Origin of the sequence: Lacticaseibacillus rhamnosus (genome assembly GCF_900636965.1) — a bacterium.
GTDB classification, from domain to species: domain Bacteria; phylum Bacillota; class Bacilli; order Lactobacillales; family Lactobacillaceae; genus Lacticaseibacillus; species Lacticaseibacillus rhamnosus.
The window spans coordinates 1-57,671 of the sequence record NZ_LR134331.1 but is presented as its reverse complement, the minus strand read 5'-3'; the positions used below and the strand labels follow the sequence as shown (position 1 = coordinate 57,671).

Annotated in this window: 47 protein-coding genes and 2 pseudogenes (1 of these 49 running past the window's edge); 15 read left to right on the top strand and 34 right to left on the bottom strand. The window is 45.9% G+C overall.

Annotation, left to right across the window (positions count from 1 at the left end):
* From uxaC to EL173_RS00270, 3 genes are all read left to right on the top strand, one after another.
* On the top strand, window positions 1-979 hold the 3' portion of the coding sequence (uxaC, locus tag EL173_RS00280; protein ID WP_005690323.1) for a glucuronate isomerase. The gene continues 455 nt to the left of window position 1, outside the view; 979 of the gene's 1,434 nt are visible here — the last part of the coding sequence; its start codon lies beyond the left edge, outside the window; its stop codon occupies window positions 977-979.
* Window positions 980-1,003: 24 nt separating this feature from the next.
* On the top strand, window positions 1,004-1,975 hold the full coding sequence (locus EL173_RS00275; RefSeq protein ID WP_005687552.1) for a sugar kinase: 972 nt from the start codon (window positions 1,004-1,006) through the stop codon (window positions 1,973-1,975).
* 73 nt (window positions 1,976-2,048) lie between these two features.
* Entirely contained in the window at window positions 2,049-2,699 is a 651-nt protein-coding gene (locus EL173_RS00270) for a bifunctional 4-hydroxy-2-oxoglutarate aldolase/2-dehydro-3-deoxy-phosphogluconate aldolase (protein WP_005687550.1), read from the top strand.
* A 329-nt stretch (window positions 2,700-3,028) separates the two neighbouring features.
* Here EL173_RS00270 and EL173_RS00265 read toward each other — a convergent pair whose 3' ends face one another.
* The 4 genes from EL173_RS00265 to EL173_RS00250 form a co-directional block, all read right to left on the bottom strand.
* Window positions 3,029-7,507: an FIVAR domain-containing protein gene (locus tag EL173_RS00265; protein WP_012807330.1), complete on the bottom strand. Its 4,479-nt coding sequence runs from the start codon at window positions 7,505-7,507 to the stop codon at window positions 3,029-3,031.
* A 434-nt stretch (window positions 7,508-7,941) separates the two neighbouring features.
* Window positions 7,942-9,753 carry a beta-glucuronidase gene (uidA, locus tag EL173_RS00260; RefSeq protein ID WP_005687546.1) on the bottom strand — a complete coding sequence of 604 codons (1,812 nt, stop codon included), beginning with the start codon at window positions 9,751-9,753 and terminating at the stop codon, window positions 7,942-7,944.
* 249 nt (window positions 9,754-10,002) lie between these two features.
* Window positions 10,003-10,332, bottom strand: coding sequence for an AzlD domain-containing protein (locus EL173_RS00255; RefSeq protein ID WP_005687544.1), 330 nt, complete (start codon window positions 10,330-10,332; stop codon window positions 10,003-10,005).
* Window positions 10,319-11,029 (bottom strand): AzlC family ABC transporter permease, encoded by a 711-nt coding sequence (locus tag EL173_RS00250; protein ID WP_005690328.1) that lies wholly within the window; start codon window positions 11,027-11,029, stop codon window positions 10,319-10,321. Before EL173_RS00250 ends, EL173_RS00255 begins: the two co-directional genes overlap by 14 nt.
* A 343-nt stretch (window positions 11,030-11,372) precedes the next feature.
* On the opposite strand from EL173_RS00250, the gene EL173_RS00245 reads away from it, so the two are divergent.
* Window positions 11,373-13,700 (top strand): glycoside hydrolase domain-containing protein, encoded by a 2,328-nt coding sequence (locus EL173_RS00245; RefSeq protein ID WP_005690329.1) that lies wholly within the window; start codon window positions 11,373-11,375, stop codon window positions 13,698-13,700.
* A 1,073-nt stretch (window positions 13,701-14,773) separates the two neighbouring features.
* Here the strand turns inward: EL173_RS00245 and EL173_RS00235 are convergent.
* From EL173_RS00235 to EL173_RS00220, 4 genes are all read right to left on the bottom strand, one after another.
* Complete coding sequence (locus EL173_RS00235) at window positions 14,774-15,247, bottom strand: hypothetical protein (protein ID WP_005687943.1); 474 nt, start codon at window positions 15,245-15,247, stop codon at window positions 14,774-14,776.
* Window positions 15,248-15,730: 483 nt separating this feature from the next.
* Entirely contained in the window at window positions 15,731-16,264 is a 534-nt protein-coding gene (locus EL173_RS00230; protein WP_005690332.1) for a hypothetical protein, read from the bottom strand.
* Between the two features lie 431 nt (window positions 16,265-16,695).
* Entirely contained in the window at window positions 16,696-17,322 is a 627-nt protein-coding gene (locus EL173_RS00225; RefSeq protein WP_024305751.1) for a DUF6198 family protein, read from the bottom strand.
* Window positions 17,323-17,479: 157 nt separating this feature from the next.
* Window positions 17,480-18,922 carry a C69 family dipeptidase gene (locus tag EL173_RS00220; RefSeq protein ID WP_005690334.1) on the bottom strand — a complete coding sequence of 481 codons (1,443 nt, stop codon included), beginning with the start codon at window positions 18,920-18,922 and terminating at the stop codon, window positions 17,480-17,482.
* 277 nt (window positions 18,923-19,199) lie between these two features.
* On the opposite strand from EL173_RS00220, the gene EL173_RS00210 reads away from it, so the two are divergent.
* Window positions 19,200-19,538: a hypothetical protein gene (locus EL173_RS00210; protein ID WP_005690335.1), complete on the top strand. Its 339-nt coding sequence runs from the start codon at window positions 19,200-19,202 to the stop codon at window positions 19,536-19,538.
* Window positions 19,539-19,544: 6 nt separating this feature from the next.
* On the opposite strand, the gene EL173_RS00205 is transcribed toward EL173_RS00210, so the two are convergent.
* Both EL173_RS00205 and EL173_RS00200 read right to left on the bottom strand, forming a co-directional pair.
* Window positions 19,545-20,147: a sugar O-acetyltransferase gene (locus EL173_RS00205; RefSeq protein ID WP_005687952.1), complete on the bottom strand. Its 603-nt coding sequence runs from the start codon at window positions 20,145-20,147 to the stop codon at window positions 19,545-19,547.
* A gap of 252 nt (window positions 20,148-20,399) precedes the next feature.
* Window positions 20,400-21,005, bottom strand: a complete 606-nt coding sequence (locus EL173_RS00200; protein WP_005690336.1) for a TMEM175 family protein — start codon at window positions 21,003-21,005, stop codon at window positions 20,400-20,402.
* A gap of 163 nt (window positions 21,006-21,168) precedes the next feature.
* Here EL173_RS00200 and EL173_RS00195 point away from each other — a divergent pair, with 163 nt between their 5' ends.
* On the top strand, window positions 21,169-21,942 hold the full coding sequence (locus EL173_RS00195; protein WP_019728341.1) for a sulfite exporter TauE/SafE family protein: 774 nt from the start codon (window positions 21,169-21,171) through the stop codon (window positions 21,940-21,942).
* Window positions 21,943-22,117: 175 nt separating this feature from the next.
* On the opposite strand, the gene EL173_RS00190 is transcribed toward EL173_RS00195, so the two are convergent.
* From EL173_RS00190 to EL173_RS00180, 3 genes are read right to left on the bottom strand one after another with little or no spacing between them, the layout of a single operon-like run.
* A complete protein-coding gene (locus EL173_RS00190; protein ID WP_005690340.1) occupies window positions 22,118-22,438 on the bottom strand; it encodes a hypothetical protein in 321 nt (106 codons plus the stop codon).
* 8 nt (window positions 22,439-22,446) lie between these two features.
* Entirely contained in the window at window positions 22,447-23,253 is an 807-nt protein-coding gene (locus EL173_RS00185; protein ID WP_005690342.1) for an HAD family hydrolase, read from the bottom strand.
* Window positions 23,254-23,298: 45 nt separating this feature from the next.
* Complete coding sequence (locus tag EL173_RS00180) at window positions 23,299-23,850, bottom strand: TetR/AcrR family transcriptional regulator (RefSeq protein WP_014571015.1); 552 nt, start codon at window positions 23,848-23,850, stop codon at window positions 23,299-23,301.
* Window positions 23,851-24,022: 172 nt separating this feature from the next.
* On the opposite strand from EL173_RS00180, the gene EL173_RS00175 reads away from it, so the two are divergent.
* The 3 genes from EL173_RS00175 to EL173_RS00165 all read left to right on the top strand — a co-directional run bounded on the left by EL173_RS00175 (window position 24,023) and on the right by EL173_RS00165 (window position 28,760).
* On the top strand, window positions 24,023-24,724 hold the full coding sequence (locus tag EL173_RS00175; RefSeq protein WP_012807323.1) for an ABC transporter ATP-binding protein: 702 nt from the start codon (window positions 24,023-24,025) through the stop codon (window positions 24,722-24,724).
* A gap of 9 nt (window positions 24,725-24,733) precedes the next feature.
* On the top strand, window positions 24,734-27,307 hold the full coding sequence (locus EL173_RS00170; protein WP_020752119.1) for an ABC transporter permease: 2,574 nt from the start codon (window positions 24,734-24,736) through the stop codon (window positions 27,305-27,307).
* Window positions 27,308-27,509: 202 nt separating this feature from the next.
* Entirely contained in the window at window positions 27,510-28,760 is a 1,251-nt protein-coding gene (locus EL173_RS00165; protein ID WP_005690351.1) for a cell wall hydrolase P40, read from the top strand.
* Window positions 28,761-28,977: 217 nt separating this feature from the next.
* Here EL173_RS00165 and EL173_RS00160 read toward each other — a convergent pair whose 3' ends face one another.
* Together EL173_RS00160 and EL173_RS00155 are read right to left on the bottom strand one after the other, a co-directional pair.
* Window positions 28,978-30,087, bottom strand: coding sequence for an NAD(P)/FAD-dependent oxidoreductase (locus tag EL173_RS00160; protein WP_012807321.1), 1,110 nt, complete (start codon window positions 30,085-30,087; stop codon window positions 28,978-28,980).
* Window positions 30,088-30,104: 17 nt separating this feature from the next.
* Window positions 30,105-31,190, bottom strand: a complete 1,086-nt coding sequence (locus EL173_RS00155) for an ammonium transporter (RefSeq protein WP_012807320.1) — start codon at window positions 31,188-31,190, stop codon at window positions 30,105-30,107.
* 737 nt (window positions 31,191-31,927) lie between these two features.
* On the opposite strand from EL173_RS00155, the gene EL173_RS00150 reads away from it, so the two are divergent.
* From EL173_RS00150 to EL173_RS00135, 3 genes are all read left to right on the top strand, one after another.
* Window positions 31,928-32,836, top strand: a complete 909-nt coding sequence (locus tag EL173_RS00150; RefSeq protein WP_005690358.1) for an ABC transporter ATP-binding protein — start codon at window positions 31,928-31,930, stop codon at window positions 32,834-32,836.
* Between the two features lie 350 nt (window positions 32,837-33,186).
* Complete coding sequence (locus tag EL173_RS00140; protein ID WP_019728464.1) at window positions 33,187-34,602, top strand: IS5-like element ISLrh2 family transposase; 1,416 nt, start codon at window positions 33,187-33,189, stop codon at window positions 34,600-34,602.
* A 64-nt stretch (window positions 34,603-34,666) separates the two neighbouring features.
* The gene (locus EL173_RS00135; RefSeq protein ID WP_019728429.1) at window positions 34,667-35,191 is read left to right on the top strand and encodes an ABC transporter permease; all 525 of its coding nucleotides are present in this window, start codon (window positions 34,667-34,669) and stop codon (window positions 35,189-35,191) included.
* Window positions 35,192-35,466: 275 nt separating this feature from the next.
* On the opposite strand, the gene EL173_RS00130 is transcribed toward EL173_RS00135, so the two are convergent.
* Window positions 35,467-36,144: a CPBP family intramembrane glutamic endopeptidase gene (locus EL173_RS00130; RefSeq protein ID WP_012807319.1), complete on the bottom strand. Its 678-nt coding sequence runs from the start codon at window positions 36,142-36,144 to the stop codon at window positions 35,467-35,469.
* Between the two features lie 846 nt (window positions 36,145-36,990).
* Here EL173_RS00130 and EL173_RS00125 point away from each other — a divergent pair.
* Window positions 36,991-37,416, top strand: coding sequence for a hypothetical protein (locus EL173_RS00125; RefSeq protein ID WP_005690370.1), 426 nt, complete (start codon window positions 36,991-36,993; stop codon window positions 37,414-37,416).
* 78 nt (window positions 37,417-37,494) lie between these two features.
* Here the strand turns inward: EL173_RS00125 and EL173_RS00120 are convergent, their stop codons facing one another.
* From EL173_RS00120 to EL173_RS00110, 3 genes are read right to left on the bottom strand one after another with little or no spacing between them, the layout of a single operon-like run.
* Window positions 37,495-37,689 (bottom strand): hypothetical protein, encoded by a 195-nt coding sequence (locus tag EL173_RS00120; protein WP_005685667.1) that lies wholly within the window; start codon window positions 37,687-37,689, stop codon window positions 37,495-37,497.
* A gap of 39 nt (window positions 37,690-37,728) precedes the next feature.
* Entirely contained in the window at window positions 37,729-38,748 is a 1,020-nt protein-coding gene (gene cydB / locus EL173_RS00115; protein WP_005690372.1) for a cytochrome d ubiquinol oxidase subunit II, read from the bottom strand.
* Window positions 38,741-40,219 (bottom strand): cytochrome ubiquinol oxidase subunit I, encoded by a 1,479-nt coding sequence (locus EL173_RS00110; RefSeq protein ID WP_005690374.1) that lies wholly within the window; start codon window positions 40,217-40,219, stop codon window positions 38,741-38,743. The genes cydB and EL173_RS00110 overlap by 8 nt, the downstream gene beginning before the upstream one ends.
* Window positions 40,220-40,529: 310 nt before the next feature.
* Between EL173_RS00110 and EL173_RS00105 the strand changes: the two genes are divergently transcribed.
* The gene (locus tag EL173_RS00105) at window positions 40,530-41,036 is read left to right on the top strand and encodes a type 1 glutamine amidotransferase domain-containing protein (protein ID WP_005685670.1); all 507 of its coding nucleotides are present in this window, start codon (window positions 40,530-40,532) and stop codon (window positions 41,034-41,036) included.
* 292 nt (window positions 41,037-41,328) lie between these two features.
* Here the strand turns inward: EL173_RS00105 and rpsR are convergent, their stop codons facing one another.
* The 4 genes from rpsR to ssb (EL173_RS00080) all read right to left on the bottom strand — a co-directional run bounded on the left by rpsR (window position 41,329) and on the right by ssb (EL173_RS00080) (window position 43,131).
* Entirely contained in the window at window positions 41,329-41,565 is a 237-nt protein-coding gene (gene rpsR, locus EL173_RS00095; protein WP_003568467.1) for a 30S ribosomal protein S18, read from the bottom strand.
* 91 nt (window positions 41,566-41,656) lie between these two features.
* The gene (gene ssb / locus EL173_RS00090) at window positions 41,657-42,247 is read right to left on the bottom strand and encodes a single-stranded DNA-binding protein (protein WP_005690377.1); all 591 of its coding nucleotides are present in this window, start codon (window positions 42,245-42,247) and stop codon (window positions 41,657-41,659) included.
* Window positions 42,248-42,276: 29 nt separating this feature from the next.
* The gene (gene rpsF, locus EL173_RS00085; protein WP_005685677.1) at window positions 42,277-42,573 is read right to left on the bottom strand and encodes a 30S ribosomal protein S6; all 297 of its coding nucleotides are present in this window, start codon (window positions 42,571-42,573) and stop codon (window positions 42,277-42,279) included.
* 126 nt (window positions 42,574-42,699) lie between these two features.
* Window positions 42,700-43,131, bottom strand: coding sequence for a single-stranded DNA-binding protein (gene ssb / locus EL173_RS00080; RefSeq protein ID WP_005690380.1), 432 nt, complete (start codon window positions 43,129-43,131; stop codon window positions 42,700-42,702).
* 109 nt (window positions 43,132-43,240) lie between these two features.
* Between ssb (EL173_RS00080) and EL173_RS00075 the strand changes: the two are divergent.
* Window positions 43,241-43,327, top strand: a pseudogene (locus EL173_RS00075) (deoxyribose-phosphate aldolase); the annotation flags it as partial.
* A 127-nt stretch (window positions 43,328-43,454) separates the two neighbouring features.
* Here EL173_RS00075 and EL173_RS00070 read toward each other — a convergent pair.
* From EL173_RS00070 to dnaA, 11 genes and pseudogenes are all read right to left on the bottom strand, one after another.
* Window positions 43,455-43,904: a PedC/BrcD family bacteriocin maturation disulfide isomerase gene (locus EL173_RS00070; RefSeq protein WP_204987108.1), complete on the bottom strand. Its 450-nt coding sequence runs from the start codon at window positions 43,902-43,904 to the stop codon at window positions 43,455-43,457.
* A gap of 22 nt (window positions 43,905-43,926) precedes the next feature.
* Window positions 43,927-45,342: an IS5-like element ISLrh2 family transposase gene (locus EL173_RS00065; protein ID WP_019728464.1), complete on the bottom strand. Its 1,416-nt coding sequence runs from the start codon at window positions 45,340-45,342 to the stop codon at window positions 43,927-43,929.
* A 301-nt stretch (window positions 45,343-45,643) separates the two neighbouring features.
* Window positions 45,644-45,874 carry a hypothetical protein gene (locus EL173_RS00055; protein ID WP_005690384.1) on the bottom strand — a complete coding sequence of 77 codons (231 nt, stop codon included), beginning with the start codon at window positions 45,872-45,874 and terminating at the stop codon, window positions 45,644-45,646.
* A gap of 58 nt (window positions 45,875-45,932) precedes the next feature.
* Entirely contained in the window at window positions 45,933-47,348 is a 1,416-nt protein-coding gene (locus EL173_RS00050) for an IS5-like element ISLrh2 family transposase (protein WP_019728464.1), read from the bottom strand.
* A 483-nt stretch (window positions 47,349-47,831) separates the two neighbouring features.
* Window positions 47,832-47,930: pseudogene (locus tag EL173_RS00040) on the bottom strand (single-stranded DNA-binding protein); the annotation flags it as partial.
* Between the two features lie 217 nt (window positions 47,931-48,147).
* Window positions 48,148-50,760, bottom strand: coding sequence for a DNA gyrase subunit A (gene gyrA / locus EL173_RS00035; RefSeq protein ID WP_005690388.1), 2,613 nt, complete (start codon window positions 50,758-50,760; stop codon window positions 48,148-48,150).
* 62 nt (window positions 50,761-50,822) lie between these two features.
* Entirely contained in the window at window positions 50,823-52,784 is a 1,962-nt protein-coding gene (gene gyrB, locus EL173_RS00030) for a DNA topoisomerase (ATP-hydrolyzing) subunit B (RefSeq protein WP_005690389.1), read from the bottom strand.
* A gap of 31 nt (window positions 52,785-52,815) precedes the next feature.
* Entirely contained in the window at window positions 52,816-53,934 is a 1,119-nt protein-coding gene (recF, locus tag EL173_RS00025) for a DNA replication/repair protein RecF (RefSeq protein ID WP_005690390.1), read from the bottom strand.
* Window positions 53,931-54,143 (bottom strand): S4 domain-containing protein YaaA, encoded by a 213-nt coding sequence (gene yaaA, locus EL173_RS00020; RefSeq protein WP_005690392.1) that lies wholly within the window; start codon window positions 54,141-54,143, stop codon window positions 53,931-53,933. The genes recF and yaaA overlap by 4 nt, the downstream gene beginning before the upstream one ends.
* Window positions 54,144-55,008: 865 nt before the next feature.
* On the bottom strand, window positions 55,009-56,148 hold the full coding sequence (gene dnaN, locus EL173_RS00010) for a DNA polymerase III subunit beta (protein ID WP_005690396.1): 1,140 nt from the start codon (window positions 56,146-56,148) through the stop codon (window positions 55,009-55,011).
* A gap of 173 nt (window positions 56,149-56,321) precedes the next feature.
* Window positions 56,322-57,671, bottom strand: coding sequence for a chromosomal replication initiator protein DnaA (dnaA, locus tag EL173_RS00005; protein ID WP_005685692.1), 1,350 nt, complete (start codon window positions 57,669-57,671; stop codon window positions 56,322-56,324).

The following is a 57,671-nucleotide window of genomic DNA, read 5'->3' as shown; positions in this document are numbered from 1 at the left end:
TGTCGAAGTTGTCTGCACCACCGATGATCCAGCCAGCGACTTGCACTACCACGAACTCATTGCTAACGATGAAGACACCAATGGCTTCAAGGTTTTGCCAGCGATGCGCCCTGATAAGTTAATGGCGATCTGTGCTAATACTTACGGCGACTACTTACAAACCCTTGGCAAAGCAGCAGGCGTTGAAATCACCGACTTTGCTTCTTTGAAGAAAGCCATGAAACAACGCTTCACCTTCTTTGCCGAGCATGGTGGCCACCTTTCTGACCACGGCCTCAACAGCTTCCACTACCGCCCAGTCGATCAAGAAGCACTTGATACCATTATCAAGAAAGGCATTGAAAACCGGCCAGTCAGCGATGTTGAAAATGATCAGTATCTCACCGGACTCGTTGAAATGCTGATGGATCTCAACCGGGAGTTCAACTGGACGATGCAGTTCCATGCCAATGTTGATCGCAGTCTCAGCTTACCGAACTTGAAAAAGATCGGTCCCGACACCGGCTTCGATGCGATGGGCAGTCAACCTGATTTGGTCGGCGAGTTCCGGGATCTTTTCCAAGCGATGGACGCGCGTGGCCCACTGCCAAAAGTGATCTTCTATTCCCTGAATCCAAATGATTGGCTACCACTCATCACCATGTTACAAAGCTTCGTTGGCCAAGGCGATAAACAACACCTGCAATTAGGTGCTGCCTGGTGGTTTAATGATACGGCTGAAGGGATGCATCGGCAGCTTCAGACTTTTGCGCAACAAAGCCTGTTACCAAACTTTGTCGGCATGTTAACAGATTCGCGTAGTTTCCTGTCTTATCCGCGGCATGAATACTTCCGTCGGGTACTGTGCAACTTCTATGGTGAACTGGTCGAACAGGGTCGAGTGCCATATGACCTTGATGCCCTTGGCCGGATTGTCAAGAATATCAGCTATGGGAACGCGCATGACTACTTTGGTTTCTACGACAATAACAACGATTAAACGCTTAAAGGAGTACGATCACACGTGAATGAATGCCTGACAATCGGTGAACCGCTAGTCGTCTTTGCCGCTGAAGAAGCAGATGTGCCATTAGCGGCCGCCAAACATTTTACCAAGTATCTGGCTGGCGCTGAGTTAAATGTTGCCGTTGGATTGAGTCGACTCGGCCATTCCGTCGAGTACATTACGCATCTCGGTGAAGACCCGAATGGCATTTTCATTCGCCAACAACTCACAGCAGCCGGCATCGGTTCCGACAATGTAACCACGACTTCACGTTATCCAACCGGCATCGAGTTCAAGGCGCGTGTGACGCATGGCGATCCTAACACCTACTATCTGCGGGCAGGATCAGCGGCAGCGCATTTTGATCCCGCGGCGATTGATCGGATTGACTTGGCCGGCGTCAAACTTGCCCACATTACCGGTATCTTTCCAGCCGCCTCGGCATCAACGCTGGCTGCAACTAAGCGGCTGATGAAACGTTTGATCAGCAATCGCATTCTGATCACGTTCGACCCCAATTTGCGCCCAGCACTATGGCCTGATCAGAACACCATGGTGACAACGATTAATTCGTTGGCCAAAAGTGCATCGATCGTGCTGCCGGGTGCCGCAGAAGGAAAAATTCTCGTCGGCAGTGATGATCCGGAAACCATCGCTCACTTCTATCTCAATCAAAGTGAGCAAACGCAACTGGTCATTGTCAAAGTCGGTAAACAAGGTGCGTATCTGTTAGGCCGTGATGTGCCTGGACAGTTACTGCCAAGTTTTCCGGCCGAACACATTGTCGATACGGTGGGCGCAGGCGATGGCTTTGCATTAGGCGTCATCAGCGCCTTACTGGAAGGTCGCTCACCGGCCGAAGCAGCCAGCCGCGGTAATGCTATCGGTGCCTTAGCGATTCAATCACCCGGCGACAACACCGGTTACCCAACGCGACAACAGCTTGACAAGTTCATGCAAACCAGTCTTAATAAAACTGAGCGCGCGTGAGACACTCAATTCTTTTAAGCATCCCATTTGATTTTCTTCACTACAGAACACGTCTAAGGAGAAAAAAACAACCATGCAAAAATATGACTATCTTAATCGCTTAATTAACACCGGCTGTGTCGCCGTTGTCCGCGGTGACGATGCTGATGAAGCGGTCAAAACCGTTGATGCCGTGATTGCTGGCGGCGTTACGGGTATTGAGCTTACTTTCACCGTCCCGCATGCTGACAAGGCATTGGATGAACTCAGTGAAAAGTATGGTGACCGTGAAGACGTCCTGATCGGTGCCGGAACGGTTCTTGATCCTGCAACCGCGCGTCTGGCTATCATTGCCGGCGCCAAGTTTATCGTCAGCCCAAGCTTCAATGCTGACGTTGCCAAGATCTGCAACCTTTACTCAATTCCTTACACCCCAGGCTGCTTCACCCCAACCGAAATCCAAACCGCGCTTGAAGCTGGCGTCGATCTCGTGAAGGTCTTCCCTGGCAGTGTTGCTGGTCCGGCTATGGTCAAAGCACTTCACGGCCCATTCCCGCAGCTGGCCATTATGCCAACCGGTGGTGTGTCGCTTGATAACCTCGAAACCTGGTTCGATGCCGGCGTTACCTTAGTCGGTGCCGGCAGCAACCTCACCGCCGCAGCCAAAACCGGCGACTATGCTGGCGTCACTGCTACAGCTAAGAAGTATCGGGCCAAGCTTGATGCCATTCGGGCTGGTAAGTAAAGAAAAATCTATCACTATAAAAGACTGATCTACTTTTGTTAACTACCAAAAACACTTGCCATGAAGGACACTCCCGGCAAGTGTTTTTTAGTTATATCTCCAAATACTATTCTTGGTATGTTAAGCGTTGTTTGCTGACAATTTTGGGTAGTCATTACCTTGGAGATGGCTGCGACACTTTTTCCAGTATTTTTCATCTCTATATTTGACCATCAGCCAAAAAGAGACTCTAGGGACACTTCAATCGTCCCTAGAGCCTCTTTATTTAGTTTTGATCTTCCATAGTCAGGGGTCTTAAGCTTATCTAGTCGTTCACTTTACGTGCTTGATTATTTAGCTTTCCCCTTCTGGTGTAAGAACCATGCAAAGCCGCTGATGCCAATGAGGAAAACGACTGCTGCCATCGTAACGGCCAGTGACAGCTGTGATTCACCTGTACTTGGATACTTGGCTGTTGATGAGGAAGCTGTTTCTTCGCTAGAACTGGCACTTTCGGATGAAGCATCACCTGTTGATGGCAGCTTACCTGTTGGCGCTGCGACAAGACTGGTTTTGGCTTTCTTCAGTGCGGTTGCGGCTGCATCTAATTCTTGCTGACTCGGCTTACCTGCTAACAGTTTTTGTGCTGCTGCTACTGCTTGCTGATAAGGCGTCCAGCTGTTCTGGGTGTAATCATCGGCACGCAAGGTTTGCGACTCGGTGACGAGCTGTGTTAGCTGGTCGCGGTTAACGGTCACAACGGTCTGTTTGAAGGCCGTGACCGCTTGTTTTAATGTCGATGCTGCAGTGTCGATATCATCTTTTGAAGCATCAGGGTTATCCGCGACTTTCTTGGCGGTGTCGATCGCAACTTGGAGGGTTTTAAGCGCATCTGCTGGGTAGTTACCTTCGTGGTCGCCAGTTACTGCTGAATGACTGAGCGTTTGTGCCTCTGTGAGTACCGTTTGCAGTGCCGATTTATCCGGGCTAAGGGTTAAGCCGTCATAAGCATTATTTAACTTCTGCAAAGCCGTATCAACATCTGCTTGAACCGCGTCAGTGTCTGCCAGCACTTTTTTCGCATTAGCAAGTGCTGACTGGAAGGTTGTCCAACTTGCGGTCGTGTACTTATTAGCTTGGTTGGTCACTGTACTGTCTTTGTCATAAGCCGTCTGTAGTGCCGACTTATCTGGTTTTTGGCTGTTAAGCTTTAAGCCAGCATAAGCGTTATTCAGCTTTTGCAAGGTTGTATCAAGACTGTCTTGGGTCGCGTTGGTGTCAGCGAGAACCTTTTGCGCATCTGATAACGCCTTCTGGAATGCCTGCCAACTTTCACTTGTGTACTTGTCGTCTGGATTCGTAACCGTCTTATTCTTATCGTATGCAGCCTGAAGCTTCGTCTTACCTGGTTTGGCCGGGTTCAACGTTAAGTCAGTGGCTGCCTGGTTCAGACTTTTCAAGGCGCTGTCGACATCATTTTGGGTTGCGTTGGTGTCGGTAAGAACCTTTTGCGCATCTGATAACGCCGTCTGTAATGCCTGCCAACTTTCACTTGTATACTTGTCGTCTGGATTCGTAACCGCCTTATTCTTATCGTATGCAGCCTGAAGTTTCGTCTTATCTGGCTTGGCTGGGTTCAGCACTAAGTCAGAGGCTGCCTGATTTAGATTCTTCAAGGCGCTGTCGACATCATTTTGAGTTGCGTTGGCGTTAGCGAGAACGTCCTGCGCATCCGTTAATGCGGTCTGGAATACTTTCCAGCTGGCGTCCGTGTACTTATCGCTTGGGTTAGTCACAGCTTTTGCCTTATCATAAGCCGTTTGCAGTTTTGTCTTGTCTGGGTTAAGCGCCAAGGCGGCATATGCTGTGTTGAGATTTTTGAGGGCCGTATCAATATCGTTTTGCGAAGCCGTCGTGTCTGCAAGGACATTTTTTGCTGCTAATAAAACTTTTTGAAACGATGTCCAACTTGATGACGTGTACTTGTTATCAGCGTTCGTGACATCTTTGACTTTATCGTACGCCGTTTGCAGCTTGCTGAAATCGGCAATGGTGTCACTTGGGACGACACCGACATAATCAACTGCTAACGTACCGCTTTTGACAGTGAACGTCACGGTATGCTGGCCGTACTTCAAATTTCGTAATGTGTAGGTCTGCCCGAGATTGTCAGCCTTGTTGGTTGCAGCATCTGTTGCGACTTGTTTGCCATCAACCGTCACATCCAACTTCGCTGAGCCATCATTGTTGCCACAAATATCCAGACCGGTCCCAGTGAACGTATACGTAAGGGTAGCACCGGCGCCTGTATTCTTGGAAACTGTCCGGTCCCGCAAGTACATACCTTGTCCGGTTTCGTGCGTCCAGTGATCGTTATAAACCAGTTGTTGTTTTGGTGTGGCAGATGTGTCGTACATCTCTAAGTCATCGATTTGCTGCGAATAGTACGGGGTATAGCCTTTGACAGTTTCAACTTTCAGGTTATCAAAGTCAGTGTGGAAGTAGCCGCTGCCTAAAGTGACTCGTCCGGAAAGCTCAGACGTGACCTTGCCATCAGCAACCTTTTGGCCATCAATGGAAGCCGTGATGGTATTGCCTGCTGCCTGAATGGCAATATTGTGCCAAGCCGTATTCGTTGTATCGAAGCCGGAAATCTTGGTGCCGCCTTGACCGGTGGCGACATTGCCGCTTGCAACTGACTGACTGCCGATATGCAATGACCAGCCACCATCCTGCCAGAATTTCAGGTAGGCTGCCGGGCCTGAATCAGCCTGCTGACGTGCACCGATCGAAGCATAATTTGCGCTGCCATGGGTGCCTTTATCTTCAAATGAGACATCCGTGCTGGCTTTGTAATTCATCCAGCGATTGTCGCCGATCCATGCCAACGCATCGCCATCGTTCCAAGCCCCGCCCGGTTCGACCACCGTTGAGTCCAACTGCTGGCGTAAAACGTAATGACCTGACTTGGCATTTGTCGTCTTGTAGCCTTCAAGTGTCCCATTACGATTAAATGTATACAACGGATAGAAGCCTTCGTCACCACCGCGCGATGTTATGAAGTCTTCAGTCTTTGCGGTGTTGCTAGTGCCATCAGCATTCAGCGTGGCAACTTTCTTACCGCCATATTCAAAGTTATCTGCATACAAGGTCGTGTCTGAGGTGTCAGTCCCTTTACCATTGGCATCGGTATCAAGTACCGTCCGCTGCTTGTTCGATGAAGCCGATATGCCTTGGTTTAAATCGGAATCCTTTGCCTTATCAAGCGTGGTGACCGTCTTGATTGAAAATGGTTTAACCGTAACGGTATAAACACCTTTGCTATCAGCTTGGACATCGCCAACATGTTTGAGGTAATTGCTGTCATACGCATCTTTTGCAGTCGTATCAGCTGCCCGTGTTTCCCATTCCTCAAGGGTCGGAGTTCCTTTATAAGCCATGTTGGAAGCCGAGATCTGATAGTGCTTCGTGTACTTACTATCATTGACGATAACCGTGGAAAAATCCTTTTTATCCGGTGAAGCAAGGGTTAAATAGTTAGCCAAACCGTTGCGGCCGTTGACATTATTGGAACCCGTTGCCGTGGAAACACTTGCCTGAGATACGGCGCGCCAGATACCAGACGTATTGTCGCTATTTTCCCAACCAAGTTTGGCAAATTTACTGAATTGGGCAAGCACATCAATCGCAACATCACTATTCGTCCACCCTGACCATGGATCGGTTGCCTGCAGGACACTCTTAGATGAGTATTGACCGCCTTCATAGAAAGCCGCAATCGCCGGTTGATAGATAAAATTCGTCCGCCGTGAATCGGTAAAGCCTTTCACGATGGTGTTGGCCATTTCTAATGAGCTACCTGCTCCACCGATTCCGGTGCCCGAATTAGGCCGGTAGTCGGAGTTGCCAAAAGTGGCCTGAGCTTCACTATTCCACACTTCCTTGTCGTACTTATCAGCAAGTGCCGTGAAGTTCTTAGCGCTGTCATCTTCGGTTGAGTAGTGATAGCCGGCTGCCGTAACCGCGTTTCGTAAGGATGAATCGGTGACCATATCCTTACCAAAACTACCAACGCCGACCTCATCGGAAATGACCACTTTGATCTTGTTATAAAGTTGACGTTCTGTGTCATTCTTGAAGCCGGTGTTATCGGTTTTAACGCGCTTTGCATATTCTTTAGCCCACGCCAGATCCGGCTTATGCTCATTTAACCCCGGATTAACATAGTCGACCATATAGCCATATGTACGATACGCGTTCAAAATCGAGTTCTTGTACCAAGTGTAAATCTGATCGTTTGTTTTGGCCCATCCCGGAGCGTTCCAGCGTAAAATTGTCACCTTCAGATTGGGATTAATCTTCTTGGCATCTGCCACTAACTGGAACCCTTGATCGCGGGTCACATTGGCAGCTTCTGATTCCGTACGTTGGGTGGCCGGTTCCGAACCAGTGGAGTTGTTGCGGTCATTACCCATTTCCAGTTTGAGATTGGTCATAATGGGTTGACTGCCGCCAAACAAGGTCTTCATCATCTTGGCGTAAACATCGGGCTGCTCGGATTTATAATCCATCAACAGCGCACTAGTACCGTTCCCACTCAGGACACCGAAGCCCTTAAAAGTCAGGCCGTTGGTGTTGTTGGAAGCAATGTCGTTCCCATCGAGATGAACGGCAACCGTGTCTTCCGGGTTTTGCGATGCAGCGCGGGTTGCAGCGGGTATTGTCAGCAACATTACCAGTGATACCGCCATCATTGCCATGACAATACCGGACCAAAGCAATGTGTATCTACTGCTTTTAGGTCTTGAGCCAATCAGCTTTGCTTTCATTTGAGTATTTGCCTCCCATGTCTTTGTTCCGTCTGCGTTTACCGGTTGCTTTCTTTGCCTGAACGCGGCACCCCCTTTAGTAACCGTGCATAAAAGCACTTACTGAATGCGCTTACTTGTTAAACTCATATATTAGTATACATGTTTAAGGATTAACAACAATAATTTTTGCCAAATTTGTCGCATGTTTTTTAATGGTTTAGGCCAATTGTTTGCCATTACGGCCTATTTAAGCAGGGTTTGTCAATTTTCTGTCGATTAAAATAGTTGCTGATATTTTTGGGAGATTAAGTCAGGACATCCTTTAGGCATTCACGCGCACGCAAAAATACCAATCTTACCGCCCGTTATGGACAGCCAAGATTGGTATTCTGCGTCTACACCAACAACGCTATTATTAGAATTTCGTTACTGCTGATACTTTCACCCAAAACTTACTTCGCTTTATAATCCAGCGGCAGCTTATTCCAGCGATCATGATAGAAGAACGCCGCGGCTTTGGGTTGGCGATCGCGGGTGAAAATGCCTTTCTTGTTACCGTTGACCCGCATGTTACCTTCAACCGTCTGGAAGTCAGCCAGGTTCCAGACCTGTTCGCCTTTGATGAAGTCATAATCATCGAAGACACGGCTGAACATTTTCAGCACTTCGACTTGATATTCTTCGGTCCACATGACACTTGGCAATTTATGCAAGCCAGCTTCGGTGTCGGCCCCGAACTCGGTAAAGACAACTGGCTTCTTAACGCCTGCTTTTTGCCACTTATCCATTTCATCGCGCAAGCCAGCCTCGCCATCGGAAATCTGATAGCCGCCAAAATGATACCAGCCTGGATACCGGTTAAGCATGTAAAAGTCTGGGAAGTCGAGTACTTTCGACGTCTCGATCGTATCATCTTCGCTCAAAGTAAACGTCCGCGGGCGGCCTTGAGGGTCAAGATCTTTAGATTCGTCAAAAATCTGCTTGAAGTATGGGACCGCATTTTCATCAATTGTATCCGGTTCATTAAACAGACTCCATGCCAGAACAGACGGATGGTTCTTATCGCGTTTGATCAAATCACGAATCTGGTCAATATGGCGTTCATGCAGCTTCTTGAGCCATGGCCCTTTGAAGAAGGACTGGTTCAGCCCGCCAAGAAAAGCAGCAGCGGCCATTTTAAAGCCGACTGCCGGCACTTCATCAGTCAGCAGGAAGCCTTCCTCATCCGCGATCTTGTAAACCTGCTCGTCATATGGATAATGCGATGTCCGGAAAGAGTTTGCGCCAATCCATTTCATCAAGGCAAAGTCTTTCTTTTCAACATTTAAGTCAAACGCGCGGCCAGCAAATGGTGAATCTTCATGCCGACCAAAGCCTTTCAGATAAATCGGCTTGTCGTTGACCAAAATATCGGTTCCGGAAATCTTGATCGTGCGAATACCGATCCGATCGGTGTAAGTATCAAGCGGTGTCTGGGTATCATCGCCAAGCTGAATCGTCAGCGTATAAAGATAGGCATTGCGAACCTGCCATAGGTGAGCGTTTTGAACCTGTAAGGCGCCTTGTTTGCCTTGAGCAGTCGCAACCACCTGGCCATCCGCGTCTGCCAGACTAACCGTTACCGGCGCGTCGCCATTGGTTTCAACCGTATAGTTCACTGTTGCATCGTTACCAGCTAACGCAAAAGTAGTGGTGTAATCCAACACCCGCTCTTGAGGCAAGGACAACAAGTGAACCGAGCGATTTAAACCAGAGTAGTTATAGAAGTCAAAGAACGGGCGTACCATTTTCTTACCATTCCGCAGCGTAATCGTATCCCCGGCCGGCAATGCTTCCCGCGACAATTCGTTATTACCTTTGACAACCACGGTATTTTCAGCACCATACTTAACGGCCTCGCTGATATCGGCAGCAAATGGTAAAAAGCCGCCTTCATGCGTTCGAATTTCTTTGCCATTAACAAAAATCGTGGCCCGGTGAGTTACCGCATCAAACCGCAGAAACAATGCCTTTCCCTTAGCCGCAGAAGGGACAAAAAAGTTACGACTGTACCAGAAATCACCGGTATATTCACGACTTGCTTTATCCGTAAAGAAGTCATTGAAACTAGCCGGAACCGGCATCGAAACGCCATCGTGAAAACCGGTCTCCCAGCCGGACTTTTCACCTTCTCCAGCTTCATCAAACTTAAATTGCCAAAGTCCATCCAGTTTCTGATCCGTGCGCTGATCATTGGTCACTGGGTATAACAACGATGTCTCCATGCAAAAAGCCTCCATTTCAAGTTTTAAAGAGTACGTTTTCTGAAATCGCTTACACCTTGTAGTGTACTTATTTTAGTAAAACTTGTCAATGGCTATTTTGTTTGGCACTAGAAATTCTGATATATGAGTTAACCCAATATGAAGCTCTTATTTTTACTAAAAGAAAGCTTTCCTGAGGCCGTTAAATCAGAGTTTTGCTGCTATCAATAAAATTAAAAAAGCCATCTTTTTAAAAGATGACCGTGCTGGCTAAGCCCACCCTAGCAGCCGTAAAATCGCCATTGCAGCAACGCCCGCGACCACGACGGCAAAGAGACTTTTGGTTATAATCGCCACGACTATCGCAGGCAGCGATGCTAGTAAATTCGACCAGTTGACGCCTGGCCATTGTCCGGGGTGAATCACCAGGAGACTTTCAACAAAAATCGCGGATAAAATCGCCACCGGTACAAAGCTAAGAAAATGCAGCAGCCACTTAGGAATCGTCATGCGTTTTACCAAGACAATCGGCACCACCCGCAATAACCATGTCGCCAGCCCGCAACTCAAAATCGCCACAAATGTTTCAGGATTCTGCATGCCGTTCCACCCCCATTCCAAACAGACAGCCAATCACGGTTGCGACAATAATCGCCGTTGTCCCCGGCAAGTAACGCACCAGCACCACCATCGCGACCGCAACCACACCAGCCACACTTAAATGCCGCAAAAAAGGCTTCGATCGATCCGTAATCATCTGTAAGTACAGCAAACCGATGAACATCGCAACAACTGCGAAATCCAACCCGAAATTATCGGGATTAGGAATCAAGCCACCAATCACCGCTCCTAAAAGACTGGCAATAAACCAGACTAAATAGGCGCCAACATTGACGGTATGAAACCAGGGAGCATTTAAATGATGGCCGGTGTAATTAAGCTTGTTCATCGACAACGCAAAGCTCTCATCCGTCAGCAAGGTACCGATCAGCACATTTTGCGTCATCGATTCATCTTTTAAATAAGGGGCGACCGTCATCGACATCAGACTCATCCGCGCATTAATCAAAGCCGTTGAAATCACCATCGCTCCAATCGGACTGCCAGTGGCCAACATACTCACCAACACAAATTGAGCTGATCCGGCATACACGATCAGCGACATCAGCCCGATCATCAGCAGCGACAAATGCCCGGTTTTCGCCACAATGCCATAAGCCATCCCGACAGTAATGTACCCAAACACTGTCGGCATCACATCGCGAATCCCGCTTCGAATCGTCAGCTCATCATTCATCCTGTTCCCTCCGCTTTTAGTATATTAATGTTAGTGTACTATTTACTAAGCGGGTTGCAACCGGAATCTAATCTAAAAAGTTGTGGCGGATCTTTCAATTATTTCAATTTTAGTCAGCCAAAAAATTAGACAGTCAAAAATACCGCGGCTCTATACGGAACGTGTGTTCGTTTTTTAATTTTTTAAAAAAACACTACACGGTATATAAACAAGTCGATGTCTGTTAACAATTATGGTTATTTTAAAAAATAATAGTTGATTTATAAAGCCAGTCAGAACATACTCAGATTGTTGAAACGAACATGTGTTTGGTTCAACGACAAACTTTAAGGAGGTCTGCATTATGGCAGATGAAGCAGTATTAGCAGTTCAAAACTGGCTCAACAAGACTTATACAGGTATTCCGGGATTTGAACCGGCGCCAACAGATGGGCATACTGGTTGGGCAACAATCTATGCCTTGCGAGAAGCATTGCAACACGAATTAGGTATTAGCAGCATCGGTGAAGGATTTGGCACCGCAACTCGAACCGCTCTTTCTGGTGTTGTTGACCAGCTAAAACCGGGCTATAAAGGTAACATTGCTCAACTGATTCAAGGAGCATTTTGGTGCAAAGGTATCAATCCTGGAACCGAATTGAATCAGAATTTCTCTGCAGAAACCGAACAAGCTTTTAAATCACTTCAACAAGATGCCGGACTGACCGCTGATGGCACTGTGACTGTGAACTTAATGGCTGCACTTTTCGATATGAGTGCCTTTGTTTTAGTTTCTGGCGGCGATGCAAATGTTCGTCAATTGCAACAGTGGCTAAATGCCGAGTACAGCACTTATCTCGGTATTATGCCTTGTGATGGTATTTATCAGCGCGATACAAATGTTGGGCTAATTTACGCCTTACAGCGAGCCGTGGGTATCTCCGCTGATGTTGCAAACGGTAATTTCGGTGATGCCACCAATGCTGCATTAAAGAACGTCCAGCTATCAGTCGGATCAACCGGCCTGTTAGTCAAAATCGTCAAATATGGCTTGTATTTAAATAGCATGTACAGCGGTGACTTCAGTGAAAGCTTTGGAAGCGACGTCGCCACCAGCATCATTCGCTTCCGGAAGTTTATGAAATACCCTAACGAAACTTCCGGCATCGCTGACTACACTGTTATTAAGGGCCTAGTTACCAGCAATGGTGATACCGGTCGTGATTCAATCGCATTAGACACAGCAACGCAATTGACCGCAGAAGATGTTAAACATTTTCGAGACTATGGTTTTAGCATCGTCGGTCGTTATCTAACAGGCACAGTCGGTACTGACTTTAAACCCAAGAACCTAACCCCAACAGAAATCAAAACGATTCTTGATGGCGGTATGAAGTTCTTTCCAATTTATGAAGACGGTGGATACGTTGAAACATACTTCACTGCGAGTCAAGGACGGAAAGATGCCCAGATTGCAGTTGCGGCAGCATTGGAGTTAGGATTGCCATCAGGAACTGTTGTTTATTTTGCGGTTGATGTTGACTTTCAGGAAGGGGACATTGAGGGGACTGTTATCCCATATATTACTGCAGTACAAAATGCCTTAGAGGGGTCTATTTATAAAACTGGGATTTACGGCACGCGAAACGTTTGTTTACATGCTGAAGAACATGGTATTCAATATAGTTTCGTGGCTAATATGTCATATGGCTGGAGCGGTAACCTAGGATTTAAGATGCCAAGTAATTGGGCATTCGATCAGTTCGTAGAATACCCAATATATGGCGTTAGCATTGACCAAGATGCAAGCTCGGGCAAAGATCAAGGAGTTTCGCATGTTAGTTCATCTGTGAAAGAGGTAAATACAGAGTTCTTTAACTACCTGAAAAAGGTACAAGATGACGCCGATGCATTTGTCAAGAATATGGATAAAAATGGTAACACTGTGCCAGATTCACTGATGGCAGCACGTTTAATTTGCCAATTGTATCGGCAGTTTAGGTATGCAAGCTTACCATGGACAATTATGACCGGGGCACTGAATGACACATGGATATACAATGAAAACAAAAAATGGAATATTACAAGCGACGATGATTTTCCAGAATTGACCGATACTGCGACAGGAATTAAGACTGACTTTATTCATATGATTGCAGCATTAGCTAGCTTATTGAATTTTAATGCTGCCGTTTCAGCAACTGGGACACAAGATCTTGCTGGATGGGCAGGAGATTTGTTGACCGGGATTTCGGATTCAATTAAGTCGGCTGATAAATATGCCAACTTACTTGTTGCAATGGAAGATCATATTGGCAAAGATGCATCAAAGGGAAAAAGCTCATTTGGAGTAGGCGACTTGTTAGCTGATGCGGATGCAGTCAATATCTATGCCAGCTTAAAAAATGGGAATGCCTCCCTGTATTCGATTATTGACAGATATTACAACAACAAGGGGAATACAGAACGCTTTAATCAATATGTATCAAACCGGTTCTCCGGCAATCATGATAAAATTGAGTCAGATGCACTTCGAGTTTTAAATCCCGATGGAGAGTTGGCTCAGACGGCTGAGTTTGGCAATGCATTGAATGCTTTCAAGGATAAATTCGAAGTCTCGTATTCGCCTGATCAAGCAACGATGGCAGCAAGCGTATTTAAAAATATGATCCAGGGTCACTTGGAACATTAATGAAAATAAATTGTGAGACTGAACACGAAATTTGCTAGAGGAAGCGATTTTGATGGTTTACTGGAGACACTTATATGCAATGTCGATAGTTCTTGTGCTTTTTTTCCTGTCACTTGCCTTTGCAAATTGGACGATGTTTCAGACTATCTTAGGTCTAAGTATGTTTAGTCTCTTTTTAGCTCTGACTCTGTGGGAAATTCGTCTAAATTCTAAACAGGTAAAGCGACCTCGACTACAAGTTATTTTAACCTATATTTGTATCTATGTTAGCCTGTTTTTGTTTAATATGAGTGTCCATCAAACATCACTTTCTACGTTTGGACAGACTAACGTTATCCAGTTTTGGAATGAGCATGATACGATAGTTCATTTAGAAGGCAAGACCTACCATTTGATCTGGTCAAAAAGCACATTTCCAAGAACTGTCTATTTTTATAACTTGTATGGACGAAAAGGCTTGTTCTTCCAACGCCTTAACGATGAGGTTATCTATTACTCACCAAGTATATCTAGAGGCGTAGACCGCGGGGCTGTAGGAACGTTCCTGCGCGGCATTAAAGGGGAAAAAGACCAAATAGGCGATTAACAGGTAAATAAATATACAGATGCAGTTAACGGAAACATTCTTTATGTGAGGTTCTCTTTCGATTCCTAAGATGTTTCAGTTGACTAACTAGGTCAAGGTTTAAAAAGGAAGGCACACCGACGAGAGCTGGCGTGCCTTTTTTTTGAGGCCGCACCACAATTTTTGACCGTGCAGTGTACCCTCTGAAACGCCGAATTATTGAAAAATCGTTCGACAAAAGCGTTCTAGGCCGTGCCAACCTTCGCAATCTCTGGCCAGCTGGGTCTGGAACGCTGTGACAGCGCATTGAAATTACATGTGCAGTTTTGCGAGGTTTGGAACTATTTTTAATAGTTTATTCCACCCCAGTTTTCGCGTTTTAAACAACGTCAAAATTTTAGATAGAATTACGACCTGTCCTCTTCATGTAGCAAACCAATATCATTCATGTAAAAAACGCTGACAAAAATATTCCAAATGAACGCTATGCAACACTTATATAGTCAGCTTAAGCCTGCAAATAAGAAACCAAAAATACTAACGCCGTGCCAAAATCCCGAAAAATAAAAAGTAGTATCTTCACCGCACACTTAATTTCTGGTAGCTCAGTATTTATTTTTCTCCTCACTTTTTGAGTATAATATGATGCGCCAAGATTAATAACAGCAAAAGCAAAAAAGAAGATCGCATCAATTAAGTAAATAACAGGCGCAATTGAAAAATTCGCCGTTATTGCTCCTAACGAAAACACAACGATGAAAAAATACCAAACAATAATGATGTTATAAGCACGATTAAAAAGCTGATTTGACGCCTTTGTGGTAAGCTCCTGCATCTTCTTTCTAGCTTCTGAGTAACTTTCATTTGTATATTTGCCTTCTTGGAGTAACTTGTTTTTCTGTTTTCCTCTGAGAATTGAAATAATTGTAGAAGCGCCCACCCAGATACAAACCATCTCAATAAAGGGTATATAGACATTCATTTTTGATATTCCTTTCCTTAAACATTTTCTGTCCTCGGCTAAAAAATTCAGAATCACTCAGATAAAACACATTTAAGTATCTTGGCAGGAAAATCTGAAAGCCTTTTTTACTGTGACAAAATTACGTTGTTCTGACTAGAACCGTCTCAGATTCAGTGATACCTTAGTCACTCCCGATCTCATCACTATAGACTCTCTCTGACGAATATTCCAAGATGAAGTATACAATTCCGTATCAAGCATTGCTTATGTAAGTCGATACAGGTCAAGATAAGTGTCCGTTGAGACTGATATAGCGACCAAATAGGCTCATCCGACGAAACAACGCAGCGACCCGGTTTTTGTCAGCACCGCTCTGGTTCCGCATTCTCACTCCATCCGGCCGGAGATTGGCACGACTCGGAACTGTTTTACTTACTTGTTCCACAACAGCATTAGGGTTCCAATAGGCATCAAATTCTGAGAAGCGACTGATTCAACGCTTTAGTAGAAGACAACGGCAGCAGCATAAAATATAGCGAAGTTGAGTCCCCCAACTACGACAAGCAGTAAAAGGTAGCGATAATACCATTTTGACCCAACCTTTCGAACACACATTAAGCTTGGGTACCTTTCCGAGAGTCTTTCCAATTTTCTCTGCTTGATGACGCGGAAAACTTGTTCTTCACCCAGAAAAATCACATTAGCAAAGAGGAGGAAGACCCCGATACTTGGTAAAAGAAGAAGCCCTGTAGATGTGTTCCCATAGATAACCCCTGCAGAAAAGAAAATGACGGCCAAATAGCTCCCAATCATTTGAGAATTCATCATTCTTTCAATATACAAATTTCGACCAACGAGCGTGTTCAAACTCTCATCACCGTCTTTCTCCATGCCGACACTCCCGTCAGAGTCAATCCGTTTAAATGCCGCTATTCGTTCTATTCGCTCTTTTTTAAACATTTCATTCTTAATTCTTAACGTGATAGAAAAAACTAACATCACAAGTACGTGTGGCACGATATAAATGTAATCCATATTTTCTCCCTAAATTATTGCAAGTTGTGTCACCTAGCGTATAAAGCAGTAAACCTCATCCAGCCTCCAATTATACCAATCGTTGTGGAGATCTCCCGTGTTTAAACAAAGCAAGATCAGTTATATTAAATTAAGCGAACTATATAATCTTACTTCAAATCCCGAAACTTCTTGGTGTGAACGTAAAATTAGAGTTGTAACAAAAACAAACTCAGAGAAACTGTTCTGCTGTAGCCGTGCTTAATCACGTGATTGTAAGTCTGCAACAATAAGTGCCAAAAACGGTGTAGCTCCCTCTGAACTCCAAATTCTATGCCAATTTAGAGCCATTTTTGCTTAAAATCAAATCTTTTGAAACAAATCTTTAGAGTTGACTAATCCATAAAAGCTATTTGAATTAAGTTAACCCTCGTGGCCTCATCTCGTCATTTCTATCGAGTAGCTTTAACCTTAAAGTTATGTTGCAGTTGCGGCCAAACATGCTCGTCAGCCCACGCAATCATGACACCATTGCCAAGAAACGAGAATAATGTGGCAATGTTAATCCCTAACAGTTTGCCAGTCGCCGCCCAAGCAATTACCGTGACAATGATCGGTGGGATGAAATCGGTTAACTGTGACGCCGTGGCATTACCCTTAAAGTACAGGAAGCGCAAAATATTGGTGGTGTCGTCATTGGGATGCATGATGATATTCGCGCGTTGATACAGCGAAATCGCAACACAAAAGCAGAAAACGCCAAAGCAGGAAACAAAGATTCGGGCGATGACAGGCCAATTTCCCAGACCCAACCAAGTAAATAGCCACGTGAAAACATTGACAAAGTAACTGAAGAACAGCGTATAAATAACCTCACCGATGAATCGTGGCCAGTCCCACTGTCGAATCAAAATTAAGTTGGAGATGGCATTGAGCACGCCAAATGTAAACAAAACCGCACCGATATTCCATCCCTGCCAGTCATTGAGATTAATCGCCGCGGCGGTCCACAAACCACTTCCCATCGCCCCAACGATACAAAGTCCATTACCCGCTGCGTTTAATATCAAGCCGACAATCAACCCGATCCAGCGTTCTGTTTTTGTATTCTTAATGAGAAGACCTTCTTTCTATTCTCTTGATAGATTTCTTGATCATTATAAACGCCCGGCCGCATTGATGAAAATCCGTCAGTGTGGCCGGGCGTTCAATTTTTAAAAGTGTGTCAGATTAGCGCTATAGTTCGCCGCCTTTTTCAAAAGTCGGCGTCATCTTTTCTGCGCGGATGCAAACCAGTTGATGCAGCAAGTATTGGAGGTCGTTGGTGATCGTGGCTGCGGTTTCGGCATTCAATTCGTCATGCCACGCTGGCAGATCTTCAGGCTTGACGTCTGCAAACTCTGCGTCTCCCTTAGCCACCGCCGCGCGTCCGGCCGCAAATCCGAACTTGCGACTTTCTGAAACCGCCACTTCGGCATCCCAGTTATGTTCGGCAAACAGCGGATCCGCCACCATAGCAATCAACTTATTCAGCCAATAGAAGCTGTCAGTCGAACTTTTATCAGTCGGGGTGTACTGGAAATTCTCGGGCGTCGTGGTGCAGTTGGCAAAAAATGGCACCGGACTATTGAAGATATTGACGCCTTCTGCCAGCCAGTGAATCGCCGCATGGGCTTTAGGCATGTTCGGTCGAATCTGCAAAATATGCATTTCCTGATTACGATTCATCCCGATTGGCCGATAACGATGCCGCGTTTCGGCCGTCCCTGTCTGCCCATACGGATCAAACTCGGTTGCTTGATAATGGCTGCTTAAAACCATCGCCACATCTTCAACCGATAGCAAATGACTCGGAACCCGACTAAATGGCATGGTCCGACTTTCCGGATCCTGGTCAACTTCAGGATTCAGCATCTTCTGGGCATACCAGACACGCGGGGTATTATAAAAATGATCTGCCTGCGTATCTTCACCGAAAATATCGCGGAAATTAAAGCCTTTCTTCGCTTTATTCAGATGATACTTTTCAGCAAAAGCCTTCAAGTCGGCACTGTACTGGAAATCATCCGGCGCATCAAAATCAATCTCCTGAATCCCCGTTTGATTCGGCGCCAATACATAACGATCATCAGGAATCCGCTCAGCCGCCCAGTGATGACCGCCAACCGTTTCAAAATACCAGACTTCATCAGCATCGGAAAAGGCAATGCCGTTACTTTCACAGGTGCCATACTTCGTCAGTAATTCGCCAAGCCGCTGCACCCCTTCTCGGGCATTATGAATATACGGTAATACCACCGTCAGCATAGCCTCTTCACCGATACCATCTGGCTCAAGTGGATCCAATCCCAGCATCGTGGTGTTTGTGAACTCGGTTTCCGTAGCGCTCATGGCAACATTTTCGCTGTTAATCCCGGCCTCACCCCAAGTACCATCGCTCGTGTCGGCAACTGGGGTACAGGTATACTGCAGCGGGTTCTGCGGCAAGTCCAATTGAAAGCCGTTAAACGTTGACACATACCGCTGCGGCTGTTCATCCGGCTTCACAACGATAAACCGCTTCGGATTAATCCCGCCTGCCGCATCCTCATTGCGGGCAATCATCGTTGAGCCATCAACCGACGCCTTCTTACCAACAAGCAATGCTGTACAACTCAAATGGTTCACAAACTGATTCATAGACACGCTTCCTTTCAGTTGCTTTTATCATAGCACTGGTAGGGCCGAGTGCTGGGGCTGGACTAGTGATTTTTTGTAATCCATGCCCATTTTGCGTTAAAAGTTTTTGACCAAAAAACTTCGCCTTGATGCTAGTTCGAGTTGGCGCTATTTTATACGTGTACCTCTCTTGACACATATTAGCTGACCAATACATACCCATATCATCGTTTGTTGCTTTCACAACTGGTTCTCCTATTCGATCAAGCCGCTAAAATCATGCTAGCGAGGACAACCTATGACCAAATTAAAAAAGATGACACTTAATCAGAAACTTGCGACCATTATTTATACCATTATCGGGCTCTTCGTCATTGGCCATCTAACCCCAATAATGGCTGTCAGGACAAAGCTGCTAATGAACGGTTATTTTCAGAGTGCGTTTTGCGCCCGCATTCAGCGTTCTTCTGAAAATGCTTATGCCCCTGCGTATAGTCATGACGATGAAGGAACGGTTTATTACGTCAAGCCCTCCCCTGTTTCGCAGGCGGAACTTAAGCAGACGACTGCTCGGCTAAATCGTTATGCCGTCAAAACCTTTATTTTGAGCTTTGCGGAAGTAACCTGGGCTGACTAAGCCTCGCTACAGGTCAATTGGCTTACCGTGATCGTAAGTTTTCCGGTCTTCTTCCGTAATGTTTCGAACCACGTGACAAGGGGAACCGAATGCAACAACATTGGCTGGAATATCCTTGGTGACCAAACTGCCAGCGCCGATGACAGTATTATCACCAATGGTAACCCCGGGCATCACCGTGACATTGGCACCAAACCAACAATTGCGACCCACATGAATCGGCTTATTATATTGATAGCCTTGTTCGCGCAGAGTTGGATCAATCGGATGAGTCGCAGTTACCAACGTCACGTTTGGCCCGAACATGGTGCGATCGCCCACGTAAATATGGGTATCATCCACCAACGTCAGATTAAAATTAGCATAGATACCACTGCCAAAATGAACATGCGCCCCACCAAAGTTTGAATGAAACGGCGCCTCAATATAACTTTTAGCGCCAATTTCAGCGAACATTTTTTTGAGTTGGGCAAATCGTTCTGCTTGATGGCTCGCCGGAATCTGGTTGTAAATCGCCAGCTGATCAATTGCCGCCAGCTGTTCTTTTTGCAGATCTGCATTCATCGGTTGATACAACGCCCCTTGATGCATTTTATCTTGAATCGTCATGAAATCGCTCCTTTACCTTTAATAGGTGTCAATGTTGGACTGTTTTCGAATTAGCCAGTTTTGTTTGACCTAATCTTAACGACCGTCATCTCTTTGCTACATGCATTCGTAGTTACCTCGTTTCTGCCTCATCGTATCACAGACTTACGCAACGTAAAAAATCGGCCATTTGATGATCCTAGCAAAACACTCATCAGATGGTTTGGGGCGATCTTTAGTTTGGTAAAAATATATGGTTATAAAGGCGTCGTTTTATTGAGTCTTGCCTTGATGTTGAAGTCGATGTCCAATGGTATTATTCAACGTTCGGGCGCCTAAACCGAGCGCAATCACAACAAGAATCCACTTAGGCAACAGTAAACCTACAAGAATATAAATAACGGCAACAAGTACCATTAGTGACGCAGCGCGATATTCCTCCCAATCATGAGCATTTAAATTTTCTTTTTTCGGTCGCTCGCCAATGACTAATCGGAACAAAATAAATTGAAACAGATCAACCATAAAGATAATAACTGCAAATAATGTCGCACTAATACGGCTACCTGGATGGTCACTGATAAAACTGGTTGCAAACGGCACTAAACAGATGAACACAAGATAGAAAAAATTCAATACCAAAAAATTGGTGCTTGGCTGCTGAACAGTGTGCAAAAGTTCTTGGTGAAAGATCCAGTACTGGCCGACCACCGCAAAACTGATAAAGTAAATGACGACAGAAAACCCGGTTGCGTAAAGGTCCACTTTAGTCAGCGTTTTGGGCACTTTAATATCTAATACCATCAATGTCAGCACAACCGCGAATACGCCATCCGAAATGGCATCAAGCCGGCTTTTGCTATTTTCAAACATGTGCATCTGTCCCTTCTTTACCTTTTATCATACCCCCAAATAGTCGTGCTTTAGCGTATGATGAGACTAGCAATGTTTGCCAGCTTATAAGTACCTATGCAATCCTGATACATGGTGTTGCGCACTATGTTGGCTGACATTCATACAAATTCCTGAAGGAGCAGCAATTATGACTTTTTCGATCTTTGCCTTTTTACTGGTTGCCGGGATCGGTGCCGGACTCACTGCTACGTTAGCAGGGTTAGCTTCACTGGTCTCGTATCCAGCCCTGCTCGCAATCGGCGTGCCACCAGTCATTGCTAACGTCACCAATACAGCGGCACTCGTCTTCACTGGGGTTGGTTCAGCCGTCTCCTCACTGCCGGAACTGCGCGGCCGGGGTAAATTTCTTTGGCGTCTGATTCTGATTGTGTCACTCGGTAGTATTTTCGGTAGTGCTCTTCTATTGATTGCACCGGCTTCGACATTTGAAAAGATTGTGCCATTTTTCATCATCGCGGCGGGACTTTTACTCTTATTCAGCGGTAAACTACCGACTCAGGAGCATCGTCCAGGCGAGCCGGTGAAGACCTTAACCTTTCGCCAAGAAGCTGCACAGACCATTGTTATTTTCGTAACGGGTGCTTACGCGGGGTATTTCGGCGCTGCTGCCGGCGTGGTCATGCTGGCAACTTTGACCCTGACAGTTGACCAACCGTTTATTGTCTCCAACTCGATGAAGAATCTGACCGGCTTTGCAGCTAACGCCATTGCCACCGTCATTTATGCTTTCACCACTAAAATCGAGTGGTTAATGGTTATTCCGCTTGGCATTGGACTCTTCATCGACGGCTACATCGGCCCGATCATCGCCCGCCGCTTACCGGTTCAATTATTACGCGTCATTATTGCAGCACTGGCCTTCCTGCTGGCGGCAAAGTTATTTGCGCAGGCTTATCTTTGATTTTTCCTAGTTTTATCGTTCATCCGGGCAAGCAAAAACGCCGCATGAACTTTAGCGAGTACTGGCGGCGTTTAGCTTGTAATCACGATTTTGCAGGGAAGTATTGTGAGAACACATCATACTCCCTGTATTTTTATACCTGCATTGACCTTGGTTGCACAAAAAGCCATCACGCTCACAGCAACCACATTGCTAATCCAAATAAGATTAAGTGAACGACTAACCTAATCAAATGATGCTTTATATGCGGCCTGCCATACAATCGGATGCCATTAAACCACGAAACCGCTGACAGACCTAATAACCCGATCAAAAGTATGACCAAAGCGCTGAATTTGTCAGGAATAACAGCCGCTGTCAGGACTAGCGCAGCGGCCAGTGCGAATAGCTGGTTTAAGTAAGAGGCGTTCTGGTTCGTTTTTCCCGCTTGCCAGATTGTGAGCAGCATCAAAAAACCATAAAACCCGATCACCACACGAATCAAAATCTCCGCCATATTTGTTACTAGCCTTCCTGCGCCTGCAACACTTGATCCATCACATGCAAGACCCCGAACTCATCGTTACTGCGCGTCCGATACTTCGCGTGCTGCGCCATCCCTTGAGTCGCATTCGCCATGATGTAACTGTATCCGACCGTCTCTAACATCGGAATGTCATTATCATAATCGCCAAACGCCATCATTTGTGCGGTTGGAATATCAAAATGGCGGCTTAAAATGCGCATCCCGCGACCTTTATTCACCCCCAGATTCTGAATGTCCAACCATGTTTCGCCGCTCACTTGAACCGTGTAATTTTGGCCAAAAGCCGGCCGGAAATACCGTTCCGCATTGACACGACTATCGGCATTAGGGAAGTAAATCGTCACTTTGTCCACTTCCAAGGAAGCCGCCATCAGATCAGGCACTTTTTTTAGTTGATGATAAAACGGCAATAGTGCCGGGGCATACTGGCCATCTGCCGCATTAATATAGGCAGCGTCCAAGGCACATAAGACGGGAACGCCATCGGTCTTGTCACAGATAAACGCCACAATCTCGCGATACGCTGCGGCTGGAATTAAACTCTTGCCGATGATCTGACCATGTGAGGCGACCAACCCGCCATTATCGCAAACCAATGAAATTTGCTTAGTAAAATGCGGAAAGGTTTCCTGCAAGGTATACAGCGGCCGACCACTGGCAGCCACGAATTCGATCCCGGCTTGATTGAGCCGCTGAAGATAACGATCAAAGTGCGGCGGCAGCGTCCCTTCACTGGTCAACAATGTCTGATCCATGTCACTGGCGATTAATTTTACATTTTGCATTTCTTTCTCCTATTAATGAATTAACTAGCGCTTGGCGGCTCTCGCTCAATGCGGCGCCCCTTTTGTCACCACATTTTCGATCACCTTCGCAATTTGTTCCGGTGATTCTTTCATCCCTTGTTTCAACCACATCGTTAACATGCCCTCCGCCCCTTGCACGAAAAATGCGTAGTAATAAGCGAGCTGTTTTGGATCGGCTTCACGGTACCATGCCTGGTAGCGTGCTTGCGTCTGCGTCTGAATCGGACGGACAATTTTCTCCAACACCGTACTATCCGGATTGGTCAGAATAATCGTGGCTGCTTGCGGATGCTGTGTGATGACCTTGAGAATCGGAACTAGCATCTTGGTCATGTCATCTATTTTAACACTGAGATACGGTTGAATTTCATTTAATAAATCGGTTTCAATTTGTTCAAATAATGCCAGCGGTGATGCAAAGTGCAAATAAAAGGTACCTCGATTCAGATCCGCTTGCCGACAAATCTCAGTGACCGTCACCTCATCCAGTGATTTCGTTGCCAGAATTTGCAACAACGCCGCTTTAAACTGGCTCACGGTATATTGTACCCGCCGATTATTGCTTATGCCTGTCATCATAACCTCCAAACCAACATGATCTGTACAACGTGTTCATTTAACAACAGATATCCGGATTCTGTGCTTGAACGACTGGTTTTAATCTAACATAATGTTATTAAATGAACAACGTGTTGAGCGTAGGTTTGACTCAAGCGCGAACTATCTCAACACCTTTCAGGAGGCTACCATGGCATATATCGAAGTAAAACATGAATCAAAACGTTACCAAATGGGCGAAACCGTCATCACCGCCAATCACGATATTAATTTTTCGGCTGATCAAGGTAAGCTCACGGTCATTCTTGGTCCCAGCGGTGCCGGTAAATCGACATTGCTGAATATTCTAGGCGGGATGGATTCGCCAACAGAAGGTGAGGTCTGGATTGACGGCACGGATATCGCAACTTTTTCGGATCGCCAATTGACAGCTTTTCGACGGCACAATGTCGGTTTTGTTTTCCAGTTTTATAATCTGATTCCTAACCTGACGACTAAGGAAAATGTTGAACTGGCTGGCTCAATTGTCGCTGATGCATTGGATCCCACCACGGTTCTTAAACAAGTCGGCTTAGGTGCCCGGCTGGATAATTTTCCTTCGCAGCTTTCCGGTGGCGAGCAGCAACGGGTGGCCATTGCCCGAGCCTTGGCGAAGAATCCGAAACTGCTTTTATGTGATGAACCGACTGGCGCATTGGATTACAAAACCGGTAAACAGGTCTTGCAGCTGTTGCAAGATGCCAGCCGCAAAGACCATAAAACCGTCTTGATCATCACCCATAATGCCGCGATTGCCAAAATGGCGGATCGGGTTGTTGAAATCAATGATGCTCGAGTTCGCAGCATTCACGACGAGCCGGCACCGACACCGGTAGCGGACATCGAGTGGTAGGTGATCAGTTTGAAACCATTAACTAAAAATCTTTGGCGTAACATTCGCGATTCACTCGGCCGCTTCATTGCGATTGTCATCATTATTATGCTTGGCGTGCTTTTATTTGTCGGGGTTAAAGCCACGGGTCCCGCTCTCAAAGACTCACTGAATACGACCGTTAAAGCCGATCACCTCGCCGATGCCCAATTGCTGGCAACTACTGGCGTCAGCTCTGCCCAAGTCAAAGCGGCACAGTCAGTCAAGAGAACCCAAGCCGAAGCGGTTAAATTCAAATATGCAATCGGTGGCCGCTCAAGTGATGTTGTCGCTTTATACGGCTATCAAAAAACGGCCACAATCAATCGCCTCCACCTCACCAGTGGCCGCCTCCCCACGCACCGTGATGAAATCGTGCTAGACACCGTTGCTAAAAAGAGCGGCTATCGACTCGGCCAGCATTACACGTTTGCACGTAGCAGCGGGCTTAAGGACCGAACATATACCATCACCGGCTTTGCTGACTCACCAGCCTATATCGAAGACACTAGCCGCGGGTCGGCAAATATCGGGGATGGCACGGTCCGTTATTTTGCGTATATCCCTGATCAGCAAATGAACCTGCCTGTTGCCTCGCAGCTCAACATCCGCTTTCCAAACTTACAAACCCGCGACACTTTCAGCACAGCCTATCAAGACGCCGTAACTGCGAAAATGAAACAGGTCAAGCAACGCGTTAAAGCGCAGGCGCAAGCAGATTTAGCCAAGACCATCCAAGCTAAAATGACCCAGGCGGCGATGACCAAAGCCACCAATCAGGCAGTTGCAGCTGGCATGCCTGCCACCGCAGCGACTGCAACAGCGACGCAAACCGTCAAAACTTACCAAGCAGGGTTCAAAAAGCAGGCAACCGCAACGGCCCGCCACCAACTGACCACTAGTCTCACATGGCAAACCCGCGATGATTTACCGGGCTTCGGCGATTATGGCGGTTCAGCCGATCGCATTGCCGCCATCGCCAATGTGTTTCCCGTATTCTTCTTCCTCGTTGCGGCATTAATCACCTTTACCACCGTAAGTCGCATGGTCGAAGAAGCCCGCGCTCAAATCGGAACTTTTAAAGCTTTAGGCTATGGCAAATGGGCCATTGCCCGTAACTATCTGGCCTATGCTGCCTTAGCCGGTTTACTCGGTGGTATCATCGGCGTCTTTGCCGGCAACTTCAGCATCCCGCGCATCGTCTTAAGCCTGTATAAGAACTACATCCCGCTTAAGCAAGTGATTTCGCTGCAATGGCCACTGATCTTTTTGTCGCTGCTATTAGCCTTAATCGCAACTCTTGGCGCTGCGATCATCGTGGTGCGCAATGAACTGACGGAAAAACCCGCCGCTTTGATGCGTCCGCGTGCGCCCAAGTCCGCCAAACGGATCCTGCTTGAACGCATCACCCCTTTATGGTCACGCCTTTCATTCAATCAAAAAGTCAGTTACCGCAATCTTTTCCGCTATAAGTCACGCCTTGTCATGACCATTCTCGGGATCGCCGGCGGAACCGCCTTGATTCTTACCGGATTTGGCATAAAGGATTCCATTACCGCGACCGGCACTTTACAATATGGCGACGTGATTCATTACCAAGCCATCGTCCGACTGGCAGATGGTAAGCAACCAGCCGCTGCCAAAACGATTCTGCAAAAAAGTCGTGCTTATCGTAGTGCCGTCAGTGTTAGCAGTACCACTGCCAAATTAAGCAGCAACGGTCACCAAATTAGCGATGTTAATCTTTTTGCTCCGACAACCGGCAAACAGCTTGAACCTTACGTCAGTCTGCGTTCAACGACTACCAATCAAGCCTTAACCCTGCCAAGTACCGGCATTGTCATTACCAGTAAACTGGCAAAAGCACTGAAGCTTAACACCGGTGATCGGTTAAAGGTGACGACGACTGCTGGTCAGGCTCATCGTTTTACCGTCAAAGGGATCGCCAAAAATTATGTCGGTCACTTTGGCTATCTCTCTGCCACAGCGTATCAACAACTAGTCGGCAAACAGTCTGCACCAAACTCGCTGCTCGTTCGTCTGCGCTCGCAAAGTCAGCAGCAGGACGATCGCTTAGCTAAACGTCTGCTGAATCATCATGCGATTGTGGGCATCAGCTTCACCACCACCGCGAAAAAGACCTTGCACAACATGAGCGGCATGTTAAACCCGATTGTCCTGATCTTCATTTTGCTTAGTGCGGTTTTATCCTTCGTCGTCCTCTATAACCTAAACAACATCAACGTTTCCGAGCGTATTCGCGAACTCTCCACCATCAAAGTGCTTGGGTTCTTTGATCGTGAGGTGACGATGTATATCAGCCGCGAAAGTATCGTCCTTACCATTGTCGGCATCCTGTTAGGCTATGGACTGGGTAATCTTTTAACCGCCTATATTCTATTCCAAGCCGAAACCGAGGCCGTTGTCTTCCCGTTGACGATTAGTATGATCGGTTATCTCACGGCCACGCTTTTGATGATGGCCTTTACCGGTATTGTCACCTGGCTCACGCACCGGCGACTTCAACGTGTGGATATGGTCGAGGCACTGAAATCAAACGAGTAACTTACAATTTTGTCATGCAGTCGCGGATCGCGGCTGCTTTTTTCATGTAAAATTCACGAAAAATCGCCACTAAATGCTCAAAATGACGCAAATTTGACGCCCAGATGAAGATTGAGAACAACTCCTAACAATCCTGTAATGGTGACGTAACATTGACACAGTAAAGTAGCCTTTAGTTAATTAATTAAGGGTGAGGTCAAACATGAAATTCAATAAAGCAATGATGACATTGGTTGCAGCAGTTACCTTAGCGGGTTCTGTTAGCGCCGTAACACCGGTTTTCGCTGACACAAGTGCCAGCATCGCATCTAACAAGAGCGAAACCAACGATTTATTAAAGCAAATCGAAGCAGCTAACACTGAAGTGATCAACCTCAACAAGCAGATTGATGCAAAGAATGGCGAAATCAGTGACGCCACTGCCAAGATCAGTGCAACGGATGCCAAGATCGCATCGTTGAGTGGCGAAATCACCGCTGCTCAAAAGAACGTCGCAGCCCGGAAGAACAACTTGAAGGATCAATTGATTTCCCTTCAAAAGAAAGCCGGCAGTTCAGTTAGCGGCAATGTCTATATTGATTTCGTGTTGAACTCACAAAGTCTATCTGACTTGATTGCCCGTACCATGACAGTCGGCAAGTTAAGTCAAGCCAGCAAAGACGCTTTGGATGCGGTAACCGTCGCCAAAGATAAGTTAGCCGCTTTGAAGAGTGAACAGGAAACGGCACGTCAGACCTTGGTTTCGACTAAAGCATCCCTCGAAACGCAAAAGTCACAGCTAGAGACCCTTCAAAAGACCGCAAGCGATAAGCAAGATGCTTTGAACAAAGAAATTGCCGATCACAAAGACGAATTGGTTGCACTCCAAAGTCAATTTGCTCAAGAACAATCAGAAGCAGCCAAAGCAACCCAGGCTGCCTTGAAGACAGCGGCTGCATCAACTGCTTCAAGTTCTACCAGCTCAACTTCAAATAAGAGTGCCAACAGCAGTGTTCTTTCGACTGGTACCTCATCAACCAACACTTCTTCCAACAGCGGTGCCTCATCTACTGTGATCAGCAGCAACACTGCTTCAGGTAGTGGCAGCCATGCTGATTACAGCGGTTCAGGTAACACTTATCCTTGGGGTCAGTGCACATGGTACGTTAAGTCTGTTGCTTCATGGGCAGGCAATGGCTGGGGCAACGGTGCTGAATGGGGCGCTTCCGCTGCAGCAGCCGGCTTCACGGTTAACCACACCCCGGCAGCAGGTTCCATCATCGTCTTCGCTGCTGGTCAATCTGTTGGCGGCCAATGGACAGCTGATGGCTCTTATGGTCACGTTGCTTATGTTCAATCCGTTTCTGGCGACAGCGTTACGATCACTCAAGGCGGTATGGGCTTCAGCTCACCAACCGGTCCTAACACCCAGACCATCTCTGGTGCCAGCAGCTACGTTTACATCCACCGGTAATTTTTACCCACCCTTAATATCACGTCTTGGGACCTCACCAATGAATCCCAACCTAAAAATACCGTTGAAATAAATAACCCTCTGAACAACTGTCATTTGAAGACATGTTCAGAGGGTTATTTTTTATGTGTATTGACGCAAAAGTAACTTAATGGAAGTGGGCGTTGCCATTTTACTGACTTAAGATGAAAGCTTCCTCCTCTAAATGCCCGCTCCCTCAGCAGTCACAAGCAACATCACAAGTTGCACAATCATCAAGATAGAAACTATTGGCGCGGCTGATTTTAACAAAGTCCCCGATGTCCCATTGTTCCCGTTTAGCGATCTCATTAACGATCACTCCGAAACGCTGGCGGAATTTGTAAATGTAACAGAAAATCGCATCCTCGTGGCGTACATCAGGCCCGGCAACAAATACATTTTTCGCCTGAGTTGATTCATCAACGTCATTCAAAGCAATTTCGCCATCATTATTTTCAAATAATTGTGGCCAGAGTTTTAACGGGCCGGCATCAAAACCTGTGCATAGAACGGGCTTATACGGCGTCGTAATCGTACGTCCGTCTGTAAACCACAATTGATACTGGGAATCCTGGGTGCGCGTGACGGTCTTCAACGCAATCTTCTCTTGTAACGTGATTCTGTTAGCAACTTCCGCTGGCAAATCCAAGAATCGCCGCCGTGTGTACGGTGCCAACCGAATACTTGGGTCGGCCGATGCCGCATTCAGACCCGTTTCCTTGGTCAACAAAAGTACCTTATGGCCTAGCGTTGCCAAATTGATAGCCGCATCAACTCCACTTTCGTTTCCGCCAATCACAATCTGGGTTTTCCCCGTCAAGTCCTGCCACGAGGTCACTTGCTGATAGTGAATGACGTTTTCCGGATGATCGGTTAATTTAGGGAAAGCATACTGACCGACTGCCATGATCAAGTACTTGGTGGTCACGACGCCGTGATTCGTTTCGAGTTGATAACCTTCAGTAGTCGGTGAAATTGCACCAACGCGCGTATGTTCAGCGATCGGTAATGCGTAAGTATCCGCCAACAATTTAAGATAATCGGCAAATTGTGAACCACTCAGATGCTCTGCACCAAGCGTATACGCAGGCGAGGTCTCCATACTGACGGCATTCAAATCCGGCATGCCGAATCCGTTACTGGTAAAGGATGGCGTAATGAATCGCGTTTCTTTTGGCCAACGTCGGAAACTTGCGCCAATTTCTTCCTGCTCAAGAATCTGAAATTGACTGCAGCCAAGTTGTTCTAACATGATACCGATACCAACGCCCGCTGCTCCACCACCAATAATCGTCATTTGATTCATCCAAATCGCTCCTTTTGTCAATTCAACCGTTCACTGTCAAGATTCATCACCCGTGTTACGCCAGCTTCACACGCCTTAGCAACTAACTGCGCAACCATTGTGCCAATAACCGTCAACCCAGCCGCGACCACCACAGCTAAAAGTTCAACCACTGCGAACTTCCCCGCGGTCGCTATTGCATGAGTCCCATTAAAGAATTGGACAATCATTAAGCCAACAGCCCCTGTGATCCCACCGACAGCATTCATCGCAAAAGAATCTACCACATCATAGAAATGTTTTGAATGCTGCATTTTTGAAACCATCTGCCGACAAATCACGCCAGCAACGGCAGCAACAATGGCCATGCTCAATGCCCCGACATATCCGACTAAAGCGGTACTGGTTACCAAACCACACAGCACGCCATTCAACAAATCGCCTAACTGCACCACACCATTTTGCCGATAAGTCAGCCAATACCAACCGATCATCGCCATCAACACGGCCACGAATGTATTAATCAGCACCTGTCCGGCAAGCTTATTCAAACTGCCTGCCGGGGCTAAGTTAAACCCTAACCAGCCAACCAGAATCATGATCGTTGCCGCGTAATCAGTTCGAAAATCATTTGGCATACTCGGCTGATCACCTGGAAGTAACGCTTTTGCCAGCACCAAACTCGTCAACCCTGCCGTCAAATGCACGACAATGCCGCCGGAAAAGTCCAAAGCACCTAATTGTCGCAACCACCCATGATCAGCCCATAGCCAGTGTGCAAGCGGGCAGTACACCAACACAGTCCACACCGGAACAAAGCCAAACATGTAGCGGCTGTTCCTGTTACCAGCGATCGTACCCATCAACATCGCAACCGCATATAAGTAAAAATCCATTTGTACCAAGCCAGCAGATAATGATGAAAAAGTTGTTGCGTGTAATAAGTCAAAACCAAATGCCAGGCGGTTACCAAAAACCAACCAACAGGCAATCGCAATCATTAACGCAATACTCATGGTTAAAAGTGCTGATTGCTGGCGAACCCGTGGCATCATCCCGACATACAGCAGTGGCACACTAAAGATCATCGGCAACATGATCAAGAAACAAACAAGTGCAAACATGAATAACCCCCTCATTAGCGTCAACCAATCCGGATAAGCCGCCTCAGTCTGAGTAGCCTTGGTTCCTAACCAGTGTTTTCAAACAAAGCTAGCGAACTGATCAACGGGTGTGTTTCTTTATCGGCCAACAAGGATTCATTGCTTCTATAGATATACAGCGCCAGTTAGTACCCGCTTGGTTGATATAAAAGCAATCTCGCCTCTTAAATCGTAATCATTACGCTTTATGAAGCGATTTTCACCTTAGCATTTGTTGAACATCATTGTCAATTAATATTTTAGGAGGATGTTAAGATACGTCGCACGCAGGTATGCTTACCAGTATTTCTTGTTGGATACGAAGCCCGCCCTTATTGGGTTTCTCAGCAGTTATAAAAATACGGTACTTGATTTCTCATTATCGATTTTATTGTTGTTATCAAAATTCTGATTTTCATTATTATTGTAAATGAGCAAAATTTACAGTCCGCCGCCAATATCATTGAAAGCGTTTTATATATTTGATAAAATACTTTTAGTGATGAGCGGAAAATTATTTAGAAGATCCCAAATATCTGAACTTCTCAACGAACTCAAATAACATCCTATCCCTTTTCCATTAGTGTTTAACCTAATTCCCTTGCAGTTTGCTTGGGGAGTTGTCCCTATAAAAAAGTCTGGAACACTTCATTGTCCTAAAAATGAATTTGAAAGAAATGCTGTTCCACTGATTCTCGCCACGATAAAGGATTAAACAAATGAACATGATTAATGTGAATCATTTAAACAAAAAATTCCAAGACAAAACCGTTCTCTTAGATGTCAGTTTTTCGATTCAAGAAGGGCGAATTACAGGAATACTCGGTAAAAATGGTGCTGGAAAAACCACACTATTAAAAATATTATTAAACCTGATTGATAAAACCAGCGGTACTGTAGATTATACTTTTCAAAATAAGCATATTGCATACGGAAACAGAGCGCTTTATCGTAACGTGGCAGCGGTTCTTGAATCTGTTGATAATCTATACGACTATTTAACTGGACGCCAAAATATCAACTACTTTTTGAATCTCAGCGGTATTTCTCCAGCCAGCAAAACTTCCGAGATTAATTCACTTTTCAAAAAGTTTGATCTTTCATCTGCCATTGACCAGCGCGTTGGTCAGTACTCGCGGGGAATGAAACAAAAACTAGCACTCATTTCCTGTTTAGTCAGCGATGCCAGCTTACTGTTCTTGGATGAACCGACCCTTGGACTTGATTTTGTTGCTAGCCGCACGCTAATCAGGCAGATAAAGGAAATCAATCAACAGTTGCACAAGACAATTATCCTTACCTCACACCAAGCTGATGTTCTTGAGAAACTTGTCGATGATGTTCTTCTTATCGATAACCAGAAAGTACGATTCTTCGGCCCCTATGAAGAATTCCAAAAAACCTTTTCTTCTTTTGGTTTCGTTGTGGTTTCATCCCATTTTTCTTTCAAAGCCAATAATGCAATAACCGTCAACTCAAGCGACGACGGCAAGCGTGTGACGACAACTTTCAAAACATTGAAAGATCAACAAGAATTCCTTAAAAAGCTTCTTGAGCATGGGATTACCATTCATGCGGTGCAAAATCGTTATCCATCTCTTGATGAACTTTTACGTTTAGTCTTTTGATCGAGAATGAGAGGTGAAAGACTTGATCATACATTTATTTAAAGCCGAATTTTCTCGATATCTGGCAGAAGTTAGAACTTATTTCCCGGATCAAATTACCAGTATGGTCGTCACCATAATCATCTTCGTAGTCTTTACTTTTCTTAATATTGATGCTGGAAATTCGGCTTTTTATATCGGGTATGCATATTGGTACCTAATTAGTGGATGGTGAAAAACTATAAAAGTACTTTCATGATAGGCTTTGACAATAGTTAAGTGTATAATAAGTGTAAGCCTTATTTGCCCGAAATGCCTATGCTTTGGGATTTACCCTTGCACTTATCGCTGACCTATCGGAGGAATTGATCATGGTTTATCGTCAAAAAGCAACGCAACTATCACTTGAATCCTTTGGAAGCGCTCTGGGAACACCGCTCAGCCCGGACAACGAGTGGGTTCAATATGCAGAATTGATCCCATGGGCCAAACTTGAAGAGGCATACCAATTACAGTTCCCTTCAAAAACCGGCCGAGCAGCGAAGCCATTTCGATTGCTTTATGGCGCAACGTTGATCCAGTTGAAGAAAGGCCTGACCGACCGCCAAGTTGTCGACGATATCCGTGATACACCAGCCTATCAGTACTTCATCGGATTACCCGAATATCGCGCTAAGAAGCCATTTGAACACACAACGTTGGTGCACTTTCGCCAACGGCTTTCAGCCATCTCAGATTTGATCCGCAACATTACTAATGACTTCACGCGCGAGCGGTTGGAGGCCGATCTACCTGAGGGGACACATGTTTTGATTAGTGATGCGACTGCCGTTCCGGTCAAGATCAAGTATCCCCAAGATACAACGCTGCTTAACCAGAGTCGTTTGAATCTCGAACAAATGGTCACAGATCTGGCCCACGGGTTAGGTGTGGAAATTCCGCGGACGTACAGACGTGAAGCAAAAGGTAAGTGGACCGCTTTTTCGAGGAAACCGCGGCGTCAAAACAAGGAACGCCGCAAACAGCTTCAGGCTCAGCTACAATACATCCGAAGAGATCTGCGATATGTGGCGGAACTGCTTGCGCAAGGCGGTCAGCTCACTGATTGGCAAGCACAGCGTCTGGAAGTGATTAAACAAGTCTATGAGCAGCAGCTCTTCATGTTTGAGAACCACACTCACCATGTCGAGAATCGCATCGTTAGCCTTCAACAGCCGTATATCCGGCCAATCGTGCGAGGTAAGGCAAAGCAGTCCGTTGAGTTTGGCGCCAAGATTGACTGTTCCATGTTGGATGGCGTGATTGATGTAGAGCGTTTCGACTTCAATTCATTTAACGAAAGCACTGATCTTGAAGTAACGCTTGACCATGCTTTTGACCTAGTGGGTGAATATCCGGATGAGGTGCTGGTCGATACTCTCTATCGCACGCGAGATAACATCAATCTGTGTAAGAAGCTAGGCATTAAACTTAATGGGCCAAAGCTGGGTCGAAAGCCCAAACATGTGGATCCGAAACAGCGCAAAGCCGATGTCAGTGCGGAAAACCGTCGCGGTGCCATTGAGCGCAAGTTTGCCTTCTTGAAAGGTTCACTTGGGCTTGACTTAGTGAACACCAGAACGGCTGAGTCCTTGGTGGTAACGGTGGATAGCGCGATTGCATTGGCAAATATCGACCTCCTCCTTAAGCTTTTTTCTGTACCAATTTCTATTGTGGTCGAACAGGGTGGCCTGCATTATCAAATCAACTATAAAGTGACTGAAATTCGGCCAGAAACCGCAGCCTAAATCACCAGGCACTAATTAGTTCGATTATCGGTGAAGCCTCTGAAAGTATTTCTTTAGAAAACAAATGGGCACATTAGACCAGCTCTTGCTAAGACCAGCCGGACTCGAATTAGTTCTCACTGTAAAAACAACTGTTTGGATCATCATTAATTTCATTAAAGTTTTCATCGTTCTTGCATTTATTGCCTTGATATTTCACTTGAACATAGGATTTCACATCGGACTACTACCGATCTTTTTCATTACTTGCATTGGAATTTTTGGCTTCTCCTTACTGCTCGCCGCTTTAACACTGAAGTATACAAAAACCGCCTCTTTTCAGTCGGTTATTTCGTATCTCCTATTATTTTTAACAGGTTCAATTTTCCCATTAACGCAATTACCTGAGTTTGTTCAGATTTCTGGAAGAATGTTGCCGATTACCCTTGGGATCGATCTCTCAAAGCAATTAATCAACCAGCACAGCGTTTCAATAAACACTTTCTTACTGCTCTGTGTTCAGTCCCTTATTTACGTGTATGTAGGCCATCTCGCTTTTCAAAGAATTTATCGATCCAGTAAGAAGTCTGGTATTGACAATTCTTACTAGGATAATTGGTCGTACTAGGAGTGACAATAAGGACGAATGCCTCTTACTGCTGTCGTGCTTGTCTTGCAATTGGTATTCTGGCACGAATGAATTTGTTCTTTTTTTACTCGAATTTCACTCACTTGACCTTTACGCCATGAAAGATATGAATCTCAGCGATCTTTCAAAGTCTAAAATTTTAAGATTTCGAGACATATGAATCGCTTTGCAGATATTGGTATGTATTGACTTAAGCGACCATCCTAACCCCATATTTAAAAATAGCCAGTTACCAATTACAGAAATAATATAGTCGATACCGCAACAATATTATTAACAAAATGAAGGGCGATCGTGTCTTGTATTTTCCCAGTTTTTAAGTAGACAACTGCAAACACTGCTCCATTAACAACATATATCAAGAATCCAAAAATCGTATCTCCACCATGTGCAGAAGCAAATATGAGAGCACTCAATAGCACTTTAAAAAATAACTGATTTTGCTTAAAGAATAAATGCATTAAGATTCCTCGGAAAACCAATTCTTCCGTGATTGGTCCCAATACAATCACGTTAATAGCAAGAAGAATAACCATAAGTTGGTTGTGACTTAACAGAGATGATTCAATGACCTGATTATTTGACGTTTGTACACGCTGATAAATCGTATAATTCAAGGTTGACAGGATTTCATTGCTAATTAAAATGGTCAGATAGCCACCAATCACGTAAAAAATATCTCTCAGTTTAACACGCTGAATAATTTTTTGATTGGTGTATTTATGAAATAATTTATAGGCCATATATATTACTACGACACTCGACGTAACACACGCAAATGCCAGCGAAAGCGATGATACTACATTATTTGTGTAAGGCATGATCAGCAAAAAAAGTAGGGGCGATGGACTCAACAAATATAATACGAGCATATAAAAGCTTCTTCTGATAAGGGAACTTTCTTGATGTTTCACAAATTAGCGCTCCTTTGTCTATTTCATTAATTTCAAAAAACTATTCAGTCATTAAATAAATCTACCATTCAAAATAGTTAAAAAAAGAATTAATATCAAGACAAGGCCTCTGAAGATTTTTCTATCCTTGTCGTTACAGGGATTATCGCTGTTTTTTTACATTGGCAATTGATAGCAAACAAGAGCTATCATTGCAACTGACATCCTATTACAATTGCCGAATCTTCTTATACACATTCAACCTCTGTCACAAATGAATATTTTCTGAAAAATATCCAAAATTATTATAATAATTATATTTGTACTCTTCGGAACAAGAATGACGTCATAATATTGATCCTCATTCGACAGCTTTTCCCAACCACTCATGTTTGGCAACGTCTCAGTCTGGTACTTTCCGCGCTTGTTCTGCTCTGCTTCCAGGTAGTTATCATGTATGGATTCGGCTATCTAGCGGACGTCAATATTCCAATCGGTTGATGGGCTTGGTTCGTATTTGGAGGGTACCGGCAGATGTTTCACCGCAACAACTGCAAGCATCTATCAGCGCCCACGCTTGGCATCAAATACGCTTGCCAAATGATACGAATGGTTATCAGCTTTTGTCAATAGCTAACAGATAAACGTCGTGAAACGGCCATTAAACGTCATTCCGGGCGAAATTTTAACGATTATCGCCGAATTCGCGACGTTTAAATAAACTTTCACCAAAAACAAGCAGAATGGGGTAGATTTATTGTACGGGACGAACTATTTCCCTGAGCAAGTTGCTACAAGGGGTAAACGAGTACAAATAATGGGAAATCCTCATCAAATTTTCCAAGGTACTACACCCTTTCATCTTTCTTGAAAGAAGAACCTTTATCAATTCGTTCCGTAAAGGATAAAGGTTCTTTTGTTGTCTTATTTGATTCCGTAAACTTTGAACCTGATTGGCACGCCGATTTGAATCTTTTCCTGTTTAGTATTTTGATGTCTGAAATCCCGCTCCTTTCCGGAAAGGTTTGGCTTTGCAGTGCTATTCATGCAACTTGGCACATCTCTGCAGGCATCCTCTTTGGCACATCGGTATTAGGCTTTTCTGAAACAAACCTTTTCTTCAGGTCAGTACCAACCACCTCTACTCAGTGGCTAACCGGTGGCACATTCGGCATTGAGCGAAGCAATATTACATTGCTGCTGTTCACCTCGCTTATCCTTATTGTCGCTTGGCATTACCGCCAGCAATTTAAAGACTTGCATCGTCAGGTTAAGGACTATCAACTCGGCTAACATATCGCTGTGTGACGCTATCAAAAAGGCCGCTATTTAGTTAGCGACCTTTTTTGCTGACGTCGATAATATTCTCATTCAAACTTTTTGTCGTCCATAGCCTTTCAGCGTTGCGCGAATCGCCAATCCTAATGCAACAACTGCGATGCTGTATAAAACGACCATGCCATAAAACTTACTAATCGGGTTCCAGAATAACGGCCAGAAGACTTGATACAGCCAAAAACTGACCACCAACAGACCCCAAAATACGTTGATCCAAATTTTCTTCATCCCTCGCGCCTCCTTGCCGTGAACGCGGTATTATCTCGCTTAAACCATTGGCGATGCCGGTTCATGATAATATTTGTTGATCAAATGATAGGCCGTCGCTTGTAGTCCGACCATTAAGATGATGGTGAAACCGAATAACCATGCCGTCCACAGCAACGAAACCGGGCCGCTGGTGGCGCTTAAGGCTGTTACCGAAGTCCCCGGTGTGCGGCCAACGATTAAGGTTGGAAAGACACCAAGGAAAATCGTGTAAATAAAGCTGGCCATCGTTCCAACGCTTAACCAAAACGCAAGCCGTTGTCGCTGGCGGAAGATGGCCCAGGTTTCAACACCAAGAAACGCAACTAGTAATAGCAACAGGAGTGAGACGATAACCGGCCGATTGGTGAAAAAACGGGTGTTAAATGGCAACAAGACCACAAACCCACCAACCGCCAGATAAAGTGCCCAGGTCGTGCGTTTCAAGGCCACCGTCAACTGAACCGCAACGTCTTTTTTGACTTTTTTAATCACGCGGGTCAAACCGACATTCAAGCTTAACAAGACGGCTAAAATACCGCCCAATAGGCTGAACGGGGTCAGAATATCGCCCATCCCGGCATAGACGAAGCCATTACGAATCGGTACGCCGCTGACTGTCGAGCTAAACACGATCCCGAGTAAAAACGGCGGCATCAAACTGCCAACAAACAGTGCCCAGTCCCAAAACTGATTGTAGTGGCGACTGTGCCATTGATTGCGATAATCAAACGCCACCCCACGAAAGATTAAAAAGAACAACATGAGGAAGATGAGCGGGTAATAGCCGGATGTTAATGCCGAATACCAGCCCGGATACGCCGCAAACATCACGGCAAAGGCAGTGACTGCCCAAGTTTCGTTACCACCCCAGACCGGACCGGTTACCTTCATGATTTGTTGACGCTTTGCTAAATCATCGCCCACAAAGAAGGTCGCCATTCCGGCCCCGAAGTCAGCGCCATCAAGTACAAAGAACAACATCAGCTCAGTGGCAATAATCCCAAGAAAAATGACTTGTAAATTCGAAAGACTAGGCATGACTGAACGCCTCCTTGGCAAATGGATCCGGAATTTGGTGTTCTTCCAGATAATTACCGTCAATCTCCGGCAGTCCGCGCGTTACCGTACGATGCGAAATATAAATCATGGTGCTAACCAGGAACACATCCGCAACGAAAAACATGGCTAGACTCGTTGCCGCTTCAGTAACCGTGAGACTTGGTGAAACCGCATCGTATTGCGTCAACAAACCATAAACCACGAACGGATAACGGCCAACTTCAGCCACAATCCAGCCAGAAGTAAACGTCAGGTACGGAAGCCATAATGTCCACCCCAAAGCACGCAACGTCTTAGGGTGAGCTTCAATGCTAGACTTGCGCCGATGCAACATAACCGTGGCAAAAAGAGCAAACATCGTGAAGAAATAGCCCGCATAAACCATGAGATGCATCGTCCAAAACAGCAAGGTAACTGGCGGATAATAATTCATCTGCCCGTCGTAGGATTTAGCAACTGTCTTATCGAACTTCGCGTGGTACATCTTAGCAACCACGTTCATCCCAGGCATAGCTCCGGTAAAAGTATTCTTCCCAAAATAAGTGCCTAAATTCGGAATAGAAACTGCCTTAACCGTCCGATCCTTTTCATTGATCAAAGCTGCCATTGCCCATGGCGCTCCGGTTGTGGCGCTGCCTTCCGTGTTGTAGCGCCCTTCAATCGCCGTAAACTTCATGGGTTGCAGCGCTGCCGTGGCGGCTCCTTGATCATCGCCTTGAGCCGGTTGTAAAAAGGCAGCTGGCAACGCGATGAGCAACCCGATCTGCACGGCAATTTTAAACGCCGCTGTATCCCGTTTATGCAGAATCTGCCAAGCAGAAACGCCTGCTGTGACAAAGCCGCCGGTGATCAGAATGGCAAATAAAACATGCAAAAATTCCGGCTGGTACTGCGGATTCTGTAGCAACGTAATCAAACTATTCAACCGCGCGCGGCCATTTTCCAAGTGAAAGCCATAGGGATTCTGCATGAAGGCATTAATTGCAATAATCCAAACCACTGAAAACAGCGATGCCCCTAACATGCCAACCCCTAACCAAGCATGGGCGCGCTTTGGCAATTTACCCCAAGTAAACCGCCATAAGCCAATGATGGTTGATTCGATGAAGAACGAAATCATACTTTCAATCGCCAACGGTACCCCAGCGACATCGCCCATCAACCGTGTGAATGCCGACCAATTCATCCCAAACTGAAATTCCATAATCAACCCGGTCACAACGCCAGTACCGAAACTAAAGAAGAAGATTCGGCTAAAGAACAGCGTCAACCGACCGAATTTTTCCGTATCCCCACGGCCATAAGCATATAAAAATTCAAAAATCATGGTTGTCAGCAACATGCCGACAGTCGTTGTGACAAACAGAAAATGCGTGATGGCGGTCACCGCAAACTGCATCCGCGATAAATTCGTAACTGCTAGTGGAACCGTCGCTAATGTGAGCCCCATTTTGATCACCTCTGATAATCAAAATCCTAATATCATGGCATTTTGTCCTCCTGATCACCGTCATTGTAGAACCAAATCAAATTTTTATATAACGATAAGCTTGTGATTTTATATTCAATTGAAGCGCTACCGAATACTGATATATTAGCTATCGTTTGTTCTTAACGTCTTTCCAAAATAACGCATGTTCGCTATAACAAGCATCTCGTTCTGCCAGACGTTCGATGTTCATTAATATTTCTATATTTTGCATGAATTCCTTCAATCCGTTAAACTAAATTAGTAATATATCTTGAAAGGAGCTATTTCGATGGCAAAAATTGCTGTACTCGTTACCGATAACTTTGAAGATGCAGAACTGACTTCACCAGTTAAGGCTTTGAAAGATCAGGGGCATGATGTGACCTTGATTGAAACACAAGCAGGCAAACAAATTACCGGTAAGCATGGTGCAACGGCAACCATTGACACAACGATTACCGATGTTAAACCTGAAGACTTTGATGGTTTGCTGCTACCAGGCGGGTTCTCACCAGATGAGCTCCGTGCCGACGACCGGTTCGTTAACTTTGTCAAAGCATTCCTGTTAGATGACAAACCGGTTTTCGCCATCTGCCACGGCCCACAATTCTTCATTCAGACTGGTTTAACCAAGGGGCGGACGATGACAGCCTACACCACGGTCCGTCCAGACTTGTACTACGCAGGTGCGATTGTCAAAAATGAACCGGTTGTTGTGGACCACAATTTGGTCACCAGCCGGACACCGGATGACTTGCCGGAATTCAATCAGGCAATGTTAGCCCAGTTAAAATAATTTAAATTTTTCCATAACGCGTTCGCCAGCGCAGGGATCTGCGTGTAAGGACCTTGGGCGCAATGGTCAAAAACCCCGGCCATCACGCTCAAGGCCACCTATGTTCTGATTTACGCCCATAACGCGCTCCCCGGCGCAGGGATCTGCGTGTAAGGACCTTGAGCGCAATGGCCAAAGCCCGGCCATCACGCTCAAGGCCGCTTACACTCCGATCCCTACCCGCGCCGGCTCGCGCTCACCAAAAAAAGGATGCTCCTGCTTTTTAGCGGGAACATCCTTTTTAAATACTTGATTAGTCTTCTGAAACAAATGGCAGAAGACCCATAATCCGCGCTCGCTTGATTGCGATCGTCAGCTTACGTTGGTTCTTAGCGCTGGTGCCGGTTACCCGACGTGGCAAAATCTTGCCTCGTTCTGAGATGAACCGATCCAACAAATTCGTGTCTTTATAATCGATGTATTCGATGTGGTTTGCGGCGATGAAGTCGACTTTACGACGACGACGGCCACCACGGCGTTGTTGTGCCATGAGAATTCCTCCTTCTCTATCAAAGATTCCAAGCGAGTAAAGGGGTTAACATGCATCCCTTACCCTAGATAGTATGACCAAAAGTCACACGTTAGAATGGCAGATCATCATCGGAAATGTCGATCGGTTTGCCGTTATTGGCAAATGGATCAGGATTAGCAGCATTACCATTGTTACCTTGGTTCTGACCTGCTGCCGGGCTTTGTCCCGGATTCGATGATGGTGCATTACTTGGGGCGCCTTGAGAGCCAAAGCTAGGCGGATTTTGCGGCTGGTTGTTACCAAACTGCTGTCCCCCGCCATAGTTCTGATTTCCCTGACCTGCTGGATTAGCAGGTTCAGATGGCCGCTGTTGGGTGGTTGCCCGTGATTCCAGTAACGCAAAGTTTTCAACGACAACTTCGGTCACATAAACTTTCTGTCCTTGCGCATTATCGTAAGTACGTGTTTGAATGTGACCTTCAACACCAACCAATGATCCCTTCTTGGTAAAGTTAGCGAAATTCTCCGCTGACTTACGCCAGATCACACAATTGATGAAGTCGGTTTCTCGTTCGCCGTTTGCACTGCGGAACTGGCGATCAACGGCCAAAGTGAATGAACCGACAGCTGTCCCACTTTGCGTATAGCGCAAGTCAACATCTCTGGTTAAACGACCTGTCAATGCAACACTGTTAAGCATGCCGTAGCGCCCCTTTCAAAAAGTTACAATTAGTCTTCCCGCTTCACGATCATGTGACGCAGAATATCATTGTTGATCTTGGCAAGACGATCAAATTCATTGATCGCTTTGTCATCTTCTGCAGACAAGTTCACGATATGATAGAGACCTTCGTTGTACTTGTTGATCTCATATGCGAGCTTACGCTTTTGCCAATCCTTGGAATCAATGATGCTGGCACCATTTTCCTTCAAAATATTGTCAAAACGTTCAACCAATTCGGTCTTTGCAGCTTCATCCAGATCCGGACGAATGATGTAAGTGACTTCATATTTGGTTTCAGCCATGACGATTCACCTCCTTGTGGACTTTAGGCCCCGATCGTTTGCCGGAGCAAGGAGTAATAAGGCTACAAAAATAGCCGGATACTCACGAATTAAAATTGTAGCATAAATCTCCGGGGATTACTACTGCTAAAACGGTAAATCATCCGTAGCAATTTCTGCCGGTTCAGCTGGTGCCCCCGGTGGCATACCGTCAGTTCCGGTCGCTTGCATGGAACCACTACGCCGACTCTCGGTCATGGCACGCGACTCCAGCCAGGCAAAATTATCGACGACTACCGAAGTCCGCCACTGCTGTTCGCCTTGTTTATTCTCGAAATGATTATTGCTGATTCGGCCGGCAATCCCGATCAACGAGCCTTTTGTTGTCGAGCTGGCAAATGTCAGTGCGCGTTTGCCAAAGATCACGCACTCAATAAAATCGGTTTCCCGTTGTCCGGTTTTACTTTTAAAAACCCGATCCACCGCTAACGTAAAGCGTACTAGTTCCAAATCAGCAGCAGTTTTAAACACTTCTGGTTCCTTCGTCAGACGGCCGGTTAAACTCACATTGTTTAACATGATAACTCTCCCCCTCAAATCTCATCGTGCTATTTTTCACTGTCTGCTATACATTACGCAAAAAGTGCTATGCTGGATGTAAGCGAATTCAATTTTTGGAGGGATTACGATGCCCGCTTATACGTTAGATCAATTCAGTCGCATGATTGACCATACTAATTTACATGCTGATGCAACCCACGTAGTTTTGAAACGGTTCTAAAGAATTAAGCAATAACCTTAGCACAGATCTTGAGACCAACTGAGAACCTAAATAATCAAGAAAACAAAAGTCAATGTCAAAATCTATATTTCCAGTGAGCCTTTCATACCACCCAGCATAATTATTGTTGCTTATTCAGAACGCTTACTTCTGTTTGCGTGAATTGCTGAAGTGTAATTGGATATCCAACTAACATATTACGTATCTTGTTATTATGGAAATAAGCGAAAGTTGGTGTTCCATGAAACTTAAACGGACTGAGTGATTCCAGAATTTGTTTATAGTCATCAGCTGTCGTCTCCGTGAAACTCTCGTCCATATTCATATAGTATATTGGGTGCTTAGCCTCACTTATAAACTGCTTCAGCGTACGAGAAACTGCTCGACAGTATGGGCACTCCTTAAAACCAAAATAAACGACAAAATCAGAAGAAGCATCCCCACTATTGACTAATTCCAAGTACTGATCAGAGTCAATCTGCTTCACACCATTTATATTGTTTAAATATTCTTTTTCTGTTACCTGGGGTATGTCGGCATCTTCGTGTGCAGATACCCTTATAGGATTCAACAGTAGAGTAGTGCCTGGTGATTTAGGCTGCGGTTTCTGGCCGAATTTCAGTCACTTTATAGTTGATTTGATAATGCAGGCCACCCTGTTCGACCACAATAGAAATTGGTACAGAAAAAAGCTTAAGGAGGAGGTCGATATTTGCCAATGCAATCGCGCTATCCACCGTTACCACCAAGGACTCAGCCGTTCTGGTGTTCACTAAGTCAAGCCCAAGTGAACCTTTCAAGAAGGCAAACTTGCGCTCAATGGCACCGCGACGGTTTTCCGCACTGACATCGGCTTTGCGCTGTTTCGGATCCACATGTTTGGGCTTTCGACCCAGCTTTGGCCCATTAAGTTTAATGCCTAGCTTCTTACACAGATTGATGTTATCTCGCGTGCGATAGAGAGTATCGACCAGCACCTCATCCGGATATTCACCCACTAGGTCAAAAGCATGGTCAAGCGTTACTTCAAGATCAGTGCTTTCGTTAAATGAATTGAAGTCGAAACGCTCTACATCAATCACGCCATCCAACATGGAACAGTCAATCTTGGCGCCAAACTCAACGGACTGCTTTGCCTTACCTCGCACGATTGGCCGGATATACGGCTGTTGAAGGCTAACGATGCGATTCTCGACATGGTGAGTGTGGTTCTCAAACATGAAGAGCTGCTGCTCATAGACTTGTTTAATCACTTCCAGACGCTGTGCTTGCCAATCAGTGAGCTGACCGCCTTGCGCAAGCAGTTCCGCCACATATCGCAGATCTCTTCGGATGTATTGTAGCTGAGCCTGAAGCTGTTTGCGGCGTTCCTTGTTTTGACGCCGCGGTTTCCTCGAAAAAGCGGTCCACTTACCTTTTGCTTCACGTCTGTACGTCCGCGGAATTTCCACACCTAACCCGTGGGCCAGATCTGTGACCATTTGTTCGAGATTCAAACGACTCTGGTTAAGCAGCGTTGTATCTTGGGGATACTTGATCTTGACCGGAACGGCAGTCGCATCACTAATCAAAACATGTGTCCCCTCAGGTAGATCGGCCTCCAACCGCTCGCGCGTGAAGTCATTAGTAATGTTGCGGATCAAATCTGAGATGGCTGAAAGCCGTTGGCGAAAGTGCACCAACGTTGTGTGTTCAAATGGCTTCTTAGCGCGATATTCGGGTAATCCGATGAAGTACTGATAGGCTGGTGTATCACGGATATCGTCGACAACTTGGCGGTCGGTCAGGCCTTTCTTCAACTGGATCAACGTTGCGCCATAAAGCAATCGAAATGGCTTCGCTGCTCGGCCGGTTTTTGAAGGGAACTGTAATTGGTATGCCTCTTCAAGTTTGGCCCATGGGATCAATTCTGCATATTGAACCCACTCGTTGTCCGGGCTGAGCGGTGTTCCCAGAGCGCTTCCAAAGGATTCAAGTGATAGTTGCGTTGCTTTTTGACGATAAACCATGATCAATTCCTCCGATAGGTCAGCGATAAGTGCAAGGGTAAATCCCAAAGCATAGGCATTTCGGGCAAATAAGGCTTACACTTATTATACACTTAACTATTGTCAAAGCCTATCATGAAAGTACTTTTATAGTTTTTCACCATCCACTAGAGTAAAGGTTATTATTCCGATAAATCCAGCTATTGCAAGTTTAATGATTTTTTTCATTTGAGTTTCACTCCTTTTGAATTTTTTAATCATTCTTCTAAAAAAGCTGACACAAATACGTGTCAGCTTTTTCGCATCCGGCAGGTCTACTACCTTACCACCAGCATGTCGCCCAGTAACCCGCTCCCGTAGCTAAACCACCTGCTCCACCTGCGCCCAGAGCGGTGAGGAATCCACCGGGAAGTCCACCAACGAACCCGCCAACAAAAGCATTTCCCATTGCTTTATTAGCTTCGTTCGCTGAGCATTTACCACGGCCACCATTGATACCTTGGAGTTGATCCTCACCTAAGGCATCGTACAAACTAAGAGTTGTCGTCATCATATTCGCTCCATTTCTTTATTTTTTAGAAAACTAGTTTTCCTATGTAGTGCCTGGTGATTTAGGCTGCGGTTTCTGGCCGAATTTCAGTCACTTTATAGTTGATTTGATAATGCAGGCCACCCTGTTCGACCACAATAGAAATTGGTACAGAAAAAAGCTTAAGGAGGAGGTCGATATTTGCCAATGCAATCGCGCTATCCACCGTTACCACCAAGGACTCAGCCGTTCTGGTGTTCACTAAGTCAAGCCCAAGTGAACCTTTCAAGAAGGCAAACTTGCGCTCAATGGCACCGCGACGGTTTTCCGCACTGACATCGGCTTTGCGCTGTTTCGGATCCACATGTTTGGGCTTTCGACCCAGCTTTGGCCCATTAAGTTTAATGCCTAGCTTCTTACACAGATTGATGTTATCTCGCGTGCGATAGAGAGTATCGACCAGCACCTCATCCGGATATTCACCCACTAGGTCAAAAGCATGGTCAAGCGTTACTTCAAGATCAGTGCTTTCGTTAAATGAATTGAAGTCGAAACGCTCTACATCAATCACGCCATCCAACATGGAACAGTCAATCTTGGCGCCAAACTCAACGGACTGCTTTGCCTTACCTCGCACGATTGGCCGGATATACGGCTGTTGAAGGCTAACGATGCGATTCTCGACATGGTGAGTGTGGTTCTCAAACATGAAGAGCTGCTGCTCATAGACTTGTTTAATCACTTCCAGACGCTGTGCTTGCCAATCAGTGAGCTGACCGCCTTGCGCAAGCAGTTCCGCCACATATCGCAGATCTCTTCGGATGTATTGTAGCTGAGCCTGAAGCTGTTTGCGGCGTTCCTTGTTTTGACGCCGCGGTTTCCTCGAAAAAGCGGTCCACTTACCTTTTGCTTCACGTCTGTACGTCCGCGGAATTTCCACACCTAACCCGTGGGCCAGATCTGTGACCATTTGTTCGAGATTCAAACGACTCTGGTTAAGCAGCGTTGTATCTTGGGGATACTTGATCTTGACCGGAACGGCAGTCGCATCACTAATCAAAACATGTGTCCCCTCAGGTAGATCGGCCTCCAACCGCTCGCGCGTGAAGTCATTAGTAATGTTGCGGATCAAATCTGAGATGGCTGAAAGCCGTTGGCGAAAGTGCACCAACGTTGTGTGTTCAAATGGCTTCTTAGCGCGATATTCGGGTAATCCGATGAAGTACTGATAGGCTGGTGTATCACGGATATCGTCGACAACTTGGCGGTCGGTCAGGCCTTTCTTCAACTGGATCAACGTTGCGCCATAAAGCAATCGAAATGGCTTCGCTGCTCGGCCGGTTTTTGAAGGGAACTGTAATTGGTATGCCTCTTCAAGTTTGGCCCATGGGATCAATTCTGCATATTGAACCCACTCGTTGTCCGGGCTGAGCGGTGTTCCCAGAGCGCTTCCAAAGGATTCAAGTGATAGTTGCGTTGCTTTTTGACGATAAACCATGATCAATTCCTCCGATAGGTCAGCGATAAGTGCAAGGGTAAATCCCAAAGCATAGGCATTTCGGGCAAATAAGGCTTACACTTATTATACACTTAACTATTGTCAAAGCCTATCATGAAAGTACTTTTATAGTTTTTCACCATCCACTATGTATTAATCTAATATCTTAATAAAATATTATAAACGCTTTTCTTTCCAAAAAAATCTGTATAATACATATTACAGTCTAATAAGGGAGATTAAACACTATGAAAAATGCAAAAAACAAAAATTCCGTTATTGGTATATTTATTTTATTTTCAATCCTGATCTATTTATATGGTAACATCTTCGTCAGTCCAAACAACTGGTTAAACCCTGTTGCGCTCGTTGTTAGCCTTATGATAGGTGGAATCGCTGCAGCGGTGTTTTATCATATGGTTAAAAGAAAAAATAACTAAAAATCATTATATTTATTTTGTGCTTTTCAACTAAAATTGCTCACACTACCAACGTAAAGCGCACTGGTTCCAAATCAGCAGCAGTTTTAAACACTTCTGGTTCCTTCGTCAGACGGCCGGTTAAACTCACATTGTTTAACATGATAACTCTTCCCCTCAAATCTCATCGCTCTATTTTTCACTGTCTGCTATACATTATGTCAAAACTATGATGTTTAACGTAAATGGATTAGCGATCAAAAATTTTGGGGAGCAAGCTACGAGCCGCGTGAAAAACGAGGCACAAAAATACCGTTCGAACTGGCAAACTACCCATTCGAACGGTATTTTCATTGACGCTTCAACGCATCTTGGTTCAGTTAGGCTTCATCGCCATCGTCAGGTGCAGGTTTATCAGTCTCCGCACGATCTAACAGTTTGTTAACCTGTTCATCGGCATTGCCTGCATACTGCCCGTCAGCCGGTTGCGCATGTTCATCAGTTGGTCCGGCTTGCGGATCGGTTGGCTGATCCGGTTTGCTGCTGTCGTCTGGATCGTCGCTTTCCGGTTCGACCTTAGCCATGGTTGCAACCTTGGCATCATCGTCGACCCGAATCAACCGAACGCCTAGTGTTGCCCGACCAGTTTGCGAAACATTTTGGATATTGAAGCGAATCATGACCCCAGAGTCCGTCATTACCAGAATATCTTCGGTGCCGTCAACTGTTGTGACCCCTGCCAGCGGACCATTCTTCTCAGTAATATTCGCGGTCTTGATACCTTTACCGCCGCGACCCTTAATTGGATATTCCTTGGCAGCGGTGCGCTTACCGTAGCCTTTTTCGGAAATAACAAAGACTTCGGAATCCGGCTTAAGGATATCGGAGCCAACCACGTAATCGTGATCACGAAGGCGAATGCCGCGAACCCCGGTGGCTGTCCGACCCATTGACCGAACATCCTGTTCCTTAAAGGCCACACTGTAACCCAAGTGCGTGCCGATCAAGATGTTATCCTGTCCAGACGTCAAAATGACATTGTTCAGTTCGTCTTGATCCTTCAAGTTGAGCGCAATCAGACCGTTGCTGCGGATATTGGCAAATTCCTTGACCGGTGTCCGTTTAACCACACCGTTTTGGGTGACGAAGAATAAATAGCGGTCATCATTGTCGCCTTCGTGAACGTTAATGACTGTCTGAATCTTCTCGCCCGCACCAACACCTAGCAGGTTAATGATCGGGATTCCTTTTGCCGTCCGGCTGTATTCTGGAATCTCATAACCCTTGCTGCGGTAAACTTTGCCTTTGTTGGTGAAGAAGAGCAAAACATCATGGGTTGAAGTGGAGATCAGGTGTTCGACGAAATCATCGTCATGCACGTTCATCCCTTGAATACCACGACCACCGCGATTTTGCGTCTTGAATTCACTGGTTGCCAAGCGCTTAACGTAACCGTTATGACTCAAGGTAATCACGACATCTTCTTGCTCAATCAGATCTTCATCTTCAAGACTCAGCACTTCACCGACCAGCAGTTCAGTCCGGCGCTTGTCACCGAATTTCTTTTGAATATCAAGCAGTTCATCATAAATAATCTGGTGAACACGTTCCGGTTTAGCCAGAATATCGGTGTAGTCGGCAATGGCTGCCTCCACATCTTTATACTCGCTTTCAACCTTGTCGCGTTCCAGACCAGTCAACCGCACCAGCCGCATGTCCAGGATGGCCTGACTTTGCTTATCGGACAGATTGAACTTGTCCATTAAGATGACTTTTGCTTTGTCGCCGGTTTCGGAACTGCGAATAATCGTAATGATTTCATCAATATGATCAAGCGCAATTCGCAAGCCTTCGAGAATATGTTCCCGTGCCTTGGCCTTCTTCAGGTCATATTGCGTCCGCCGCCGAATGACATTTTCCTGGTGATCCAGATAATATTGCAGGATCTGTTTCAGGCTCAATACCTTTGGCGCACCATTGACAATCGCCACCATGTTGAAGGAAAAACCGGTTTGCAGCGGTGTCAGTTTGTAGAGATTATTCAAAATAACTGAAGCACTGGCATCGCGGCGGACATCAATGACAATCCGCATCCCATCACGATCGGATTCATCACGCAAGGTGACAATGCCGTCAATTTTCTTTTCATGGACCAAATCAGCAATCCGTTCCACCATCTTGGCTTTGTTGACCATGTAAGGAATTTCGGTAATAACAATCCGTTCGCGCCCGGACTTTTCAGTTTGAACGTCGACTTTACCACGCAACACAATCGTTCCGCGACCGGTTTCGTATGCGTGGCGAATACCGGACTTGCCCATGACAACACCACCGGTTGGAAAATCGGGTCCCGGCAATGCCTGCATCAAGTCGGCGGTGGTGGCATCAGGATGATCCATCAGCACATGCAAGGCCGAAATCGTTTCCGACAGATTATGCGGCGGAATATTGGTGGTCATCCCAACCGCAATCCCGGTCGCACCGTTGACCAGCAGATTCGGGAAGCGCGCTGGCAAAACAACCGGTTCTTTTTCGGTGCCATCGTAATTATCCTGAAAATCAATCGTGTCTTTGTTGATGTCGCGTAACATTTCGACGGCAATTTTACTCATCCGGGCTTCGGTGTAACGCATCGCCGCCGCACCGTCACCGTCAACCGAGCCAAAGTTCCCGTGGCCGTCAACCAGCATATACCGGTAACTAAAGTCCTGCGCCATCCGCACAAGCCCTTCATAAATCGAGCTGTCACCATGCGGATGGTACTTCCCCATGACATCCCCGACGATCCGCGCACTCTTCTTGTATGGCTTCTCCGGTGTGACCCCGAGTTCATTCATGCCATACAGAATCCGGCGCTGAACCGGTTTGAGGCCATCACGTACGTCAGGCAATGCCCGCGCCACAATGACACTCATCGCGTATTCAAGGAATGATTTACGCATTGTTTCGCCGAGATTCACATTCGTAATCCGGCTTTCTTGGCGATCATCCATTAAGCGAAAAGTCTCCTCTCAAAAGTTCTCATTTTACCTGTCTGCATCCTAAAAGCGATCTATCATACGTCAATGTTGTTCGGATCAACAAAGACCGCATTTTCTTCGATAAACTTCCGCCGCGGCTCAACATGATCGCCCATCAGCATTTCAAAAATGCCATCTGCTTGTTCAGCATCTTTTGGCGATACCCGTAAAAGTCGGCGCGTGTCAGGATCCATGGTGGTTTCCCAAAGCTGGCTGGCGTCCATTTCACCAAGCCCTTTATACCGTTGAATATCCGGCTTTGGGCTAGGCGGCAGTTGCCCCAGAATATCCTGTAGCTCTTCATCGGAATCGATGTAGCGCATCATTTTACCTTGACGCAGGCGATACAACGGTGGCTGGGCGATATACACGTAGCCAGCATCAAGCACCGGCCGCATATAGCGATAAATCAGCGTCAGCAACAACGTCCGGATATGGGCGCCATCGACATCGGCATCGGTCATGATGATCAACTTGTGATAACGGGCCTTGCTAATGTCAAAGTCCTGACCAAAACCGGTGCCCATCGCCGTGAATAACGTTCTGATTTCTTCATTGGCCAAAATACGTTCCATGGAGGCTTTTTCAACATTCAGAATCTTACCGCGAATTGGCAAAATCGCTTGGGTCAACCGGCTGCGTCCCGACTTAGCCGAGCCGCCAGCGGAATCCCCTTCGACAATGAACAATTCGGAAATTTCCGGATCTTTACTGGTGTTGTCAGCTAACTTCCCTGGCAGATTGGAGATTTCCAAGCCGCTCTTCTTACGCGTTACTTCACGCGCCCGTTTAGCAGCTAAGCGGGCTTTGCTGGCAAGCATGGCCTTGTCAATAATGAGCTTGCCGTCAGCCGGATGTTCCATAAGAAATTTGTTGAAGTGATCGGAGAAGGTACGATCAACCACCGTGCGGGCATCCGAGTTCCCCAGTTTGGTCTTGGTCTGGCCTTCAAACTGCGGATCAGGATGCTTGACCGAAACAACTGCGGTTAAGCCTTCCCGAACGTCATCCCCACTGAGCGGATCATCGCTGTCTTTAAGCGCACCGGAACGCCGAGCATAATCATTAATCACCCGCGTCAGGGCCGTTTTAAACCCGGTTTCGTGGGTACCGCCTTCGTAGGTGTGAATGTTATTGGCAAACGTCAACAGCGTGCTGTGATAGTCATTCGTATACTGCAGCGCGACTTCAACCGTAATGCCTTTATCCTGACCTTCCACATAAATCGGTTCCTGCAGCAGGTTTTCTTTCTTCTTCGTCAGGAAATCAACATAAGATTTCAAGCCGCCTTCATAATGAAACACCAGCTTTTCATGAGTCGCCGCACGCTTATCAGTAAACGTCAGCTTAAGCCCCTTATTCAAAAAGGCCAACTCACGAATCCGCGTTGTCAGGACTTTATCATCAAACGTTGTGGTTTCCGTGAAAATATCCGGATCCGGCTGAAAATGAACCTTGGTGCCATGCTCATGCTCCGGTGCCGGGCCAAGTTCTTTCATCGGCGTGTTAACCTTGCCACGCACAAAGTCGATGTAATACCGTTTGCCGCCGCGAACAACCGTCACGTCCAGATTCGTTGATAGCGCATTGACAACCGAAGCGCCGACACCATGCAAACCGCCGGAGACCTTATAGCCGCCACCGCCAAACTTACCACCGGCATGCAAAACCGTATAAACCGTCTCAAGCGCCGGACGACCGGTTTTTGCCTGAATGTCGACTGGAATCCCACGGCCGTCATCGGTAACGGTCACACTGTTATCCGGGTTGACTTCAACTTCAATTCGCGTTGCAAACCCAGCCAACGCTTCGTCAATCCCGTTATCAATGATTTCCCAAACTAAATGATGCAATCCTTGACTGCTAGTTGAGCCGATGTACATTCCTGGGCGCTTGCGAACCGCTTCGAGTCCTGACAGCACCTGAATTTGACTAGCATCATATTCTGCTGCCAGTTCTTCTTTCTTTTCTTCGGCCGATTCTTTCTTGTCCGTCACTGGTTATCCTCCTCGTATCGTTTACAGTTGCTCACGCCTGCTTCGTCAAAACGCCATCCTGCACCTGAAAAATAGCGGGCGCCGTGATGATTTCCTTTTGAATGCCATCCAGACTGGTCGTCGTCAGAAACGTCTGAACCTTGGCTTGAATGGCCTTCAATAAATGTGTCTGGCGAATAGCGTCAAGTTCAGACAAAACGTCATCCAGTAACAAAACCGGATATTCGCCTGTCTGATCCTTCATTAAGTCGATTTCGGCTAATTTAACTGCCAAAGCCGTGGTGCGCTGCTGGCCTTGGCTGCCGAAATTAGCAACATCCTTATCATTGACAATAAACAAAACATCATCGCGATGCGGCCCGACCAAACTGGTGCCTTGCTCGATTTCCCGCGACTGCTGCTTTGCAAACAAGGCACCTAATGCTTCATAGACCTGCTCACTATCTTGTCGAAGATCCGCAGTAACCTGAGTCTGATAAGCAAACTGCAACTTTTCGCGTCCCTTGGTAATGTCTTGTTGAATGGCAGCAGCATAATCCGACATGGTCTGCAGCAATTTTGCCCGCGCCGTGATCAGCTCGGCTCCAAACGCCGCCAACGAATCAGTCAAAACGTCTAAATACACAAGATCCTTGGCTTGATGGTATTTCAGCTGTTTTAAGTATGCGTTTCGCTGTTTTAGAAACGTTTTGTATTGGCTCAGATTATAAAGATACTTGGGACTCATCTGGCCAAATTCCATGTCGATAAACCGCCGTCGCCCAGCCGGACTGCCTTTGACAATCGCCAAATCTTCCGGTGCAAACAAAATGACATTAAAATGCCCTAAGTATTGCGACAGTTTTGACTGTTCGATCCGATCAATCCGCGCCCGCTTACCTTGATGACTAATAATCAATTCCAGCTGATGCGTCCCACTTTGGCGACTGATCTGACCGGAGACGCGCGCAAAATCACTACCAAAGCGAATCAACTCTTTATCATTGTTGGTCCGATGGCTGCGCGCTAACGCCAATACATAAATCGCTTCAAGCAGATTCGTCTTGCCTTGCGCATTTTCACCGATCAAAACATTGATCTCAGGTGAAAATGCCGTATCAACCGTTGCGTAATTGCGATAGTTTTTTAACGTTAAATGATCCAGCTTCATGCGCTCACGATCACATAGGTCTGATCGGCAACTTTAATCTGATCATCCGGATACAGCTTCCGGCCACGACGGTCTTCAGCTGCCCCGTTCACGGTTACCGGGTGCTCACCCAAATACCACTTAGCCGCACCGCCGCTATCAATCAAACCTGCCTCTTTCAGAAACTGGCCCAATGTCAAAAATGCGGTGGTGATCTTGATGGTTGTCATCGTCGTCGCCCTCCAATCCGAAATGTATCGGCAAACCACCAGAAACCGTGATTTGCCGCTAACGAACACAAATTAATTATACCCTTATACCAAGTAAAAAACAATTCAAAACGGGCATTTAAGCGGCTCTGAGGCAATTTAAGCCCAAGACGCCCCCCTAGACTAAAAACACTTAGAAAGGCCAAAAACAGCCAAATTTTTAGTTTTATCGTTTTTAGCCTAGCCTAAAGCCGTTTCTGCTTATGAATAACTGTCTATTCTCTGGATTAGGTCTCGCTTTATGCCAAAAGACAGTTAAGCTCAGTCTTTAGACGTCAAGCTAAGTTTTGTTAATTCCATCGACATCCAAAAAATAGCGGTGCCTAAATTGACTATTTGCAAGCGCTTTTATACAATATCATCGTAAAAATGTCGTTCAGCTTTACGATTTTTATTTTAAATTATTTGATATTTCCATGGTTGGCAGGGAAAATCAGTAAATAAACTATTTATTAAATACAATAATTATAAAGTCGCCAATTAACTTTTATATTTTTGCTTGCCACGTGGAAACCGTCTATACAAGGAGGAAATTATGGCGCCCACTATGAAATCAGTTTTTGGAATGTTTGTGGCCTTTTCTGTAACTATCTATGTCTACGGTAACATCATGGCAGATTTCCGTAATTGGTTGAGTTTACCGTTAATACTTGTCAGCTTGCTAATTGGTTGCCTTGCTGCGAGTCTCTATTACCGTTTTGGCAAGCGGAAATATTAAATTTCATCGATCCTCGGCATATCGTTGAAAGCTATCAAAAAAGATTCCAGAGCTTTGCACACTCTAGAATCTTTTTTAATTGGCCCTGTATTTGCGTTTTTCTATTGCCTAGAACGTCCGCACCGGCGTAATCAACTGAATAAACTTCTCTTTATCTTCGGTTGGAACCAAGGTGAATGGCCGCAGCGGTGCCGTAAAGTCAACTTCAATCGCTGTTTGGCCAAAGCCTTGCAGCGCGTCCTTCATGTAATCAGGGTTGAAGGAGATTTCCAGATCCTGACCGGTCAGCTTGTTGAAGCTTAAGACTTCTTCGACATTCCCGACATCTGGCGAATTACCATAGATGGTTGCTTTTTGCTCGCCAATGTTGAGGACTAAACGCACGACGTTATTGCTGCTTTCGTGACTCAGCAAGCTGGCCCGCTGAATGGAAGCTAGCAGTGCCGGCGCATCGAACTCGGCTTGCGTATTGCTGGATGTTGGAATAAGGCGACTCGTGTCTGGATAATTGCCTTCAAGTAACCGCGAATAAAAGGCGGTTTGGCCAAATACAAATAATACCTGGTTCTCGGCAATGCGAATTTCGATTTTAGTCACATCGTCACCTAACATGCGACTTAGTTCTGTCAGACTTTTACCAGGAATGATGATGTCGTAATCGATATTGCTTGCTGCTGGCAAAGTTAGGGTACGTTGCGATAACCGATGCGAATCGGTCGCAACGGCAACGAGTTGATCGCCGGTAATCGTTAAATGCACCCCGGTCAGAATTGGCCGACTTTCCTGAGTGGACACGGCGATAACGGTTTGGTTAATCAGTTGGCGCAAGACGTCAGCCGGAACAGATAAGGCTTCATCTGCGGTAATTTCCGGTAGACGCGGATAGTTGTTCGCATCTTCTCCACGAATCGTAAACTCGGAAGCCCCTGAAGTAATGACCGTTTGAAAATTGTCCTTTACTTCTACTGTCATGGTGCTTTCTGGCAGCCGTTTAACGATTTCGCTGAAGAAGCGCGCTGGTAATACAATTTCACCAGTGCTGCCGATTTGTAAATCGTTACTTTCATCAGCAGCGTTAATGGTTGACTCAATCGAAATATCAGCATCACTACCGGTCAGCACTAGCCCTGTATCATTGAGCACGATTTTTAACCCTGTCAAAATCGGGATCGTGGTTTTGGTTGAAATAGCCCGGGAAACGTCATTCAAGGTTTTCAAGAATGTGGATCGGGTAATCGTAAATTTCATAAGAGCCTCCTGTACGTCGTTTTATATATATAATATAAAGCTTTTAAAGTAATAGTAATAGGGCGTGTTCAAACTGTGGATAACTTTGCGGAACAGCAAATCATGAAGTTATGCACCTGTGGATAAGTGATAGGGACAAAAAGTTCTGTTTCTGGCAGTTGTCCACAAGTGGATTAACCACGATTTTTCAGGATATTTCGTAGTTCGACCACATGTGCTTTTAAATCTTCGTTGGTGGTCATGGCAGCCATGATTTTTTCGTGGGCGTGAATGACAGTCGTGTGATCTTTTCCGCCAATTTCCTGGCCGATTTTCGGTAAGCTATTGTCGGTCATCTCTCGTGCTAAGTACATGGCGATTTGCCGGGGAATAACAATTTGTTTAACCCGCTTTTTGCCTTTTAGATCCTGAACGGTGACTTGAAAATATTTGGCGACCGCATCGAGAATCTGCGGAATGGTGAGTTGACCGCTGCGATCGTCGAGCTTAAGGGCTTTTAGTGCATCTGCCGCTAAACTGGTTGTGATGTCCTCGTTCTTCATCGTTGAAAAGGCCTGAACCCGAACCAGCGCCCCTTCAAGATCACGGACGTTACTTTCAATTTGCCCGGCAATGTATGAAAGCGTGTCATCCGGAATACTGAGATCTTCTGCATTGGCTTTATTGCGTAAGATGGCGATACGGGTTTCAAGATCCGGCGGGGTGACGTCAACGGATAATCCTTTATTGAAGCGAGATACCAGACGTTCCTGCAACTTAGGAATCTCATTAGGCAGGCGATCACTGGTTAGGACGATTTGCTTCATATTTTCGTATAACGTATTAAATGTATGGAAGAACTCTTCTTGCGTGGCTTCTTTGTCACCGAAGAATTGAATATCATCAACCAACAGCAAGTCAACATTTCGGTACTCTTGACGAAATTGTTCTTGCTGTTTTGTTTGGATGGAATTAATGAAGTCATTGGCAAAATTCTCGCTGGTGACATATTTAATGTTGGCAGCGGGATTATTTTCCAAGACCAGATTCCCGATCGCCTGCATCAAATGCGTTTTTCCCAAGCCAACGCCGCCGTAAATAAACAGCGGGTTGTAAGTCGTACCAGGCGCCTCAGCTACTGCTAAAGCCGCCGCGTGAGCCATTTGGTTACCCTTACCAATCACGAAGCGGTCAAAAGTATATTTCGGGTTTAAATGCGTTTTTGCCTTAAAGGTCAGTTGTTGGTCATCATCGTCATCGGTTACTTGATGCTGATGCGTGGAAGCGGGCTGCAACTCGTCTTTGGTCATGATGACAGGATCGACTTCTAATTGGGCAAACTCATAGACGCCTTCCACCACTTTGGTAACCAGATTTTTCTCCCAGTAAGCCTTGTGCAAAGATGCAGGTACTTCGATTTCGAGTTTATCTTGGGTCAATTTGACCGGCTTGGCTGTTTGAATCCATGTGCTGTAACCGACTGGGGTCAACTCTTCACGGAATTTATCATTCAGGTAAGCCCAAAGCTCCTCTAAATTGGGCAT

Excerpts from the sequence above, each read along its gene's own strand:
- gyrA (WP_005690388.1), bottom strand. The coding sequence starts at position 50,760 with ATGGATGATCGCCAAGAAAGCCGGATTACGAATGTGAATCTCGGCGAA.
- EL173_RS00210 (WP_005690335.1), top strand. The coding sequence starts at position 19,200 with ATGACCAAATTAAAAAAGATGACACTTAATCAGAAACTTGCGACCATT.
- dnaA (WP_005685692.1), bottom strand. The coding sequence starts at position 57,671 with ATGCCCAATTTAGAGGAGCTTTGGGCTTACCTGAATGATAAATTCCGT.
- EL173_RS00230 (WP_005690332.1), bottom strand. The coding sequence starts at position 16,264 with ATGGATTACATTTATATCGTGCCACACGTACTTGTGATGTTAGTTTTT.
- EL173_RS00180 (WP_014571015.1), bottom strand. The coding sequence starts at position 23,850 with ATGACAGGCATAAGCAATAATCGGCGGGTACAATATACCGTGAGCCAG.
- uidA (WP_005687546.1), bottom strand. The coding sequence starts at position 9,753 with ATGGAGACATCGTTGTTATACCCAGTGACCAATGATCAGCGCACGGAT.
- EL173_RS00190 (WP_005690340.1), bottom strand. The coding sequence starts at position 22,438 with ATGGCGGAGATTTTGATTCGTGTGGTGATCGGGTTTTATGGTTTTTTG.
- rpsR (WP_003568467.1), bottom strand. The coding sequence starts at position 41,565 with ATGGCACAACAACGCCGTGGTGGCCGTCGTCGTCGTAAAGTCGACTTC.
- EL173_RS00175 (WP_012807323.1), top strand. The coding sequence starts at position 24,023 with ATGGCATATATCGAAGTAAAACATGAATCAAAACGTTACCAAATGGGC.
- EL173_RS00065 (WP_019728464.1), bottom strand. The coding sequence starts at position 45,342 with ATGGTTTATCGTCAAAAAGCAACGCAACTATCACTTGAATCCTTTGGA.
- ssb (WP_005690380.1), bottom strand. The coding sequence starts at position 43,131 with ATGTTAAACAATGTGAGTTTAACCGGCCGTCTGACGAAGGAACCAGAA.
- EL173_RS00135 (WP_019728429.1), top strand. The coding sequence starts at position 34,667 with ATGGGCACATTAGACCAGCTCTTGCTAAGACCAGCCGGACTCGAATTA.
- EL173_RS00105 (WP_005685670.1), top strand. The coding sequence starts at position 40,530 with ATGGCAAAAATTGCTGTACTCGTTACCGATAACTTTGAAGATGCAGAA.
- recF (WP_005690390.1), bottom strand. The coding sequence starts at position 53,934 with ATGAAGCTGGATCATTTAACGTTAAAAAACTATCGCAATTACGCAACG.
- EL173_RS00205 (WP_005687952.1), bottom strand. The coding sequence starts at position 20,147 with ATGACGATTCAAGATAAAATGCATCAAGGGGCGTTGTATCAACCGATG.
- EL173_RS00140 (WP_019728464.1), top strand. The coding sequence starts at position 33,187 with ATGGTTTATCGTCAAAAAGCAACGCAACTATCACTTGAATCCTTTGGA.
- EL173_RS00185 (WP_005690342.1), bottom strand. The coding sequence starts at position 23,253 with ATGCAAAATGTAAAATTAATCGCCAGTGACATGGATCAGACATTGTTG.
- dnaN (WP_005690396.1), bottom strand. The coding sequence starts at position 56,148 with ATGAAATTTACGATTACCCGATCCACATTCTTGAAAACCTTGAATGAC.
- EL173_RS00195 (WP_019728341.1), top strand. The coding sequence starts at position 21,169 with ATGACTTTTTCGATCTTTGCCTTTTTACTGGTTGCCGGGATCGGTGCC.
- EL173_RS00220 (WP_005690334.1), bottom strand. The coding sequence starts at position 18,922 with ATGAATCAGTTTGTGAACCATTTGAGTTGTACAGCATTGCTTGTTGGT.
- yaaA (WP_005690392.1), bottom strand. The coding sequence starts at position 54,143 with ATGACAACCATCAAGATCACCACCGCATTTTTGACATTGGGCCAGTTT.
- EL173_RS00165 (WP_005690351.1), top strand. The coding sequence starts at position 27,510 with ATGAAATTCAATAAAGCAATGATGACATTGGTTGCAGCAGTTACCTTA.
- EL173_RS00200 (WP_005690336.1), bottom strand. The coding sequence starts at position 21,005 with ATGCACATGTTTGAAAATAGCAAAAGCCGGCTTGATGCCATTTCGGAT.
- ssb (WP_005690377.1), bottom strand. The coding sequence starts at position 42,247 with ATGCTTAACAGTGTTGCATTGACAGGTCGTTTAACCAGAGATGTTGAC.
- EL173_RS00255 (WP_005687544.1), bottom strand. The coding sequence starts at position 10,332 with ATGCAGAATCCTGAAACATTTGTGGCGATTTTGAGTTGCGGGCTGGCG.
- EL173_RS00050 (WP_019728464.1), bottom strand. The coding sequence starts at position 47,348 with ATGGTTTATCGTCAAAAAGCAACGCAACTATCACTTGAATCCTTTGGA.
- EL173_RS00160 (WP_012807321.1), bottom strand. The coding sequence starts at position 30,087 with ATGAATCAAATGACGATTATTGGTGGTGGAGCAGCGGGCGTTGGTATC.
- EL173_RS00265 (WP_012807330.1), bottom strand. The coding sequence starts at position 7,507 with ATGAAAGCAAAGCTGATTGGCTCAAGACCTAAAAGCAGTAGATACACA.
- EL173_RS00235 (WP_005687943.1), bottom strand. The coding sequence starts at position 15,247 with ATGAATGTCTATATACCCTTTATTGAGATGGTTTGTATCTGGGTGGGC.
- cydB (WP_005690372.1), bottom strand. The coding sequence starts at position 38,748 with ATGCCTAGTCTTTCGAATTTACAAGTCATTTTTCTTGGGATTATTGCC.
- EL173_RS00250 (WP_005690328.1), bottom strand. The coding sequence starts at position 11,029 with ATGAATGATGAGCTGACGATTCGAAGCGGGATTCGCGATGTGATGCCG.
- EL173_RS00120 (WP_005685667.1), bottom strand. The coding sequence starts at position 37,689 with ATGAAGAAAATTTGGATCAACGTATTTTGGGGTCTGTTGGTGGTCAGT.
- EL173_RS00245 (WP_005690329.1), top strand. The coding sequence starts at position 11,373 with ATGGCAGATGAAGCAGTATTAGCAGTTCAAAACTGGCTCAACAAGACT.
- EL173_RS00055 (WP_005690384.1), bottom strand. The coding sequence starts at position 45,874 with ATGATGACGACAACTCTTAGTTTGTACGATGCCTTAGGTGAGGATCAA.
- EL173_RS00155 (WP_012807320.1), bottom strand. The coding sequence starts at position 31,190 with ATGTTTGCACTTGTTTGTTTCTTGATCATGTTGCCGATGATCTTTAGT.
- rpsF (WP_005685677.1), bottom strand. The coding sequence starts at position 42,573 with ATGGCTGAAACCAAATATGAAGTCACTTACATCATTCGTCCGGATCTG.
- EL173_RS00270 (WP_005687550.1), top strand. The coding sequence starts at position 2,049 with ATGCAAAAATATGACTATCTTAATCGCTTAATTAACACCGGCTGTGTC.
- EL173_RS00110 (WP_005690374.1), bottom strand. The coding sequence starts at position 40,219 with ATGGGGCTCACATTAGCGACGGTTCCACTAGCAGTTACGAATTTATCG.
- EL173_RS00150 (WP_005690358.1), top strand. The coding sequence starts at position 31,928 with ATGAACATGATTAATGTGAATCATTTAAACAAAAAATTCCAAGACAAA.